Source organism: Mesorhizobium koreense, from assembly GCF_031656215.1.
GTDB lineage: Bacteria > Pseudomonadota > Alphaproteobacteria > Rhizobiales > Rhizobiaceae > Mesorhizobium_L > Mesorhizobium_L koreense.
This window is the reverse complement of the sequence record NZ_CP134228.1, coordinates 4,820,536-4,877,503: the sequence shown is the minus strand read 5'-3', so window position 1 is coordinate 4,877,503 and position 56,968 is coordinate 4,820,536. Positions and strand designations below refer to the sequence as shown.

51 protein-coding genes and 1 pseudogene (2 of these 52 running past the window's edge) are annotated in these 56,968 nt (G+C 63.0%); 16 read left to right on the top strand and 36 right to left on the bottom strand.

The window, feature by feature from the left end:
• The 20 genes from RBH77_RS23205 to ehuB all read right to left on the bottom strand — a co-directional run.
• Positions 1-594 carry the 5' portion of an SMP-30/gluconolactonase/LRE family protein gene (locus tag RBH77_RS23205; RefSeq protein WP_311029943.1) on the bottom strand. 288 nt of this gene lie to the left of the window's left edge, so 594 of the gene's 882 nt are visible here — the first part of the coding sequence; it begins with the start codon at positions 592-594; its stop codon lies off the left edge, out of view.
• Between the two features lie 5 nt (positions 595-599).
• Entirely contained in the window at positions 600-791 is a 192-nt protein-coding gene (locus RBH77_RS23200) for a tautomerase family protein (protein WP_311029942.1), read from the bottom strand.
• A 118-nt stretch (positions 792-909) separates the two neighbouring features.
• Positions 910-1,653, bottom strand: coding sequence for a response regulator (locus tag RBH77_RS23195; protein ID WP_311029941.1), 744 nt, complete (start codon positions 1,651-1,653; stop codon positions 910-912).
• Positions 1,653-2,912 (bottom strand): GAF domain-containing sensor histidine kinase, encoded by a 1,260-nt coding sequence (locus tag RBH77_RS23190; RefSeq protein ID WP_311029940.1) that lies wholly within the window; start codon positions 2,910-2,912, stop codon positions 1,653-1,655. Before RBH77_RS23190 ends, RBH77_RS23195 begins: the two co-directional genes overlap by 1 nt.
• A gap of 183 nt (positions 2,913-3,095) precedes the next feature.
• Complete coding sequence (locus RBH77_RS23185; RefSeq protein WP_311029939.1) at positions 3,096-3,875, bottom strand: hydroxypyruvate isomerase family protein; 780 nt, start codon at positions 3,873-3,875, stop codon at positions 3,096-3,098.
• A complete protein-coding gene (gene otnC / locus RBH77_RS23180; protein WP_311029938.1) occupies positions 3,872-4,507 on the bottom strand; it encodes a 3-oxo-tetronate 4-phosphate decarboxylase in 636 nt (211 codons plus the stop codon). Before otnC ends, RBH77_RS23185 begins: the two co-directional genes overlap by 4 nt.
• A gap of 8 nt (positions 4,508-4,515) precedes the next feature.
• On the bottom strand, positions 4,516-5,787 hold the full coding sequence (gene otnK, locus RBH77_RS23175) for a 3-oxo-tetronate kinase (RefSeq protein WP_311029937.1): 1,272 nt from the start codon (positions 5,785-5,787) through the stop codon (positions 4,516-4,518).
• Positions 5,788-5,789: 2 nt separating this feature from the next.
• Entirely contained in the window at positions 5,790-6,779 is a 990-nt protein-coding gene (gene denD / locus RBH77_RS23170) for a D-erythronate dehydrogenase (RefSeq protein WP_311029936.1), read from the bottom strand.
• Between the two features lie 21 nt (positions 6,780-6,800).
• On the bottom strand, positions 6,801-8,747 hold the full coding sequence (locus RBH77_RS23165; RefSeq protein WP_311029935.1) for a D-apionate lactonase family protein: 1,947 nt from the start codon (positions 8,745-8,747) through the stop codon (positions 6,801-6,803).
• The gene (locus tag RBH77_RS23160; RefSeq protein ID WP_311029934.1) at positions 8,744-9,646 is read right to left on the bottom strand and encodes an ABC transporter permease; all 903 of its coding nucleotides are present in this window, start codon (positions 9,644-9,646) and stop codon (positions 8,744-8,746) included. Before RBH77_RS23160 ends, RBH77_RS23165 begins: the two co-directional genes overlap by 4 nt.
• 89 nt (positions 9,647-9,735) lie before the next feature.
• Positions 9,736-11,637, bottom strand: coding sequence for a sugar ABC transporter ATP-binding protein (locus RBH77_RS23155; RefSeq protein ID WP_311029933.1), 1,902 nt, complete (start codon positions 11,635-11,637; stop codon positions 9,736-9,738).
• 58 nt (positions 11,638-11,695) lie between these two features.
• Positions 11,696-12,679 (bottom strand): substrate-binding domain-containing protein, encoded by a 984-nt coding sequence (locus tag RBH77_RS23150; RefSeq protein ID WP_311029932.1) that lies wholly within the window; start codon positions 12,677-12,679, stop codon positions 11,696-11,698.
• A gap of 70 nt (positions 12,680-12,749) precedes the next feature.
• The gene (locus tag RBH77_RS23145) at positions 12,750-13,505 is read right to left on the bottom strand and encodes a FadR/GntR family transcriptional regulator (RefSeq protein WP_311029931.1); all 756 of its coding nucleotides are present in this window, start codon (positions 13,503-13,505) and stop codon (positions 12,750-12,752) included.
• A 236-nt stretch (positions 13,506-13,741) separates the two neighbouring features.
• Complete coding sequence (locus RBH77_RS23140) at positions 13,742-15,112, bottom strand: aspartate aminotransferase family protein (RefSeq protein ID WP_311029930.1); 1,371 nt, start codon at positions 15,110-15,112, stop codon at positions 13,742-13,744.
• Between the two features lie 31 nt (positions 15,113-15,143).
• Entirely contained in the window at positions 15,144-16,643 is a 1,500-nt protein-coding gene (locus RBH77_RS23135; protein ID WP_311029929.1) for an NAD-dependent succinate-semialdehyde dehydrogenase, read from the bottom strand.
• Between the two features lie 177 nt (positions 16,644-16,820).
• Positions 16,821-17,318, bottom strand: coding sequence for an Lrp/AsnC family transcriptional regulator (locus RBH77_RS23130; protein ID WP_311029928.1), 498 nt, complete (start codon positions 17,316-17,318; stop codon positions 16,821-16,823).
• Between the two features lie 154 nt (positions 17,319-17,472).
• Positions 17,473-18,246, bottom strand: a complete 774-nt coding sequence (gene ehuA, locus RBH77_RS23125; protein ID WP_311029927.1) for an ectoine/hydroxyectoine ABC transporter ATP-binding protein EhuA — start codon at positions 18,244-18,246, stop codon at positions 17,473-17,475.
• Positions 18,243-18,938, bottom strand: a complete 696-nt coding sequence (ehuD, locus tag RBH77_RS23120) for an ectoine/hydroxyectoine ABC transporter permease subunit EhuD (protein ID WP_311029925.1) — start codon at positions 18,936-18,938, stop codon at positions 18,243-18,245. Before ehuD ends, ehuA begins: the two co-directional genes overlap by 4 nt.
• Before the next feature lie 3 nt (positions 18,939-18,941).
• Positions 18,942-19,613 (bottom strand): ectoine/hydroxyectoine ABC transporter permease subunit EhuC, encoded by a 672-nt coding sequence (gene ehuC, locus RBH77_RS23115; protein WP_311029924.1) that lies wholly within the window; start codon positions 19,611-19,613, stop codon positions 18,942-18,944.
• Positions 19,614-19,748: 135 nt separating this feature from the next.
• A complete protein-coding gene (gene ehuB, locus RBH77_RS23110; protein WP_311029923.1) occupies positions 19,749-20,633 on the bottom strand; it encodes an ectoine/hydroxyectoine ABC transporter substrate-binding protein EhuB in 885 nt (294 codons plus the stop codon).
• Between the two features lie 355 nt (positions 20,634-20,988).
• Between ehuB and eutB the strand changes: the two genes are divergently transcribed.
• The 5 genes from eutB (at position 20,989) to rpe (ending at position 26,528) form a co-directional block, all read left to right on the top strand.
• A complete protein-coding gene (eutB, locus tag RBH77_RS23105; protein WP_311029922.1) occupies positions 20,989-21,963 on the top strand; it encodes a hydroxyectoine utilization dehydratase EutB in 975 nt (324 codons plus the stop codon).
• A gap of 9 nt (positions 21,964-21,972) precedes the next feature.
• The gene (gene eutC / locus RBH77_RS23100) at positions 21,973-22,965 is read left to right on the top strand and encodes an ectoine utilization protein EutC (RefSeq protein ID WP_311029921.1); all 993 of its coding nucleotides are present in this window, start codon (positions 21,973-21,975) and stop codon (positions 22,963-22,965) included.
• Positions 22,966-22,988: 23 nt separating this feature from the next.
• Positions 22,989-24,173 (top strand): ectoine hydrolase DoeA, encoded by a 1,185-nt coding sequence (gene doeA, locus RBH77_RS23095; protein WP_311029920.1) that lies wholly within the window; start codon positions 22,989-22,991, stop codon positions 24,171-24,173.
• A 221-nt stretch (positions 24,174-24,394) separates the two neighbouring features.
• Positions 24,395-25,567, top strand: coding sequence for an acetylornithine deacetylase (gene argE, locus RBH77_RS23090; RefSeq protein ID WP_311029919.1), 1,173 nt, complete (start codon positions 24,395-24,397; stop codon positions 25,565-25,567).
• A gap of 274 nt (positions 25,568-25,841) precedes the next feature.
• Entirely contained in the window at positions 25,842-26,528 is a 687-nt protein-coding gene (rpe, locus tag RBH77_RS23085; RefSeq protein WP_311029918.1) for a ribulose-phosphate 3-epimerase, read from the top strand.
• 3 nt (positions 26,529-26,531) lie between these two features.
• On the opposite strand, the gene RBH77_RS23080 is transcribed toward rpe, so the two are convergent.
• From RBH77_RS23080 to zwf, 4 genes are all read right to left on the bottom strand, one after another.
• Positions 26,532-26,846 (bottom strand): hypothetical protein, encoded by a 315-nt coding sequence (locus RBH77_RS23080; RefSeq protein ID WP_311029917.1) that lies wholly within the window; start codon positions 26,844-26,846, stop codon positions 26,532-26,534.
• 72 nt (positions 26,847-26,918) lie between these two features.
• Positions 26,919-28,736, bottom strand: a complete 1,818-nt coding sequence (gene edd, locus RBH77_RS23075; RefSeq protein WP_311029916.1) for a phosphogluconate dehydratase — start codon at positions 28,734-28,736, stop codon at positions 26,919-26,921.
• Between the two features lie 59 nt (positions 28,737-28,795).
• Positions 28,796-29,515, bottom strand: a complete 720-nt coding sequence (gene pgl, locus RBH77_RS23070; protein WP_311029915.1) for a 6-phosphogluconolactonase — start codon at positions 29,513-29,515, stop codon at positions 28,796-28,798.
• A gap of 13 nt (positions 29,516-29,528) precedes the next feature.
• Positions 29,529-31,001, bottom strand: coding sequence for a glucose-6-phosphate dehydrogenase (zwf, locus tag RBH77_RS23065; protein ID WP_311029914.1), 1,473 nt, complete (start codon positions 30,999-31,001; stop codon positions 29,529-29,531).
• A gap of 205 nt (positions 31,002-31,206) precedes the next feature.
• On the opposite strand from zwf, the gene RBH77_RS23060 reads away from it, so the two are divergent.
• The 4 genes and pseudogenes from RBH77_RS23060 to RBH77_RS23050 all read left to right on the top strand — a co-directional run bounded on the left by RBH77_RS23060 (position 31,207) and on the right by RBH77_RS23050 (position 34,125).
• A complete protein-coding gene (locus tag RBH77_RS23060) occupies positions 31,207-32,682 on the top strand; it encodes an aldehyde dehydrogenase family protein (protein WP_311029913.1) in 1,476 nt (491 codons plus the stop codon).
• 45 nt (positions 32,683-32,727) lie between these two features.
• A complete protein-coding gene (locus RBH77_RS23055) occupies positions 32,728-33,024 on the top strand; it encodes a nucleotidyltransferase family protein (protein WP_311029912.1) in 297 nt (98 codons plus the stop codon).
• Between the two features lie 120 nt (positions 33,025-33,144).
• Positions 33,145-33,360: pseudogene (locus RBH77_RS24055) on the top strand (HepT-like ribonuclease domain-containing protein).
• Positions 33,361-33,375: 15 nt separating this feature from the next.
• Positions 33,376-34,125 carry an SDR family oxidoreductase gene (locus RBH77_RS23050; RefSeq protein ID WP_311029911.1) on the top strand — a complete coding sequence of 250 codons (750 nt, stop codon included), beginning with the start codon at positions 33,376-33,378 and terminating at the stop codon, positions 34,123-34,125.
• Between the two features lie 11 nt (positions 34,126-34,136).
• Here RBH77_RS23050 and RBH77_RS23045 read toward each other — a convergent pair whose 3' ends face one another.
• The 8 genes from RBH77_RS23045 to aceA form a co-directional block, all read right to left on the bottom strand.
• Positions 34,137-34,901 (bottom strand): amino acid ABC transporter ATP-binding protein, encoded by a 765-nt coding sequence (locus RBH77_RS23045; RefSeq protein WP_311029910.1) that lies wholly within the window; start codon positions 34,899-34,901, stop codon positions 34,137-34,139.
• Complete coding sequence (locus tag RBH77_RS23040) at positions 34,898-35,578, bottom strand: amino acid ABC transporter permease (RefSeq protein WP_311032660.1); 681 nt, start codon at positions 35,576-35,578, stop codon at positions 34,898-34,900. The genes RBH77_RS23045 and RBH77_RS23040 overlap by 4 nt, the downstream gene beginning before the upstream one ends.
• A gap of 109 nt (positions 35,579-35,687) precedes the next feature.
• On the bottom strand, positions 35,688-36,458 hold the full coding sequence (locus RBH77_RS23035; RefSeq protein WP_311029909.1) for an amino acid ABC transporter substrate-binding protein: 771 nt from the start codon (positions 36,456-36,458) through the stop codon (positions 35,688-35,690).
• Positions 36,459-36,612: 154 nt separating this feature from the next.
• Positions 36,613-37,899: an NAD(P)/FAD-dependent oxidoreductase gene (locus tag RBH77_RS23030; RefSeq protein ID WP_311029908.1), complete on the bottom strand. Its 1,287-nt coding sequence runs from the start codon at positions 37,897-37,899 to the stop codon at positions 36,613-36,615.
• A 49-nt stretch (positions 37,900-37,948) separates the two neighbouring features.
• Positions 37,949-39,382: a glutamine synthetase family protein gene (locus RBH77_RS23025; protein ID WP_311029907.1), complete on the bottom strand. Its 1,434-nt coding sequence runs from the start codon at positions 39,380-39,382 to the stop codon at positions 37,949-37,951.
• A 76-nt stretch (positions 39,383-39,458) separates the two neighbouring features.
• Positions 39,459-39,920 carry a response regulator gene (locus RBH77_RS23020; protein WP_311029906.1) on the bottom strand — a complete coding sequence of 154 codons (462 nt, stop codon included), beginning with the start codon at positions 39,918-39,920 and terminating at the stop codon, positions 39,459-39,461.
• A gap of 207 nt (positions 39,921-40,127) precedes the next feature.
• A complete protein-coding gene (locus RBH77_RS23015) occupies positions 40,128-40,367 on the bottom strand; it encodes an SMc00767 family acetate metabolism repressor (RefSeq protein ID WP_311029904.1) in 240 nt (79 codons plus the stop codon).
• Positions 40,368-40,441: 74 nt separating this feature from the next.
• Positions 40,442-41,755 (bottom strand): isocitrate lyase, encoded by a 1,314-nt coding sequence (gene aceA / locus RBH77_RS23010; protein ID WP_311029903.1) that lies wholly within the window; start codon positions 41,753-41,755, stop codon positions 40,442-40,444.
• A gap of 247 nt (positions 41,756-42,002) precedes the next feature.
• Between aceA and RBH77_RS23005 the strand changes: the two genes are divergently transcribed.
• The gene (locus RBH77_RS23005) at positions 42,003-43,442 is read left to right on the top strand and encodes a helix-turn-helix domain-containing protein (RefSeq protein WP_311029902.1); all 1,440 of its coding nucleotides are present in this window, start codon (positions 42,003-42,005) and stop codon (positions 43,440-43,442) included.
• An 82-nt stretch (positions 43,443-43,524) separates the two neighbouring features.
• Entirely contained in the window at positions 43,525-45,084 is a 1,560-nt protein-coding gene (locus RBH77_RS23000; RefSeq protein WP_311029901.1) for a carbamoyltransferase C-terminal domain-containing protein, read from the top strand.
• A gap of 155 nt (positions 45,085-45,239) precedes the next feature.
• Here the strand turns inward: RBH77_RS23000 and RBH77_RS22995 are convergent, their stop codons facing one another.
• Positions 45,240-46,106 (bottom strand): FkbM family methyltransferase, encoded by an 867-nt coding sequence (locus RBH77_RS22995; protein WP_311029900.1) that lies wholly within the window; start codon positions 46,104-46,106, stop codon positions 45,240-45,242.
• Entirely contained in the window at positions 46,103-48,559 is a 2,457-nt protein-coding gene (locus RBH77_RS22990) for a mechanosensitive ion channel family protein (protein ID WP_311029899.1), read from the bottom strand. Before RBH77_RS22990 ends, RBH77_RS22995 begins: the two co-directional genes overlap by 4 nt.
• A gap of 74 nt (positions 48,560-48,633) precedes the next feature.
• Between RBH77_RS22990 and RBH77_RS22985 the strand changes: the two genes are divergently transcribed.
• The 5 genes from RBH77_RS22985 to RBH77_RS22965 all read left to right on the top strand — a co-directional run bounded on the left by RBH77_RS22985 (position 48,634) and on the right by RBH77_RS22965 (position 55,347).
• Positions 48,634-49,236, top strand: a complete 603-nt coding sequence (locus RBH77_RS22985) for a histidine phosphatase family protein (RefSeq protein WP_311029898.1) — start codon at positions 48,634-48,636, stop codon at positions 49,234-49,236.
• Positions 49,237-49,350: 114 nt separating this feature from the next.
• Positions 49,351-51,240 carry an ABC transporter ATP-binding protein gene (locus RBH77_RS22980; RefSeq protein WP_311029897.1) on the top strand — a complete coding sequence of 630 codons (1,890 nt, stop codon included), beginning with the start codon at positions 49,351-49,353 and terminating at the stop codon, positions 51,238-51,240.
• A complete protein-coding gene (locus RBH77_RS22975) occupies positions 51,237-53,168 on the top strand; it encodes an ABC transporter substrate-binding protein (protein WP_311029896.1) in 1,932 nt (643 codons plus the stop codon). Before RBH77_RS22980 ends, RBH77_RS22975 begins: the two co-directional genes overlap by 4 nt.
• Complete coding sequence (locus RBH77_RS22970; protein ID WP_311029895.1) at positions 53,165-54,163, top strand: ABC transporter permease; 999 nt, start codon at positions 53,165-53,167, stop codon at positions 54,161-54,163. Before RBH77_RS22975 ends, RBH77_RS22970 begins: the two co-directional genes overlap by 4 nt.
• The gene (locus RBH77_RS22965) at positions 54,160-55,347 is read left to right on the top strand and encodes an ABC transporter permease (protein WP_311029894.1); all 1,188 of its coding nucleotides are present in this window, start codon (positions 54,160-54,162) and stop codon (positions 55,345-55,347) included. Before RBH77_RS22970 ends, RBH77_RS22965 begins: the two co-directional genes overlap by 4 nt.
• Before the next feature lie 62 nt (positions 55,348-55,409).
• On the opposite strand, the gene RBH77_RS22960 is transcribed toward RBH77_RS22965, so the two are convergent.
• Complete coding sequence (locus tag RBH77_RS22960; protein WP_311029893.1) at positions 55,410-56,183, bottom strand: polysaccharide deacetylase family protein; 774 nt, start codon at positions 56,181-56,183, stop codon at positions 55,410-55,412.
• Positions 56,180-56,968, bottom strand: partial view of a glycosyltransferase family 4 protein gene (locus RBH77_RS22955; protein WP_311029891.1) — the 3' portion only. 366 nt of this gene lie beyond the right edge of the window; only the last 789 of its 1,155 coding nucleotides appear in the window; its start codon lies beyond the right edge, outside the window; the stop codon is at positions 56,180-56,182. The genes RBH77_RS22960 and RBH77_RS22955 overlap by 4 nt, the downstream gene beginning before the upstream one ends.

The window sequence follows — 56,968 nt, the reverse complement described above, 5'->3', positions numbered from 1 at the left end:
GACGTTGAAGACACGTATGTGCTGGCGCACCGTATCGTTGACGAACAGCCGCGAGGCGTCGAGCGAGAAGCAGAGCCCGTTCGGCTGCACGAAATCGTCAGCCAGAAGTGTCAGCCCGCCGTTGACGTCGATCTTGTAGACGCCCTGGAAGGGCAATTCCTGCTCGCGCTGGGCGCCATAGAATTCCATTCGCCCGTAGGTGGGGTCGGTGAAGTAGATCGAGCCATTGGCAGCCACCACGATGTCGTTGGGGCTGTTGAGCTGCTTGCCGTCATAATGGGTGGCGAGCACCATGATGCTGCCGTCCGCCTCCGTGCGCGTCACCCGGCTCGTGACGTGTTCGCAACTCACAAGCCGGCCGCGGCGGTCAAGAGTGTTGCCGTTCGTCTTGTTGCTCGGCTCGCGGAAAATCTCGAAAGCGCCGTCCGGTCCGCGCCGGTGCATGCGGTTTCCCGCCATGTCGCTGAAGATCAGCCACTTCTCGTAGGGATGCCAGATCGGCCCCTCAGTAAAGCTGAATCCGGAGCGGAGTTTCTCCAGCGCTATCTCGCCGACGACATCGCCGAAATCCGCATCGCCGTTCTTCTGCGACATGGCGCTCAACTCGCCGATTTCTCGACTGTCTTCCCGCCGACATACCAGTCGGGCGCGGTAACGTCCTCGAAGACGACCCAGATGGCCTCCTTGGGAAGCTCGGCGACCTCGCTGACGGCCTCCGTGACGCGCCGGGCGATCTCATCCTTGCGCTTCTGCGAATGGCCCTTCAATATCCGTATGTTGACGAACGGCATCAGCACCCTCCCGGATTATTCTTGTTATCCTTGGAAGCTAAGCCCGTGCCGCGCGGCTCGATAGGCGGATAAGCGCATCGTCGACTGTGCTTTCGCACACTTCCTTCGGCGTGTCTGGTCAGTCGTCATCGGGCCGCCGGGCATCATCGCCAAGCCAGGCGTCGAGCCGCTGCTGTTCTCGCCTGAGCGCATCGACATTGACGAGGCCGCGCGCCAGCGCCAGGTAGATGGCCCGCGTACGCGAGTTGAAGACGGATGCGGCATCCGCTCCGTCTTCGCATGCCGCGATGCCGAGTTTTTCATAAAGATGCCGTATGCGAGCCTGCGCGCCGCGCGTCGAGAGGCCACGGCGCATGGCAATCGCCTTGTCGGTCAATCCCAGCGCGACATCGATGAGGCTCTCATACTCCCCGTCCGTTATGCCTTCGAGCCGGTCCTGCACCCGGTGCTGGATGCCACGTACCTCGCGGTCGATAATGCAGTGCCCTTCGCTGAAGACGCCGCGCAGCGCCGAGCGCATGCCTTCCTCCGAAGCCGATTTGAGGACATAGCCATAGACCGAACCTGGCGGGACGATCCGCGCCACGCCGCGGACATAGGATTCATCGGCGAAGTTCGACCAGAAAAGGATGTGGGTCTCGGCGTGTCGGCTCCAGATGGAACGCGCGACGTCGATGCCGGTTGCCTTGGGAAGCTGCAGGTCGAGGACGACGAAAGGCGGCCGCCGGCGCGCGGCGATCTCGATCGCCTCGTCGCCGTCGCCGGCCTCGATCACTTCGACCTCGCCGGGCCAGATCCGCTCGATCGTCGAGCGCGCGAAGGCGCGGTGCAGTCCGTCGTCCTCGGCGACCATGACCAGCATCAGGCCTGCTCCAAGACGTTTGCTTCAAGAGAGATCGGGGCGGCGCCGCCTTCAAGCGCGATCTCGACGGATACGCGGGTGCCGCGCTCCTTTCCGGGTTCGACCCTGAGATTGGCGCCGATGAGCGCGGCGCGCGTGTGCATATGGCCGATGCCGCCCCCTTCGTCGGCCTCCGTCGCCCGGTAGCCGAAACCGTCGTCGGTGACCGTGACATTGAGCGTCGAGCCGGCGGTCAGGAGAGAGACGTCGATCCGCCCCGGCGCGGCGTGCCGTACGGCATTGTTGATCGCCTCCTGCGCGATCCGGTAGAGGGCGGTGCGGATGCGCTCCGGCAGCATGTCGGCGGTTCCGTCGCTCTGATCCCTCATATGGACGGCGATCGGCGGTGTCGCGCGGCTGACGCTGCGGTTAAGGTGCGCTTCGATGGCGTCACGCAGGCCGAAAAGCTCAAGCACGCCCGGCCTCATGTCGTCCACGATATGGCGCAGTTCGGTCAGGCAATTGACGATTTCGCGTTCGAGGTCAGCGAGTTGGGCAGCGCGCGCCACCCCCTGATGGTGAAGCGCCGAGACCTGCCGGACGATCCGCGACAAGTCGGCCAGCGTCTGGTCGTGCAGATCCATGGCGATGCGCCGCCTTTCGCGCTCCATGCCTTCGGTCAGCCGGGCGGCCCCGACGCGCAGAAGCTCCTTGCGATTCCGCGCCTCGTTTTCCGCCAGCATTGCCCGGCGCGCCTGTTCGCTCTGGATCAGGGCATAGATATAGGGAGCGATGAAATCGGCGCAGTGCTGGGCAACTTCCACGTCGCGGGCCGTGTAGCAATCGGGCGTGTGCCTGCTGATGTTGAGCGCGCCCACGATGTCGCCGCGCGCCTTGAGGGGCACGATGATGCGGCTGCGCAGACCAGCCGAATAGATGGGCTCGTCGATGGCGCCGTCGAAATGGAAACGCGGATCTTCCAGCGCGTCCGCCGTCAAGAGATAGGGGGCCTCTCCGCGCAGGACGGAACGGACGGGGCTGACATCGATCGGCAGCGGTGTTTGCGCGAGTGTGCTCCAACTCGTATGGAAGCCGGCCTCGTAGCAGACATGTTGCTGCCCATCATGCAGCAGGATCGCCACGTCCATGTGATCGTGCGGGATGATCGTGCCGATCTCCGCCGCGGTTGCCCCGAACGCCTCGCCCGGATCGATATGGCCGGCCAGCGCCTGCGATATGGCGAGCAGGCGTTCGACGAGAGTGGCGGCTATCTTCGCCATGGCTAGGATTCCTCCGATGCCGGGCTACGGCGGCGTTCCGTTTGGTCCGGGCCGCACCGCCGGACCAAACGGAAATCCACAACAGAGTGGCCATCGCGGTGTCGGCATGTCAACGTGTTCGCGGTAGTCTCCGGGAAGCGGCCGTTCAGCGCGGCGATCCGTGCTCCGCGAAATCCTACGCCATCAAGGCGTCACGCCGAGATGCCTCATCCAGGTCAAACCCTCGTCGGTATCCGCGCGCGGCTTGTATTCGGCGCCGACCCAGCCCTCATAGCCAAGCTTGTCGAGTTCGGCGAAGACGGCCCGATAGTCGATCTCACCCTCGTCGGGCTCGGCGCGGCTAGGAACGGCGGCAACCTGCACATGGCCGATGATAGGCATGTAATGCGCCAGCTTACGCAGGACGTCGCCCTCGCTCACGCCGACATGATAGACATCGAACATCAGCCTCACATTGGGTCGGCCGACTTCTTCGCGAATCCGCGCTGCTTCGGCCTGCGTGGCGTAGAAATAGCCCGGTGCATCGCGGGGATTGAGCGCTTCCAGGAGAAGCATCAGATCCTGCGAGGCGGCTTTGTCGGATGCTTCCCGCAAATTCTTCACGAAGACGCGGCTGGCCTCTTTTCTTGCCTCGGGGGGGACAAATCCTGCCATGCAATGGATCGACGTGCCGCCGGCCTCCCGGCAATAGGCGACCGACTGGTCGACCGAGGCCTGGAATTCCGCCTCGCGGCCGGCCAGCGCACCGAGGCCGTTCTCGCCGGGCTTGCCACGCACCGTATTGATGCCGAGGAGCTTCAGCCCGTGGCGTTCGCAGCGTGACCGTACCTCCCCGGCCGGCGTGTCATAGGGCCAATGCAGTTCGATTGCCCTGAAGCCTGCCGCGGCGGCTGCGTCGATGCGGTCGAGGAGCGGGCGGTCCGGCCAGACGAAACCGAGATTAGCGGAAAGGCGAAGGGTCATTTCAGCTTGAACCTCGCATTGAGGGCTGCGATCTGGGCCGAATCGAGATGACGCACGTCGAGCCCGCGCGTCAGGACGAGGAGCCTGGCCGTTTCCTCCAGTTCCTCGGCGGCGAAGACGGCGCTTTCGAGCGACGTGCCGGCGACCACCGGCCCATGATTGGCAAGGAGGATGGCGGCATGATCGGCTGCGCGCGCCCGCACCAGCGGCGCCACGTCCGCCGATCCCGGCATCGTATAGGGAAGCACCGGCACGCGCCCGACCCGCATCACCACATAAGGCGTGATGGGCGCGACCGCGTCTTCCGGGTCGACGTCCGCGAGGCAGGAAAGCGCGGTGGCGAAGGTGGAATGCAGGTGCACCACCGCGCCGGTCTGCGGACGGCCTTCGTAGAAGACGCGGTGCAGCGGCACTTCCTTCGTCGGCGCATCCCCCGATACGAGATTCCAGCCGGCATCGAGTTTCGTGATGCGCGCTGCATCGAGGAAGCCCATGCAGGAATTGGTGGGTGTCACGAGAAAGCCGTCACCGCAGCGCACCGAGATGTTACCGGAAGAGCCGACAGTAAAGCCCCGCTCGAAAAGCGAGCGACCCCACTTGACCATGCGTTCGCGCAGATCGGCCTCGTCCATTGTTCTCCTCATGCCTTCGCCATGACGCGAAGTGCCTTGTCGTAAAAATCGACGGCGCCGAAATTCCCGCTCTTCAGTGCGATACGGATCGACTTTCCGGCGACCGTTCCCGCAAGCGCCGGCACGCCGGGATCGATCTCAGGCCCGATGGCGAGACGGTCGAGGCCGAGTGCGGCGACGACCGCGCCCGAAGTCTCGCCGCCGCCGATGGCAAGCCGCGCGATGCCGGCCGCGACCAATTCCCTGGAGAGTTCGCCGAAGAAGCGTTCGATGGCGACCGCCACCTTTTCGCGGCCGAAGCGCTGCTGCGCTGCGGCGACCGCCTCGGGTGCCGCTGTGGAATGGACGATCGGCGCGTCGTCAGGATGCGCCAGGACGAAATCGCGCGCTGCCGCGACGGTGATGTCGCCCCCGAGCACCGCCTCCGGCGCAACGGCGAGTCCGGGATGACGCGAGAGATGCTCGGTAAGCTGCGCCTGTGAGGCGCGTGAGCAAGAGCCCGAGATGACCGCGCCCGGTCCTTCGATGCCGATGAAGATTGCACCTGTCCCGCCGAGCTTGCCTGCGCGGCGAAAATTCTCCGGCAGGCCAAGCGCGATCCCGGAGCCTCCGGTGACGAATTTCGCGCCGGCGATCGCCGCACCGATGGCTCTCAGATCGTCATCGGTGACGGCATCGACCACGGCAAGGCGATTGCCGCTCTCTTCCGCTTCCGTGAGTGCGGAGGCAATGGCCCGTGGCCCCTGCCGGACGATCGCATAAGGCACCAGCGCCACTTCGCCTTTGGTCTGGCGCCGCAGCCAGCGTCTTATGTCGGGATCGGTCATCGGGGTAAGCGGATGCTTCTCCATGCCGGATTCGTTGAGAAGCCGTCCTCCGACGAAGAGATGGCCCTGATAGAGCGTGCGTCCGGTTGCTGGGAATACTGGGCAGACGACGGCGATGCCCGCATCGAGCGCCTTGCCCAAAGCCTCCGCCACCGGTCCGATATTGCCTTCCGGCGTCGAATCGAAGGTCGAGCAATATTTGAACAGGATTTGCTCCGCCTGCTGACTTCTTAGCCAGTCAAGCGCCGCGAGCGATTGGCGCACGGCCTCGGCGGGAGCGATGGAACGTGTCTTGAGCGCCACGACGCCTGCCTCGGTTTCGCCCGCTTCGGTTCCAGATGCTTCATCTTTGGGCACGCCGACGAAAAGGGTCGTCGCCATGCCCTCTTTGGCGAGCGTATTGGCAAGGTCGCTCGCCCCGGTGAAGTCGTCGGCAATCGCGCCGAGCAGCATGGCTAACCTCCGATGCGTCCGCCGAGTTCATCTTCAATATGCGAGCGGATGATGGCGTCGAAGTCGGCGTCCGCCTTGAAACCCAGCGCCAGCGCACGGTGCGCGTCGAAATTCGTTGCCCAGCCGTCGACGATGCGGATAATGGTTTCGTCTGCCTCGCGGCGGATGAGACCGGCCGCCTTATCGCCAGCAACGCGCCTGAGCGCTTCGATCTCCTCGCCGACGGTGGCGGAAAGGCCGGGCATGCTGAGGCTACGCCGCGGCCCGACCTTCGCAAGATCGAGCGTGCCGGCATGGACGAGGAAGCCGACCGCCGCGCGCGGGCTCGCAAACCAATGGCGTACGGCCGGCGAGACCGGGAGGACCGCTTCCTGCCCAACCAGCGGCTCACGCAGGATGTTGGAGAAGAAGCCGGATGCTGCCTTGTTGGGCTTGCCGGGGCGGATGCAGATCGTCGGCAGGCGTATGCCGATACCGTCGAGGAATCCCTTGCGGGTATAATCGGCGAGGAGGAGTTCCGAGATCGCCTTCTGCGTGCCGTAGCTGGTGAGCGGCGTCGTGAAGAATTCGTCCGGAATGACCTGCGGGAAGGGCGCTCCGAAAACCGCGATGGAGGAAGTGAAGACGAGACGCGGCTTGTAGGGTTGGCGCATGCCTTCCTGGCGGATGGCTTCGAGAAGGAAGCGTGTGCCGTCGAGATTGATGCGGTAGCCTTTATCGAAATCTGCCTCGGCTTCGCCGGAGACGATTGCGGCAAGATGGTAAATGACATCCGGCCGTGAGACCACGAGGCGGGCGGCGGTCGCAGCCTCGGAGAGGTCCGCTGCGACGGTCTCGACCTTGCCGCTAAAGCCTTGCGGCGCGGGCGGCGTCACGACATCGGCGAGCGTCAGCCGTTCGATCGCTGCGCTGCCTAGCCGTCCGTCGGCGACGAGCCTCTCGGTGAGCTTGCGGCCGACCATGCCGGCCGCTCCGATGATCAGAATATGCATGCGTGTTCCTCGGGTCAGGTGTCAGGAAAGCGTGAGCCTTGCGATGGCATAGGGGCGAAGCACGATCTTTCGACCGTCCTTGGGGCGCTTGAGGTTGTCCATGGCGCCCGGATCCCTGGCTGCTGTTATGAAGCTTGTCTCGTCGAGCAAGGCGCAACCGGAAATATCAGCATCGAGTTGGCAGGCGACTTCATTGCCGGTGAGATTGGCGAGCCAGACCGTAACCGCGCCGTTGTCCGTCTCCGTCGCAATCGCCTGCGCCGCCGACGGTGCGGAAAGCTTGACGGCGCGCAGCCGAGCGCCCTTTAGCGAACCGAGCCCGCGAAGGACATGATACATGGGGAACAATCCGTGGTTGGTCTCGTCGTACCATGGCTGCGGCCACGATTGTGGCGTGTGGACGAGGCCGAAGGGGCCGGTCGCGCCGCCGAGCGTTATGGCCGACGCGCCGCCCGCCGTGAAGCGCGCGAAGAAACCTAGTGCCCAGGCTGCGCCGAGAAGTGCGCGATGGCGCGGGTCGTTGAAGTTCATCGCCTGCCGGATGTTTTCTGGATTGGCGAGCGGCGCTTCGCCGTATGGGTTCATCCTGAGGCCGATCGCGCTCGGGCCGACCACCCACGGCTTGCCATCTGCGATGTTCGTCGCGGTGAGGGCCATGGCAGGCAGGGATTCGAGCCCTTCGGTGATGGAATGGTCATCGCCCGCGTGCAGCATCGCCGTAGTGGTGAAGCTCACGAAGTCGATGAGATCGACGGGAGGACGCTTGCGATTCATCTCGGTGAAGAGGCTGAACATGCCGCCGCCGAGTCGCGCCCCCGGAAAGGCGGCGCGTGCGGCAGCGAAGAATTCGCGTGGCGCCGGCGCCGGCGGCCAGGGGCTGCCGGGCAGGGTGCATTTGAGATCGGGTGCCGGGGACACCAGCACGACCGGGAAAGGCGAGCCGAGCGAGGATACGGTGCGGCCGAGCGCGGCGATTTCCTCGCGAAAACCGTCCACCGACACGATTACCGCCTCGAGCCATGGTTCCGCGCCGAGAGCGGCTGCGGTTTTGGCGAACTCGCGCAAGGTGCCTTCGTCATGACCCTCGCGCGGATCGTAATAGCCGATGAGATGGGCCGCTCCGACCGCCTTCAATACATCGGCATGTGCCCGTGTCGTTGCCGCGTCTTCGGGCTGGAGCCCGAGGCCGAGCGGCGGGACGGTTCCGATTGTCTTGCCGATGGCGAGGTGGACATCCGCGCCTGTTGCCGGCACTCGTGGTGCGGGGCCAGAAATGGCAAGCCGAACGGCCTGCTCGATCTGCTCGCCTTTTTCCAGCGTATAGGGCCAGGGCAGCGCAAGCGGCCGCACATAGGTCTTGTAGGAGGCGTCGGTCCAGTTGCGCTGGTCCTCCATCTCGTAGATGTCGCCTTCCATTCGGCAGGCCACGCGAAGGCCGGGCGCGGCTTCGTGCGTCAGCGCGCGCAGGTCGAGCATGGGCTGCAACGGGTCGATGGCTTCCGGGAAGCGGCCTTTCTCGATCATGCCATCGGCATGCTCGATCGTGACCGGTTCGCCGGCCAATCCGCATGGATGCAGCACCACGAAGCCGGTGCGGTTGGTGAGGAAATCCGTCTCGGCCGTGCCGGTCGCCGTGAAATCGAGCCTGCCGTCTGAACCGGCTTCAATGCGCGCGCTGTAGCGGAAGCCCTGCTGCGCGTCGCTTGTCAGAGCGTCGTAGGTGACGAGGAAGCCTTCAGGCTTCTCCTCGACTTTCAGGTTCTCGATCGCGGGATTGTAGGTCCCCCAATTGCGGTCACGGACAATGAAGGAGATGGCGCGGATGATCTCGACGCCGCCATAGCTTATGTGGCGCAGATTGCCGGCGTCGAATTCAGCCGTGAGTGCGCCGGCCGTCAGGATGCGGAGCGGCGTGACGGGTTCTTCCGTGCCGAAGAGTTTGATCGCGCGGGAAGGTTCCGTGGTCATCTGCTGGCCCTGCTGCTGACGAGGCGCTCCACGAGGAGGGCAACGATGATGATGGTCCCGATGGCCGATCCCTGCCAGAAGGGCGAAACGCCCATCAAATTGAGGCCGTTGCGGATCATGACCATGATGAAGACGCCGAAAAGCGTACCGATCATGGAGCCGCGACCGCCGAAAAGGCTCGCCCCGCCGATGACGACGGCGGCGATGGCGTCAAGTTCCATGGTGTTGCCCATCAGCGGATCGGCCGACAGGAGCTGGCCGATCGAGAAGGTGACGGCAACTGCCGAAAGCGCCCCCGAGAGTACATAGGGCAATACGGAATAGAACAGCGTGTTTAGCCCGGCCGCCCGCGCGGCTTCGATGTTGGAACCGACGGCATAGATGGTGCGCCCGCCCTTGGTGTAGGTGAGATAAGCCCAGCCTACGAGGTACAGGATAAGAAGGAAAAGGACGTTCGAGGGGATACCGAGGATGTTCGTGTAGACGATCGCCTGCATGGCGTCGGGAATGTTGGAGATGGCCGTCTGGCCGGAGAGGATGTAGGCCAGGCTGCGGCCGATCGCCATGACGCCGAGCGTGACGACAAAGGCGGCCAGGCCGAAGACGCTGATCAGAAGGCCGGAGACAAGGCCGATGCCTCCGCCCGCCACGATCGCCACCGCGATCGCGGGCACGATCGGCATGTGATGAAGCGACAGGCCCAGGATGATACCGGTCAGCCCCACGACCGATCCGACCGACAGATCGATACCGCCGATCAGGATGACGAAGGTCATGCCTACCGAGACGATGCCGATCACCACCGACTGATCGAGCATGTTGAAGATGTTCGATTGCGTCAGGAAATAAGGTGACAGCAGCGAGAGGCACAGCCCGATCAAAAGGGCGAGCGCCAGCATCCGTACCTCCAGCCTCTGCGCCAGCTGCTTGAAGATCGATGAACGCGCCGGCGCGGAGGGGGCCAGGGATGATGAGGAAGACTCGATGTTCATAGGGTTGCCGCCATGGTCTCAATTCGGGCCTTGATCGATTCGGGCGATGGAAGTTTGCCGCCGGGAGAGAGGCTCAGCCCCACCCAGCCGAGATCATGGCCGCGCGCGCTGCGCATCGGGACGAGAAGAGTAGTGCGGCTCCTGTCTCGTTCGGCGACGAAGATCGGCTCGCGCTGGGACAGCGCTTCCGGTATCAGGGTTTGCGCAAGCTGCCGGGCTTCGCCGGGGCCGAAACCGGGATCAAGGGAGGCTTTCTTCACCACCGAATTGAGGCAGATGAGTTTGTCGTTCTCGATCAGGGTCCAGAAGCCGGCACCATCGAATTCCCGCGTGAGCGCGTCGAGCAATTCGGTGTTGCGCGCCATCGAGGTTCGCGGCGCGGCGAGCAAGGTCAGCTTTTCCTCGTCGAGCATGGCGCTCGGCAGATCGGCGATGGTACGGCCGTCGCTCATCACCACGATGCGGTCGCACAGGCCGAGCAGCTCCTCGAAATCCGAGGACACCACGACCACAGCCACGCCATCGGCCACGATATCGCGCAGCATCGCATAGATGCTGGCTCGGGTGCCGATATCGACGCCCTTGGTGGGTTCGTCCAGGATGAGCACCTTCGGTTCGAGAACCAGCCAGCGCGCGATGATGATCTTCTGCTGCATCCCGCCGGAGAAATTCAGCATGGAGGAGTCCGCCAGTCGCTCTTCCGGCAGGCCGAGCCGCTTCAGCAACTCCTTCACCTTTCGCTCGCGCGACTGATAGGCACGGAAGAAGCCGGAATGTGCGCCGAGATGGGCAAGCAGCAGGTTCTCCTTGACCGACAGGTCGGGGACGATGTTCTGGCTGCGCCGGTCCTCGGCCACGAACCCGATCCCGGCACGAATAGCGCCTTGTGGGTCGTTTCCCCTGAGCGGCTTGTCCTTGATGAGGACGTCCCCGCCCGTGCGCTGGCGAAGGCCGAAAATCGCCTCGACCGTCTCGGATCGCCCGGCGCCGACAAGCCCGCCCAGGCCTAGAATCTCGCCATCATGAACGGTGAAACTGACATCCTTGACGATGGGCGCGGAAGAAAGATGCCGAACCGAGAGTGCTACCGGCCGCTCTTCCGTTGCCACGCCCCTGGAATGCGGATCGGTATAGATCGCGCCAAGTTCTGCCCCGACCATGGCGCGGATGAGTTCCGCCTGCGTCGTTCCCGCGGTGGGTTTTCCCTTCAGCACGCTGCGGCCTTCCCGCATCACCGTCACGCGATCGGTTATGGAGAACACCTCCTCCAGCCTGTGCGACACGAAGACAAGGCCGTGACCGCTGGCGCGAAGCCGGGTCATGATGTCGAACAGGCGTTCGACCTCGCCCGGGCTGAGCGAAGCGGTCGGTTCGTCGAAGATGAGGAGCTTGGCGCCGACGCCAAGGGCCTTGGCGATCTCGACCAGTTGCTTCTGCGCGGAAGAGAGCCGCCGCACTTCCCGGTCGAACAGCAGGCTGCCCTCCTGGCCAAGGGAGCCGAGGATTTCCCTCCCCCGCTCTCTCAGGGCGCGGTAGTCGAGCCGGCCGGGCCTTCCCAGTTCAGGAAGGAACATGTTCTCAAGCACCGTGAGATCGGGAACGAGACTTGTCTCCTGCATCACGATGGCGATGCCGACCCTGAGTGCGTCGCGCGTGCCGCGCAGTTGAAGAGGATGGCCGCGATAGACGATTTCACCCGCATCGAACGCGTAGTGGCCGGCGATGATCTTCGACAGGGTCGACTTGCCGGCCCCGTTTGCCCCCAGCAACCCGTGGATCTCGCCTTCGGCCAGTTCGAAATCCGCGCCGGCGAGCGCCTGCGTGCGGTCGAAAGCCTTTGCGATGCCATGCGCGACGAGAAGCGGACTATCCGTGCCCTCAGAGGAAAGCTGCTGCATCTTTCATTCCATCGAACGTCCTGCGCCGTAGAGCGGCGCAGGACTTGTCGCCGCCTGCTCAGACCTCGTTGGCGAAAACGGTCTTCTTGATGGTCGGCAGTTCCTTTTCGATATTCTCGCTCGTGACCGCGAGGATCGGCACCAGGATCTCCTTCTTCGGCGTCTTGCCGTCGAGCGCTTCAAGCAACGCCTCGCCGGAGCGGACGCCCATGAGGTAGGGTTGCTGCATGCCGGAGACGACGATCTGCCCCGATTTGAGGAGGTCGACGAAGTCCGGGATGCCGTCGAAGGCGGCGAGCAGCACCTGGCCGTCGCGGCGGGCCGCCTTGATGGCGCGCAGCGCGCCGATCGCCGGCTGGTCGGTCTGGATGAAAAGGCCGCGCATGTCGGGATTGGCCGTGAGCAGGTCCTGCGTGAACTTGAAGGTCTCGTCCGCCGTGTAGGACTGCATCTGCTGCATGCCGGCCTGCTTGCCGGTGAACCCGCCTTCCTTCAGGCCGTCGAGGAAGCCCTTGGTACGGGCCTGTCCGTTCTTGCGCGCCTGCGAGATCGCAACGATGCCGACGGAGCCGTTCTCCCAGCCCTTTTTCTTCAGCGCCCCGGCCAGGGCCACGCCGACATCGTGCGCACCCCGGTAATTGTCGGAGATGATGAAGGACGCATAGTCGCCGCTGTTCGTACCGATATCACCGATGACGACCGGTATGTTCGCCCGCTTGGCGAGGGCGAGCACGCTGGGCGCGGTCGAGGAATCGGTCGGCGAGATGACGATACCGGCGACCCCGCGGGCGATCGAGTCCTGCGCGTTCTGAAGCTGGGTCTGCGCGCTGTTATGGGAATCGAGCGCCTGGAAGCCGTAGCCTTTCGCCTTGACCGTCGCCTCGATCCCCTTTGACAGATAGCGCCAGAAGGGAAGATCGAGGCCCGGCGTCAGATAGGCGATTTCCTTGCCGGCGGCGGCAGCGGCCCGGATGCCCGATGCGCCTGCCCCGACAGCAAGCGCGGCGCTGGTCGTGAGCTTGAGAAAAGTTCTTCGTTCCATTTGTACCTCCCGTAAAGCCGGCCGGAATGGCCGGTGTTGCGATTGAGCATGGTGATGACCGGCGGCCTTTTCAGTTTTTTCCCTGCATGAGGCCCTGGGTCGTGGTGTAGATACGGCCGGTGTGGACCGCGAAAGCTTCGGCGGCGGCTTCCGGATCGTGCGCGCGAAGCGCGTCCGTGATGGCGAGATGGTCGGAATAGCTGATCGCGATGGCGCCCGGACGCGCCATCACCTGGCGCCGGTATTCCATCATGTAGGAATAGAGGTCGGTGCTGAAATCGGCGAGGAGCCGATTGGGCGACGCCTGATAGATCGCGGCATGGAATTCGTGATCGCAGATCAGGAACCGCACCGGATCTTCGATGGCTTTCTTCTGGGCGTTCAGGAGCGTGTCGAGCAGTGCCAGCCGGCGTCCGTCCATATGGCGCGCCGCGTCCGCGACCACCTCCCTTTCGACCAGCAACCGTGCGGCGTGGACAGACTCGATATCGTAGGCCTCCACCGCTCGCGCCGTTGCAACGCCGATCGTGACCGGCCCGACATCGTTGCGCCGCACGCGGGTGCGGGCGCCTTGGGAAATCTCCAATATGCCCCGAGCCGCGAGGTTCTGGATACCGCCGCGAACCGCGTCCCGGCCTACGTTGAGCGCGACTGCAAGCTCGCGCTCACTCGGCAACGCATCCCCGACTTGAAGGATTCCCGACGCAATAAGTTCGGCGATCTTGTCGCTGATGACATTGGTGAGCGGCCGCTTGACGATGCCCTCCCGGAAGGTCGGGAGTTCCGTCAGGCGTGTCGGCTCGTTTGATTTTCCGTCGTATGCCATCAACTAATCGACTTGTCGGACCAGACAACCAGTTGAGTTAAGCGGCGGCCGATGAGCCTGTCAAGCGCGTGTCCGGTGAATCTTTCGCCGGACCGCCAGCGGGCAGCGTACGACAAGCTTGCCCGGCATTTCCGCTGTGATGCTGACGGTCGTCGCGATAAGGATCGTCAGAACAGCAGGACGGCGCGGCGGAGTTCTGTCCGCCGCGCCGTCGGTCCCTGGAATCTATCGGTTGCCTAGCCGAGCACTTCGGCTACCGCCTTCTTTGTCCCGTCGACGATCTTGTCCGCTTCCTCGCGTGTCAGGCAAAGCGGCGGCGCGAAGCCCAGAATGTCGCCCTGCGGCATGGCGCGTCCGATGATGCCGAGCCGTAGCAGCGCCGCCGATACCAGCGGGCCGATCTTCTTCGCCGGGTCGAAGAATTTGCGGTCGTCCTTGTCCTCGACGAACTCGACGGCGTTGAGCAGCCCTTCGCCGCGCACGTCGCCGACATTGGCGTGGCCGCCGAGCGCGTCCTTCATGGCCTTGTTGAAGTAGGCGCCGGTCTCGCCTGCGTTCTTCACGAGGCCGAGTTCGTCGATCACCTTCAGATTGGCGACGCCCGCCGCCGCGCAGATCGGATGTGCCGAATAGGTCCAGCCATGGCCGATGGCGCCGTTCTCGTCCGTGCCCTTTTCCAGAACCTTCCACATCTTCTCCGACACGATCGAGCCGGAGAGCGGCGCGTATGCCGAGGTCAGGCCCTTGGCGATGGTGATGATGTCGGCCTCGATCCCGTAATGGTCCGAACCGAACATGGAGCCGAGACGCCCAAAGCCGGTGACCACCTCGTCGGCGATCAGAAGAATGTCATGCTTCTTCAGCACCTTCTGGATTGCCGCCCAATAGCCCTTCGGCGCCGGTACGATGCCGCCAGTGCCGAGCGCCGGCTCGCCGATGAAGGCGGCGACCGTGTCCGGCCCTTCGGCCTGGATCAGCTTTTCAAGCTCGGCCGCACAATGTTCGGAGAACTGCTCCTCGCTCATCGAGCGGTCGGCACGGCGGTAATAATAGGGGGCCTCGGTATGCTTCACCTGCGGGAAGGGCAGGTCGAACTTCTTGTGGTAGAGTTCGAGCCCCGTCAGCGAGCCGGTCATCAGGCCGGAGCCGTGGTAGCCGCGCCAGCGCGAGATGATCTTCTTCTTCTGCGGCCGGCCGATGATGTTGTTGTAGTACCAGACGAGCTTGACGTTGGTCTCGTTGGCGTCGGAGCCGCCGAGGCCGAAATAGACCTTCGACATGTTCTTCGGCGCACGCTCCAGCACCATCTTTGCAAGCGTGATGGAGGCTTCCGTCCCGGTGCCGACATAGGAATGGTAGTAGGCGAGTTCCTTCGCCTGCTTGGCGATGGCGTCAGTAATCTCGGTACGGCCGTAGCCGGCGTTGACGCAATAAAGGCCGGCGAAGGCGTCGAGAAGCCGCGTGCCGTTGCGATCCTCGATATAGACGCCCGAGCCGCCGGTCATGACGCGTGTCGGCGTCTCGCCGCGCGCATGCTGCGCGAGATGCGTCGAGGGATGGAAGAAGTTTTCCCTGTCCCATTTGCCGAGTTGATCGTTGGTAAGCATTGGCTTGTCCTTTCAGGTATTTGAAATCTTTTCAGCGCCAGTCGCGGCAGACATATTTGACCTCCGTGAAGGCCTCCATGCCGAGCCGCGCGCCCTCGCGGCCGAGGCCGGATTGCTTCATGCCGCCGAAGGGGATGGGAGCGCCGGTGACCTTGGTGCGGTTGACCGCGACCATGCCGTATTGCAGCGCCCGGCTGGCGCGGTAGATGCGCCGCGGATCGTTGGTGTGGAGATAGGCGACGAGCCCGTATTCGGTGTCGTTGGCGCGCTTCAGCACCTCCTCCTCGCTGTCGAACGGAGCGATCGCCGCCACCGGCCCGAACGTCTCCTCATGCATGATCAGCGCGTCTGGCGGGACGTCGGCGAGCACGGTCGGCTCGAAGAAGAGCGGACCGGCGGAATGTCCCTTGCCGCCGGTGAGGCAGCGCGCGCCTTTCTTAAGCGCGTCCTCGACCTGTTCGCGCTGCTTCGCCACCGCGCGCTCGTTCATCAGCGGGCCGATATCGGGATCGTCCATGCCTCGGCCGACGCTGAGCTTGGCGGTTGCCTCGGCGAAGCGGATCGAGAAGGCGTCATAGACAGGTCGCTCGACGAAGAAGCGGTTGGCGCCGAGGCAATCCTGGCCGCTGGTGGCGAATTTGGCCTTGATTGCCTCCTCGACTGCCTGGTCGAGATCGGCGTCGGCGAAGACGATGAAGGGCGCGAGCCCGCCGAGTTCCAGCACCAGCCTTTTCACCGTGTCCGCCGACTGGCGGAAGAGCAGCCGTCCGATCTCGGTCGAGCCGGTGAAGGAGAGCACGCGCACGCGCTCGTCCTCCGTCCATGGCTTGACGATCTCCGGCGCATGGCCGGTGACGATATTGAAGACGCCGCGCGGCATGCCGGCGCGCTCGGCCAGAAGCGCAAGAGCGGTCGCGGAGAAAGGCGTCTCGGCGGAGGGGTGCGCGACGCATGTGCAGCCGGCGGCGAGCGCTGCAGCCGCCTTGCGTGTCAGCATCGCGGCCGGGAAATTCCATGGCGTGATGAGCGCGGCGACACCCGCCGGCTCGCGCCACAATTCCACTTCCGCATCGGGCAGATGCGACGTCACGCTCTCTATATTCGCGCGCCTCGCTTCCTCGGCGTAGTATTCGACGAAGGAGGCGGCGTAGTCGATCTCGCCGCGCGCCTCGGAGATCGGCTTGCCCTGTTCGAGCGTCATGATCCGCGCCAGATCCTCGCGCGCCTCTGCGATCAGCGTGAACCATTTGCGCAGGACGGCCGAGCGATCCTGCGGCAGCAGTGCTGCCCAGCCGGGAAAGGCAGCGGAGGCGGCGTCGACAGCCGCCCGTGATTCCGCGGCGGAGAGTGCCGGGATCGAGCCGATTACCGCTCCCGTCGCCGGATCGGTGACGGCGATCGCGGCGTGACCGGCGGCATCGATGCCGATCCGCTCGCCGTCGATGAAGGAGGCGGCGCAGAAGAGCTTCGTGTCGGCGAGATCGCCGCCCGGACCGGGAATCCTGTCTCTCAAACTTGCTGTTTTCGCCATGGCACGCGTCGTGACGGATGAATTTCCTAGCCACGACAATAGCGGGGCGCGAGGAGAGGCGTTCGCCAAACTCGGCTGTGAAAACCGATGGATGAACTGTTTCCGGCAGTGGCGCCGAAAGGATCGTCTATGCGAGGGCGAGTTTTGTCTGGCAGTTCCCGTCAGACCAAACTCGCTCTACGGCTGGACGAGCAGGTTGACGGGCATGGGCTCGTTCTTAACGGCCGAGGTGACGACGTAGGAATAATAGCGGCGGATGCCCACCTGATCGCCCAGCATCCTTTCGATCAGCGCCTGATAGTCGGTGAGGTTGCGTACGACCACCTTGCACAGATAATCGATGCCGCCGCCGACCGCCCAGCATTCGACGATCTCGGGAATGCGTGCGACGGCGTGTTCGAAGCGGGAGAAATCCTCGCTGCGATGGCTCTCGATCTCGATCTCCACGAACACGATCGCCACCGGTCCGAACGCCTTCAGCGAGATTTGCGCGCCGTAGCTCTGAATGATGCCGGCTTCCTCGAGCCGCCGCAGCCGCTCCCAGCACGGTGTAGCCGACAAATTGACGCGCTCGGCGAGCGCCGCCTTCGGAATTCTTCCTTCACGCTGCAGGATGGCTAGGATCTTGATGTCCCGCGCATCGAGTCTCGGTGTCTCGGATCTGGTTTTGGTCAAGCCGGTCCGGGCCCCTCTCGATAGACGGGGCAAGTTTAGAACGTCGGCGACGGCTGCGTCCAGATTTTCCGGCAAACAAAAACGCGCGAACGACATTCTCGCTCACGGTCAGGCAGGAAACGCTCCTGCGACCCCTGATAGCCTGAACCGATCGTCAGCCTTCCAGGACGGCCTTGAGGAAACCGCGCGTTCGCTCCTCCTTCGGGTTGGTGAAGATTTCTTCGGGCGTGCCCTGCTCCCTGATCCGGCCGCGGTCGAAGAAGCAGATACGGTCTGAGACCTCGCGCGCGAAGCGCATTTCGTGCGTCACAAGGAGCATGGTCAGGTCGTGCTCCGCCGCGAGGCTGCCGATGACGTTCAGCACCTCGCCGACCAGTTCCGGATCGAGTGCCGAGGTCGGCTCGTCGAAGAGCATGATCTTCGGCCGCATGGCGAGCGCGCGTGCGATGCCGACGCGCTGCTGCTGGCCGCCGGAGAGCTGCGAGGGGAATTTGTGTGCGTGCTCGGTCAGTCCGACCATCTTGAGGAGCTGTTCGGCGCGGTCGCGCGCTTCCGCCTTCGGCAGTTTCAGGACGTTGATCGGCGCTTCGGTGATGTTGCGCATCACGCTCATATGCGGAAAGAGGTTGAATTGCTGGAATACCATGCCGAGCTTGGCGCGCATCTTCTTCAGATGCGCCTCCGACGCCGGCTGCAAGCTGCCGTTCCGCTCCTCGTGCCACAGCGGATCACCGTCTACGTGGATTACGCCGCTTGAGATCTCCTCCAGCGTCATCAGGATGCGCAGCACGGTCGATTTGCCCGACCCCGAAGGCCCGATGATGGTGACCTTCTCGCCGGGCTTCACGTCGAAATCCAGTTCGTCCAGCACGACATGGGTGCCGTATTTCTTCACCACCTTGTCGAACTTGATGATGGGTTCGGTCATTTGAGCGGTATCCCGGTTTTCGGAAGCCTCATGTCGACATAGCGAACGACGCCCGAGCAGACGATCGTCAGGATCAGATAGATTCCACCGACCATCGTCAGCGGCACGAGATAATCGAAAGTCTGGTCGCCGATGATCTTGGCGACGCCGAGCATTTCCAGCACCGTCACTACGGAGAGCACCGGCACGTCCTTCATGATGGAGACCAGGTAATTACCGAGCGCGGGAACCACGCGCGGTATGGCCTGGGGCAGGATGATGTGCGTGAAGGTGCGCCGGGCGGAGAAATCGAGCGCTCTGGCCGCCTCGCGCTGCCCGATCGGCACCGCTTCGATGCCAGCCCGGTAAACTTCCGCCATATAAGCGCTGTACTGCACGCCGAGCGCCAGGCAGCCGGTAAGGAAAGCCGGCAGGATGACGCCGTAATCGGCAAGCACGTAATAGAGGAAGAAAAGCTGCACCAGAAGCGGCGTATCGCGGAAGAACTCCATGATCAGCGTCGTCGGCCATGAGACGAGGCGCGAAGGCACGCCTTTCAGGATGGCGAAGACCAGGCCGAGCACCATGGCGACCGCGAAGCCGGCGATGGAGGCTTCGATCGTCACCACCAGCCCCATGAGCAGGATAGGCAGGATGGAAATGGCGAAGGCGAGTTCGCCATGCGAAGTGTCCCATGCAAAACCGAACAGCATCGCTCAATGCCCCACGGTACGCCAGCGCCCGACAGCACGTTCAAGCAGATGCATGAACCCCGCGATGACGAGCGCCATGCCGAAATACATGAACAGGATCATCGTATAGATGGTCGTGCTGTCTTGCGTGAAATTGCGGATGCGTTCCGCGACGAAGGCGAGGTCGCCGAGACTGATCAGCGAGGCGAGCGCCGTATCCTTCAAATTCTGCACCGCGAGATTGCCGAAGGCCGGCATCATTTCGGGAATGGCCTGCGGCAGGGCGATGCGCCAGAGCGCCTGGCGCGGCGAGAAATTGAGTGCCTTGGCCGCCTCGTACTGGCTGTAGCGGACGGACTGGATGGCGCCGCGCACCACCTCAGCCCCATAGGCGCCGATATTGAGGCCTAGCGCCAGCACGCCGGCGGCGACCGGCGGCAGGCGCAGATTGATGCCGATGGCGTCGCCCGCGATCGGCAGCGCGAAATAGAGCCAGAAAAGCTGCACCAGAAGCGAGGTGCCGCGGAAAATCTCGATATAGGCGATTGCGAAGCCCTTGATCGCCCAGTTGGACGACAGCTTGCCGATGCCGAAGGCAAAGGCACAGATGGCCCCGAGGATGGTCGAATAGACGGTGAGCTGGACGGTGATCCACGCGCCCTGCATCAGCGGCTTGAGGTATTCACTCCATTCCATCGGTGAATCATCCCCTGTTCACCAGGATAACGGATACGATGGCGCGGCAGGAAGACATGGCCCGCGCGGCGCAAGCTGCACTACCGGCCTGTTTGAAGAAGGGCGGCGCGAATTCCCGCGCCGCCCCACACTTCCTTATTTTTCCGAGCAGAGCTCTTCGGTTGTCTTTTCGGTGGAGCCCTTGATGTCGGCAGGGGTGAAGCCGTAGCTCTCGAGGATCTTCTTCCACTCGTCGGTCTTCTTGAACTTCACAAGCGCCTCATTGAACTTGTCGCGCAGATCGGCGGAGTCCTTGTTGAAGTTGAAGCCGCCCCAGCTCCGCGCCTCCTTGCCGTCGATCACGGGATCGGTGAAGTCCGGCGCCAGCGCGACCTTGTCGCTCTTCTTGGCCAGTTCGCTGGCCGTCAGGCCCGTCGCCGCATAGGCGTCGGCGCGGCCGGTCGAGACGGTGGAGATTGCATCGGCGTTCGAGGCTATGGTGACGATATTCGCTTCCGGCACGCCGAGCTTCTGCATCATGTTGAGCTGGTCGGCGCCCGCCATGACCGCCACCTTCAGCCCGTCCTTCTTGAAGTCGGAATAGGTGTGGAGGCCCTTCGGATCACCTTTCACCACGAGCAGACCTTCGCCATAGGAGGTGTTGGGCTCGGTGTAGGCAACCTTCTGGCAGCGTTCCGGACGGATGGCCATCTCGGATGCCGTCATGTCGAAGCGGTTGGCCTGCAGGCCGGGGATGAGCGAGGAGAAGTTCGTCACCACCCACTGGATGTTCTCCGGCTTGATGCCGAGTTGCTCGACGATGGCCCTCGCCACGTCGGGTCCGGCACCCTTGGCATCGCCGCTCGGGTCCATGTAGCCGTAAGGAATCTCGTTGGCCACCGCGATGCGGATATAGCCGCGGTCCTGGACGTCCTTGAGCGTCACTGCGCCCGCGACGCTTGCCGACATAGCCGCGATCGTGAGCGCGCCCACGGTGCTTACCATCAGTTTGGTGAATGAGATGCTGGTTTTCTTTCCCATTTGACTATCCTTCCAGAGGTCTTGCCGCAGATGATGTGCCGGCGTCGGCCGGTCTTTCGAAAGCGCCGTTCGAGACATTCCGATATGCCTGTCGGCTGCAATGAGCATGAAGTCCGGATATTCCCCATATCGTTGTTTTTGTTACCCTCAGGGTTGCGGAGAGCGGCCTCCGAGTCGAGGGAGGATGTCTCTTTTTATCGACCGGACGGCAGGAGGATCGGCTGTCCGTTCCGGTCAGATTGGATAGAACCACTATCATTGCCAAGGCATAGTATCGGCAGCACAATCAGATGGCAAAATGCCGGCCGCCGAGGCGCCCGGATCATCCGCCGTTCCGCATGTCCGGACCTCAGTCATGGCGATAGCGTTCACCGACATTCTTGAGGCGCGCAGGCGGATCGCCGGTCGCGTGCTGCGTACCCCGATGCGGCGCTCACCCGGGCTTGAGCGGATCGCCGGCACACCCGTCCTTCTGAAATGCGAGCATCACCAGACGACCGGCAGCTTCAAGCTGCGCGGCGCCACAAATGCAGTGCTTTCTCTCACAGAAGAGGAACATTCGCGAGGCGTCGTCACCTTCTCCACCGGCAATCACGGCCGGGCACTCTCCCATGCGGCGATCGCGGCGGGCACGCGCGCGGTCGTGTGTATGTCGGCGCTGGTGCCCTCGAACAAGGTCGAGGCGATCCGCGCGCTCGGCGCGGATATCCGCATCGTCGGCAAGAGCCAGGACGAAGCGGAACGCGCCGCTTCGGAACTGGAGAAGACGGAAGGTTTGAGGCGCGTCTCGCCGATGGACGACGCAGCCGTCATCGCCGGGCAGGGCACGCTCGGCATGGAGGTGATGGAAGATGCGCCAGAATTGGAAACCGTGCTGGTTCCGCTTTCCGGCGGCGGCCTGATCTCCGGCGTGGCGCTTGCCGTGAAGACGCTTAGCCCACAAACCCGCATCATCGGCGTCGGCTCGAAAAGCTGCCCTGCCATGGCGGCCAGTTTGGAGGCCGGTCGCCCGGTCGAGGTGCCCGAGGAGCCGTCGCTTGCCGATTCGCTCGGCGGCGGCATCGGGCTGGAAAACCGGCATACATTCGATATGACGAAGCGCTATGTCGATGAATGCGTCTTGGTCGGCGAGGACGACATTGCCGCCGGCATCCGCTTCGCCTACGAGGCCGAAGGCGAAGTGATAGAAGGAGCGGCGGCAGTTGGTATCGCGGCGCTGCTTAACGGTTCGGTGAAGCTCTCCGGGCCGACAGCGATTATCCTCAGCGGCAAGAACATCGCGCCCGACCTGCATCGCTGTGTCATCAACGGCGAAACGCCGAGAGCCTGAAGGTACGCCATGCCCGATGTGACGATCCTTACCGAAAAAGAGTTGCGAAAGCTGGTGCCGCTCGACGCCGACGCCGTGTCCGTGGTCGAGGAGGCTTTCCGCGCGCTCGCCGGCGGCGCGGTAGTCATGCCGCCGATCTTGAGGCTCGACCTTAAGGAGGCCAATGGCGAGGTGGACGTAAAGACGGCCTATGTGCCGAGGCTGGAAAGCTTCGCCATCAAGATCAGTCCCGGCTTCTTCGACAATCCGAAGATTGGCCTGCCTTCGGTCAACGGGCTGATGATGCTGCTCTCCGCCAGGACCGGCCTTCTGGAAGCGGCGCTGCTCGACAATGGCTATCTCACCGATGTCCGCACCGCAGCCGCCGGCGCGGTCGCAGCGAAGCATCTGAGCCGTGAGGATTCCGAAACGGCTGCCATCTTCGGCGCCGGCGTGCAGGCGAGGCTGCAATTGGAGGCACTGCGTCTCGTGCGCCCGATCCGCCGCGCCCGCATCTGGGCGCGCGATGCGGTAAAAGCTGAAGCGACCGCCGCCGACCTGGAAAAACGCCTCGGGATCGAGGTTCGGGCATCTGCCGATCCCGAAAAAACCGCCAGGGGCGCAGACATCATCGTCACGACGACGCCCTCGACATCACCGATCCTGATAGCCGACTGGATTTCCTCTGGCCAGCATATCACAGCCATGGGCTCCGACGCCGAACACAAGAACGAGATCGACCCGAAACTGGTCGGCAAGGCGGACCGCTATATCGCCGACCGCCTGTCGCAGACACGCATCCTCGGCGAACTGCATCACGCCATCGCCGCCGGCCTTGCCGATGCGGACGCTGACTTTCCCGAGCTTGGCGCCGTCATCGCCGGTAAGGCAGCAGGCCGTACAGCCGACAGCGATATCACTTTCGCCGACCTCACCGGCACTGGCGTGCAGGACACCGCGATTGCCACGCTCGCCCGCCGCCGCGCGGTGGAACTCGGCGTCGGCCAGACCTTTTCTTCCTGATCATCCCAACGGAACCAGCAAAGATGACCCTCAGCAATCTTCACTTCTCCCACGAAGAATACCAGGCCCGCCTCGCCAGGACGCGGAAGGCCATGGAAAAGGCCGGCATCGACATCCTCTTCGTCGAGGACCCGTCCAACATGGCGTGGCTGACCGGCTATGACGGCTGGTCCTTCTACGTCCATCAGGGCGTGCTCGTCTTCCCGGACGAGGATCCGATCTGGTGGGGCCGCGGGCAGGACCGCAACGGCGCCATCCGCACTGCCTGGATCGCCGAGGACCGGATGATCCCCTATGCCGATCATTACGTGCAATCGACCGAGCGCCATCCCATGCAGACGCTGGCCGAGATCGTCCGTTCCAAGGGCTACGGCAGCAAGCGCCTCGGACTGGAACTGGAAAACTACTACTTCTCCGCCAAGGCCTACCTCACGCTCCAGCAGGAACTTCCGAACGCGAAGCTGGTCGACGCCACGGCGCTCGTGAACTGGCAGCGCGCCATGAAATCTGAGAAGGAGATCGAGTATATGGGCCGCGCGGCGCGTATCGTCGAAGCGATGCACCAGCGCATCCGCGAGGTGGCCGAGCCGGGTCTGCGCAAATGCGATATCGTCGCTGAGATCCTGAATACCGGCGTGCGGGGCGTCGATGACTTCGGTGGCGACTACGCCGCGATCGTGCCGCTGACGCCGTCGGGCAAGGACGCCTCGGCCGCGCATCTCACCTGGGACGACCGGCCGATGAAGTCGGGAGAGGGCACCTATTTCGAGATCGCCGGCTGTTACCACCGCTATCATGCGCCGCTCTCGCGGACGCTTTTCCTCGGCGAACCGCCGGCCGGCATGCAGAAAGCTGAGGACGCGGTGCTGGAAGGGCTGGAAGCCGGCTTGAACGCCGCCCGCCCCGGCAACACTTGCGGCGAGGTGGCGAAAGCCTTCTTCGACGTGCTGCGCAAGCATGGCGTGGAGAAGGATTCGCGCACCGGCTACCCTGTCGGCGTCTCCTATCCGCCGGATTGGGGCGAGCGCACCATGAGCCTGCGCCAGAACGATACTTCCGTCATCAAGGAGAACATGACGTTCCATTTCATGCCGGCGATCTGGACCGACGACTGGGGTTTCGAAACGTCCGAGACGATCCGCATCCGGGCGCAAGGCCCGGCGGAATGCCTCGCCGACGTCTCGCGGGAACTGGTGGTGAAGCGCTGAGCCCATGCTGCAAGTCTGCACCCCCCTCTGGCCTGCCGGCCATCTCCCCCTCAAGGGGGGAGATCAGCGGCGTCAACCACCCCACCTGTTCTGCAACGCTGGAGATTGGCGGAAGTCGCGCCACAGGATGATCTCCCCCCTTGAGGGGGAGATGGCCGGCAGGCCAGAGGGGGGTGAGGCGGCTGAACACCGATTGCCTCTTCTCGCCGGAGGAGTCCTCCATGCCGCATGAACTACTGCCCGAGGCGAAGGCGATCCTCGCCGACCTGATCGCCTTTCCGAGCGTGTCCAGCGATTCCAATCTCGAACTGATCGCCTATCTCAATCGCAGGATCGACGAGGTCCACGGCCGTACGCGGCTGACCCTCGATGAGAGCGGCTCCAAGGCCAATCTGTTCGTCACCCTCGGCCCCGAGGACATGGACGGCGGCGTCGTGCTCTCCGGCCATACCGACGTGGTGCCGGTCGAGGGGCAGGACTGGTCGGCAGATCCATTCACGGCGATCGAGCGCGACGGCCGCATCTATGGCCGCGGCTCCTGCGACATGAAGGGTTTCATCGCCTGCGCCATGGCGCTCGCGCCGCGCTTCGCCGAAGCCGATCTGAAACGGCCGCTGCACATGGCCTTCACCTATGACGAGGAAGTAGGCTGCTTCGGCGCGCAGGTGATGCTGAAGGACCTTGCCGAATCCGGCCGCAAGCCGTCGGTCTGCATCGTCGGGGAGCCGACCTCGATGCGTATCATAGAGGGACATAAGGGCTGCTGCGAATACACCACCACCTTCACCGGCTTCGAGGGCCACGCCTCGACGCCGGAACGCGGCGTCAACGCCGTCGAATACGCGACCCGTTTCATCACGAGACTGCTTGAGATCGGCGAGGAACTGCGCGGCCGCGCGCCGGCACGTTCGCGGTTCGACCCGCCCTGGTCAACGATCCAGGTCGGCCGGATCGCCGGCGGTATCGCCCGCAACATCATTGCCGGCACGTGTTCGGTCGAATGGGAACTCAGGCCGGTGAACGCCGAGGATTTCCGCTTCGCCAAGGAGCATATCGGCGCCTATGTCGAAAACGAACTCTTGCCGCGCATGCGCAACGTGTGGACGGAAGCCGACATCGTTACCGAGATCGTTGGCGAGGTCACCGGCCTTCAGCCGATGGACCAGTGCGAGGCGGAGGCACTGGTGCGAACGCTGACCGGCGACCGCATGCCGGCTTTATGCGTCTCCTTCGGTACGGAGGCGGGGCTTTTCCAGCAATACGGCGTATCGACGGTCCTCTGCGGCCCCGGCTCCATCGACCAGGCGCACAAGCCTGATGAGTTCGTGGATATTTCGCAGTTGGATGCCTGCCTGGGTATGATCGAGAGGCTTGAGGAGCGGCTGACGAGGTGAGGGAAAAGGGAAGTTCGACCCCCACTCCGTCCCGCTTCGCGGGCCACCTCTCCCCCGCTCGATGGGGGAGAGGAAGCGCCGGCCGCAACGCTTGTCCCCTTCCTCTCCCCTTTTGAGGGGGAGAGGTGGTCGCGAAGCGGACGGAGTGGGGTCTGCGCGTCAAGATTCGCGCATCAAGATTCAATCGACGATTCCATTCGTTGCCGTCGACACGCGCGGCAAATCCCAGTAGGAAATTTCCCTTTCAAGCCTTGGGAACGCCGGGAACGAACGCATGAAAAAAGGGATCATCATCGCGCCGTCGGTCCTCTCCTCCGACTTCTCGCGGCTGGGCGAGGAAGTGGAGGCGGTTGCCGCCGCCGGCGCCGACTGGATCCATCTCGACGTGATGGACGGGCATTTCGTGCCGAACATCACCTTCGGCCCGCCGATCATCAAATCGATCCGCGACCGCACGAAACTTCCTTTCGACTGCCATTTGATGATAGCGCCGACCGATCCCTATCTCGCCGCATTCGCGGAGGCCGGCTGCGACCGCATTACGGTTCACGCCGAAGCAGGTCCGCATCTTGACCGCTCGTTGCAGGCGATCCGGAATCTCGGCAAGAAGGCCGGCGTCGCACTCAATCCGTCCACTCCGCCGAGCGTCATCGAATATGTGCTCGACCGGCTAGATCTCGTGCTTCTCATGACGGTCAATCCCGGTTTCGGCGGGCAGGCCTTCATCCCGGCCGTCGTCGAAAAGATCGCGCGGGTAAAGGCGCTGGTCGGCGACCGCCCGATCGAGATCGAAGTGGATGGCGGTGTCGCGCCCGACACGGCGCCGCTGGTGGCGAAGGCCGGCGCGACGGCGCTGGTGGCAGGCTCCGCCATCTTCACCAAGGGCGGCGAGAACGCCTACCGGAAGAACATCGCCGTGATCAGGAACGCCGCAGATGCCGCGATAGGGCTGGTAGTGTAGGTGTCAGTTGTTCCGGCTGCCCTTGCCGGGCATCGGTTTGCCGAAGCCGACCGCGTAGCTGATATAGCCGTGGATCTCGACCTTCATCTTGCCGACATGGAAAGATGTGGGCGTATCGCCGTCCGGCAGCACGTCGGGCTCGGGCTGCGGAGGATAGACGCCGTCATGGCTGGCGATCGGCTTCTGCGGGCGGACGCCGGGAAGGGCACCGTTGGCCGCACTGGCGCTTTCATCGGCCCATGCTGACGATGCGGCCAGCACCAGCAGCGCCGCCGGGATCGCGACCATTCCCCTAAGCATCCGTCTCCGTTCCGCCATCGCGGCGATCCTTCTAGCCGAATTGTCTCGACAAGATAGGCGCACCGCGCCATCGAGACAATTCACTCTTGCTTAAGCGAAGACGCTGGCGCCTGCATCGGCTCGCCCGACATTGGCGCGTAATGCTGCGAAAAGTTCGCGCCCATGGCCGAAGCCGTTGCCGGAAAGATCCTTCACTGGCAGCGGCCGCGACGCGAAGGCTTCCGCGTCGCTTAGCACTTCCAGCGTTCCCGCGACCGCGTCGAGCCGTACCAGGTCGCCATCCTGCACCTTGCCGATGGCGCCGCCTTCCGACGCTTCCGGCGTCACGTGGATCGCTGCCGGCACCTTGCCGGAAGCGCCGGACATGCGTCCGTCCGTCACCAGCCCGATCTTGTAGCCTCGGTCCTGAAGGACGCCGAGCGTCGGCGTCAGCCGGTGCAGTTCCGGCATGCCGTTCGCCTTCGGTCCCTGGAAGCGGATGATGGCGACGAAATCGCGGTTAAGCTTGCCGGCGCGGAAGGCGTCCTGCAGTTCCTCCTGGTCATCGAAGACGAGCGCCGGCGCCTCGACGATGCGCCGTTCGGGCTTCACCGCCGAAACCTTGATGATGGCATGGCCGAGGTTGCCGGACAGCACGCGGATGCCGCCGGTGGGTTGGAATGCCTTTGGTACTGACGCCAGCACTTTCTCATCGAAACTCTTTGCCGGCGCTGGCTCGCGCACGACCGAACCGTCCGCGCCAAGCTTCGCTTCCACCGCGTAGGGGCGCAGACCCTCGCCCCAGACCGTCTGCACGTCCTCGTGCAGCAGCCCGGCGTCGAGCAGTTCACGAATGAGGAAGCCCATGCCGCCCGCCGCCTGGAAATGGTTCACGTCTGCCATTCCGTTCGGATAGATGCGGGCCAGAAGAGGCACGATGTCCGAAATGTCGGAAATGTCCTGCCAGGTGAGGCGGATGCCGGCCGCAGCGGCGATCGCGATCAGGTGGATCGTGTGGTTTGTCGAGCCGCCGGTGGCGTTCAGCCCGACCACGCCGTTGACGATCGCGCGCTCGTCGATCATGCGCCCGGCCGGCGTATAGGCGTTGCCGAGATGGGTGATGGCCAGCGCCCGCTTCGCTGCTTCCTTGGTCAGCGCCTCGCGCAGCTTCGTGCCTGGATTGACGAAGGACGCGCCCGGCAAATGCAGGCCCATGATCTCCATCAGCATCTGGTTGGAGTTGGCTGTGCCGTAGAAGGTGCAGGTGCCGGGACTGTGATAGGATTTCGACTCTGCCTCCAGCAACTCGGCGCGCCCAACCCGCCCTTCGGCGTAGAGTTGCCGGACAGCCGATTTCTCGTCGTTCGGGATACCCGACGGCATCGGACCGGCGGGAATGAACACCGCCGGCAGATGGCCGAAGGAGAGTGCCGCGATCGCCAGACCCGGCACGATCTTGTCGCAGATGCCGAGGAAGACGGCGGCGTCGAACATATCGTGCGAAAGGCCGATTGCCGCGGCCATCGCGATCACGTCGCGCGAGAAGAGCGACAGTTCCATGCCGGGCTGACCCTGGGTAATGCCGTCGCACATCGCAGGCACGCCGCCGGCGACCTGCGCCATGCCGCCCGCCTCGCGCGCGGCCTCGCGGATCAGCGCCGGATAGGTCTGATAGGGCTGATGCGCCGAGAGCATGTCGTTATAGGCGGTGATGATGCCGAGATTGGGAATCTCGTTGCCGGCGAGCGCGGCCTTGTCATGCGCGGCGCAGGCGGCGAAGCCGTGGGCGAGATTTCCGCAGGAGAGCGTCGAGCGCTTGACGGTTCCGCCGGCAGCGCCGGCGATGCGCTCCAGATAGGCATCACGCGAGACTTTCGAGCGTTCGCGGATGCGCTCGGTGACGGCCATCAATTGCCGATGCACGCTCATTGTCGTCTTTCCTTTCCTCGCTCCGGGTCCTCCCGCCCGAACGGCTGGTTGCTGCGGTTTCAACCCTTCTCGCCGGGCTTCGGCGCCCAGTATATCTCGACCGGCGTTTTAGCGGCGTCGAAGACGGCCCGGATGGGAAGGCGCGGTCCGTCGCCCAGCGCCTTTTCCAGTACCTGCTTCTTGTCCGCCCCTTCGATGTGCAGGGCGAGGTGCCGCGCCCCGATCAGTGTCGGCAGCGAGAAGGTCAGACGCGGCTCGCCGGCGCTTGTCGCATGGATCGGAAGCACGATGCGCCTGCCGGAAAGGTCGAGCGGTCTCGCGAGTTCAGGATCGTCCGGGAAGAAGGAGGCTGTATGGCCATCCGGTCCCATGCCGAGCACGACGAAGTCGAACGGATAGGGGAGGGAGGACAGCGCCTTTTCGGCTTTGCCTGCGGCCTCCTCGACCGTCGCGGCCTCATGGTAAAGACCAACAAAATGCGCTGCCGCCGCGTTACCGCGCAAAAGGTCGGCGCGCACCAGCCCTTCGTTCGAACGCGGGGAAGATGGCGGCACGAAACGCTCATCCACCAGCGTGATCATGACCTTCGGCCAATCGATGTCGGTATCGGAGAGGGCCTTGAAGAGATGGACCGGCGTCGTCCCGCCTGAGACGGCGAGCAGCGCCTTGCCGCGCGCCTTGACTGCCTCGGTTAGCACATCGGCGATACGGCGGGCGAACGTATTCGCCAGCGTGCCGGGCGTCGCGAATTCGTGCCAATGGTGCTGGGGCGCGATCATATCTCTGCCCGCCTCAGTTGCTCTCGTGCCAGGTGCGGCCGTCGCGCTCGATGAGCGCTATGGAGGCCGATGGCCCCCACGTGCCGGCCGTGTAGCCCTGGGCCTGCTGCTGTGTGTCTTCCCAGGCCGCCTGGATCGTGTCGATCCAGTTCCATGCTGCCTCGACCTCGTCGCGGCGCATGAACAGCGTCTGGTTGCCGCGCACCACGTCCATGATCAGTCGCTCATAGGCGTCCGGATTGCGCACCTCGAAGGCCTGAGCGAAGCTCATGTCGAGCGGCACGTGCCTCAGCCGCATGCCGCCCGGACCCGGATCCTTGATCATGATCCACTGCTTGACGCCTTCGCCGGGCTGCAGGCGGATGACAAGCTGGTTGGCGACCAGCTTGCCTGCTCCCTCGCCGAAGATCGAATGCGGTATCTGCTTGAACTCGATGACGATTTCCGAAACGCGCGCCGCGAGCCGCTTGCCGGTACGGAGATAGAAGGGCACGCCGGCCCAGCGCCAGTTCTCGATTTCAGCCTTGATGGCGACGAAGGTTTCCGTGTCGCTTTCGTTGTTGCCGAGCTCTTCGAGGTAGCCTTTTACGGGCCCGTCGGCCGAAGCGCCGGCGCGGTATTGGCCGCGCACGGTGTTCTTTTGCGCGTTGCCGTTCTCGATATGCTTCAGCGCGCGGAGGATCTTCATCTTTTCGTCGCGCACGGAGTCCGCGTCCATCGATGCCGGCGGCTCCATCGCGACGAGACAGAGAAGCTGCAGCATGTGGTTCTGCACCATGTCGCGTAACGCGCCGGCCTTGTCGTAATAGCCGGCGCGGCCTTCCAGCCCCACCGTCTCGGCGACGGTGATCTGTACATGGTCGATATGAGCATTGTTCCACAGCGGCTCGTAGAGCGCGTTGCCGAAGCGCAGAACCATCAAATTCTGCACCGTCTCCTTGCCGAGATAATGGTCGATGCGGAAGATCTGCTGCTCGTCGAAGACCTTGCCGATAGCGTCGTTCAACGCCTTGGCGGACGTGAGGTCCCGGCCGATCGGCTTTTCCACGACGATGCGTGCATTCGGCGTCAGAAGGCTATGCGATTTCAGCTTCGCGGCGATCTCGCCGAAGATCGTCGGCGCCACTGCCATATAGAAGACGCGGATGCATTCGCTCTTGCCGACGGCCTTCTTCAAGTCGTCGAAGCCCGTGCCGGAGGTGGCGTCCGCCGATACCCAGGAGAGGCGGTCGAGAAAGCTCGCCAGCGCCTTCTTGTCGATCTCCCTGGCGTCGACATGCTCGATGATCGCCTTCTCGGCGAATTCCCGATAGGCCTTGTCTGACATCTTCGAGCGCGAGACGCCGATGATGCGTGTCGGCTCGGAAAACTGGCCGGCGATCTGTCGTTGATAAAGCGCTGGCAGAAGCTTGCGCTCGGCGAGGTCGCCCGTGCCGCCGAAAACGATGAAATCGAAGGGTTCGACGGGGATGGTTTGGCTGGTCATTGTCTGTCCATCTGCATGGCGATCGCAAAGCGATGCCGTCCTATAATCTAATCGATTTAATTTAGCCAGTGCGACATTGAGTCTGCCGTAGCCTTGACAGGGCGAATGGGGAGGCGTTTCACGGACGCGGTGGAATGTCCGGCGTATTCGCACATGCGGTCAAACTTGGTGCGACGCTGCCACAGAAGCAAGGAGAAATGCCAGGATGGGCGCTCATCTTTCACGTACCGTGGCCGAAGGCCTCGCCTTCATGCAGATCGTCGATGGCAAGCCGGTCGACTCGCTTTCCGGCCAGCGCATCGACGTGGCTTCACCGTCCGACGGCAAGGTGTTCGCCTCCATCCCGGCCTCCGGCGAAGCGGATGTCGACCGCGCGGTGAAGGCTGCGCGCCGTGCCTTCGAGGAAGGGCCATGGGGCCGTATGCCGGCGGTCGAGCGCGGCCGCTGCCTCACCCGGCTTTTCCAGCTTGTCGAGAAGAACGGCGAGGAACTGGCGGCGCTGGAATCGCGCGACACCGGCAAGCCGATCCGCCAGGGCAAGGCCGACGTCACCGCCACCATGCGTTATTACGAATTCTATGGCGGCGCCGGCGACAAGATCCATGGTGATACCATCCCTTTCCTTGAAGGGTTCACCGCCTTGACCCTGCGCGAGCCGCACGGCGTCGTCGCCGGCATCGTACCGTGGAACTATCCGCTGCAGATCACTGCGCGCGTCGTCGGCGCGGCACTTGCTATGGGGAATACGCTGGTGGTCAAGCCGGCGGAGGACGCCTCGCTGACCGCGCTCCGCGTCGCTGAACTGGCGCTGGAAGCCGGCATTCCGGCAGGTGTGCTGAACGTCATCACCGGCTACGGCCGGGACGCGGGCGCCGAACTTTCGGCGCATCCGGACGTGGACTACGTGACCTTCACCGGTTCACCCCTCACCGGCACCGCGATCCAGCAGGCGGCGGCGATCAACAATCGCGGCGTCACCATGGAACTCGGCGGCAAGTCGCCGCAGATCGTCTTCGCAGACGCGGATATCGAAGCTGCGCTGCCGGTGCTGGTCAACGCCATCATCCAGAATGGCGGCCAGACCTGCTCGGCCGGCAGCCGCATCCTGATCGAAAAGCCGATTTACGAGAAGGTTGCAGGCGCGCTAGCGGAGCGCTTCTCGAAACTGGTTGCCGCGCCGCATGACGCCGACCGCGATCTCGGCTCCATGATCAATCCTAAGCAGAAGGAGCGCGTCGAAGGCTACGTCGCGGCGGCGCGTGAAGCCGGTGTCCCGGTTCTGGCCGAAGGCTCCATTGATCCCGCTGCGCCTTCAGGCGGCTATTACGTGCGGCCCGCGCTGTTCGGCGCCGTAGATCCAGATGCAGCGATCGCGCAGGAGGAAGTATTCGGTCCGGTTCTGACGCTGTTCCCGTTCGAAGGCGAGGCCGAGGCGATCCACCTCGCGAACGACACAGAATACGGACTTGTCGCCGGCGTCTGGACGAAGGACGGTGCACGCCAGCACCGTGTTGCCAAGAAGGTCCGCGCCGGCCAGGTCTTCGTCAACGGCTATGGCGCCGGCGGTGGGATCGAACTTCCCTTCGGCGGCTTCAAGCGCTCCGGCCACGGCCGCGAAAAGGGTTTCGAGGCGCTCTACGACATGTCGGCGACCAAGACGATCGTCTTCAACCACGGATGATACGGCATTTGAAGAAAAGAAGCTTCCGGTATACTTTTAGAGGTCATGGAAGCTGATCGGATCATAGCCACGTTGCGGCAGCATCGGCGGGAGTTGAATGAGCAGGGTGTCGCACATATTGCCCTGTTCGGTTCCGTAGCGCGTGGAGAGGCGCGGTCTGACAGCGATCTCGATCTTATGATCGACCTTGATCCGCGATCGCACCTCAGCGTTTTCGATTATGTAGGGTTGAAAGAGTATATTGCCGGCCTGTTTGATGTCCCGGTGGATGTGGTCAACCGGGAGGGCCTCAAGCCTTACGTCAAGGCTGAGGCGCTCAACAAGGTCATACATGCCTTCTAGCGATACGCAGCGCGTCCTGAAGACGATTGCCTATCATATCGAGCTTGCGCGCCGCTTCGTCGACGGAATGTCTTACGATGATTTGATGATTTTGTTGCAGACGAGCGTACCCGCTATGCGGTGACCCGTTGTCTGGAGATCGTTTCGGAGGCCTCTCGCCGTCTGCCCGATGATGTGAAACGTCGCCACTCCGAGGTCCAATGATCGCGCATCGCTGGTGCAGGAAATGTATATCGACATGCCTATGAGGATGTCCTGCCGGGTATGTTATGGGCGACAGTGCAGGATCATTTGCAGGCACTCGAAGCTGCGGCAGGCGCCGAGTTGAACAGGTAGGGTAGGAAGACACGCATGGATCGTCTCAAGGGTAAAGTTGCAGTCATCACCGGCGCGGCGTCGGGTTTCGGCGAAGGCATGGCGAAGCGCTTCGCCCAAGAGGGCGCCAAGGTGGTCGTGGCGGATCTGAACGCCTCAGGTGCCGACCGCGTCGCCGGCGAAATCGGCGCGGCCGCGGTCGCGTGCAAGGCCGACGTTTCCAACCGCGCCGATGTCGACGCTATGGTCAAGCTGGCGATCGACCGTTTCGGTCGCCTCGATATCATGGTCAACAATGCCGGCTACACGCACCGCAACGGCGACATGCTGAAGGTCGACGAGAAGACCTTCGACACGATCGTGGCAGTAAACATGAAGGCGATCTATCTCGCCGCGCTTGCGGTCGTTCCGGTCATGGAGAAGCAGGGCGGTGGTTCCATCATCACCACCGCCTCCACGGCGGGCCTGAGACCGCGGCCGGGGCTTGCCTGGTACAACGCTTCCAAGGGCTGGGCGATCACCGCGACGAAGTCGATGGCGGTCGAGCTTGCGCCGAAGAACATCCGCGTCAACTGCCTCTGCCCCGTGGCCGGTGAGACCGGCATGCTGGCGCAGTTCATGGGCGAGGACACGCCCGAGAAGCGGGCGCTCTTCCGCGCCTCTATCCCGCTTGGCCGGCTGTCCACGCCGCTCGACATCGCCAACGCAGCACTCTGGCTCGCCTCCGATGAGGCGGAATTCATCACCGGCGTCGCGCTGGAGGTCGATGGCGGCCGCTGCATCTGATCCAGACGGCGCTATCCGGCCTGTGCCGCTTGCTCCTGCCTGAGCGAGGCGATGAAGCGCTTGGTGCGCTGGCGCTGCGGGTTGTCGAAGAGTTCGCGTGCCGGGCCGGTCTCTACTACCTCGCCCTGATCGAGGAACACCACTTCGTCGGCGACGCTTGAGGCGAGCCGCAAATCGTGGGTGGCCATCACCATGGTCGTGCCCTCGCGCGCAAGCTGGCTGAGCACCTCGACCACCTCCTCGGCAAGTTCGGGATCAAGCGCCGATGTCGGCTCGTCGCAAAGAAGCACGCGCGGCGAGGGCGCGAGCGCTCTGGCGATTGCGACGCGCTGCTGCTGGCCGCCGGAAAGATTGGCCGGCCAGGCGTCGGCCTTCTCGCGCATCCCGACCTTGTCGAGGAGTTCGAGCGCCCGCAGCCTTGCTTTCTCCTTCGGCCAGCGCAGCACGACGACCAATCCTTCCATGACATTCTCGATCGCGGTGCGATGGGGGAAGAGCTGGAAATTCTGGAAGATCATGCCGGTCTGCCGACGAAGCTTCTGGATCGCCGCCGTGGAGACCTTGCCACCGGGGTGGAATTCTATCTTGTCCTCGCCGATGCGCACCGTGCCGGAGGTCGGGATTTCGAGCAGGTTGATGCAGCGCAGAAGCGTGCTCTTGCCGCCGCCGGACGGTCCGATCAGCGCCGTCACGCTTCCTTCGCGGAAATTTTGCGTGATGCCTTTCAGCACCAGAAGGTCGCCGAAGCGCTTCTCGATTTTGGTGAGCCCGATCATGAGCGCGCCTCGATATAGCCGCCATAGCGCCCGAGCCGGGCTTCCAGCTTCGTCTGCAGCGAGGAAAGCACCGAACTCATCACCAGATAGATAAGCGCCGCCTCTATATAGAGTATCAGCGGTTCGTAGGTGGTGGCGACGATGCGCTGTGCCGCCTGGAAAAGTTCCGGCACGGTGATCGCGGCGGCAAGCGAAGTATCCTTTACCAGCGAGATGAAGGTGTTGGAAAGCGGCGGCACGGCGACGCGCGCCGCCTGCGGAAGGATCGTGCGCTGCATGGCCTGCCGCCATGTCATGCCGATCGAATAGGCCGCCTCCCACTGTCCGCGTGGCACCGACGCAATCACCGCCCGGATGATCTCCGACGTATAGGCGCCCACGTTGAGCGTAAAGCCGATCAGGGCTGCGGGGAAAGCGTCGAGCACGATGCCGACCGAGGGCAGGCCATAGAAGATGAGGAATAGCTGCACCAGGAGCGGCGTGCCGCGAATGATCCAGACATAGAAACGCACGACGGGAACCAGCGGACGGGGTCCGAATAGGCGGATAAGCGCTACAACGAGCCCGAGGATCAGGCCGAGCGCGAAGGAAAGCAGCGTCAGCGGCGCCGTGAATTTGATCGCTGCCCACAGCAGAGGGCCGAGCGATTCGATCATCAGTTGGAGCCAATGGGGCAGCATACGCGCTCCTCAAGGAAAGGCACGGCAACAGGGAAAAGCCGCACGGGCGACCTTGCGGCCGTTCCGTGCGGCGGTCAATGCGAGGGCAGTCGGGCGGCCGGCGCCGTTAGTTGGAGACGTCCTGCCCGAAATATTTGTCTGCGATCTTCTGGTAGGTGCCGTCGGCCTTGATGTCCGCGAGCGCCTTGTTGATAGCTGCCAGAAGTTTCGGCTCGCCCTTGGCGATGATGACGCCGGAATGATCGGCGTTCGCCTCCTGCGCGACGATCTTCACATTCGCGTCGGGCTTGTGCTTCTTGAAGTCGAGGAAGGAGAGGCTATCGTTAATAGTGGCGTCGGCGCGGCCATTGAGCACGAGTTGGATCGACTGGTCGAAACCGTCGGTGCCGACCAGTTCAGCGCCGCTCTGTTCCGCCAGCTTGCCGAAGTTCGAGGTCAGCGTCTGCGCCGACTTCTTGCCTTTGAGATCGGCGAAGCCGTGGATTTCCGAATTGTCGCCGCGCACGATCAGAACCGCCTTCGACGCGATATAAGGATCGGAGAAGTCGTATTTCTTCTTGCGCGCTTCCGTGATGCCTACCTGGTTGATGACGGCGTCGTAGCGGTCACCGTCTAGCCCGGCGATCAGCCCGTCCCATTTGCCTTCGAGAAATTGGGCTTTGACGCCTAGTTTCTCGGCAATTGCCCGGCCGATCTCGACATCGAAGCCGACGAGTTGGTTAGAAGAATCATGGTAGGTGAAAGGCGCGTAGGTACCTTCCGTGCCGATACGGAAGACGCCAGCTTCCTTGATCTTGTCGAGGGATGCCGCCTGTACGGGGAGTGCCGCTAGAAGGCCGAGTGCACCGGCGGCGACGAGGGAGGTAAACCATTTCATGGCTGTATTCCTGAAAAGCTGGGTTGATCGGTCGCGGAACATGTCAGAAGAGCAGGGCGCGCCGTAGCAAAATCATTCCGAAAAATAGGCATCGGAGAGAATATACTTGCGGCCGCGGGCTTCCTCCTAAACCGTTCGCGCTACCATGCCCCGATTATAACCTGTCCCTCAGCGCATACCAGTTGAGAGCCAGGAATAGGAGCGGCGCCCGCAGGAGCCGGCCGCCGGGGAAGGGTGGTATCTTCAGTTCTTCGAAAAGCCTGAGCCGGTCGCGGTTGCCGGCCACCGTCTCGGCATAGAGCTTGCCGACAAAATTCGACAGCATGACGCCATGCCCGGAATAGCCGCCGGCGGAGATGATATTGGGCATCACCTCCCGCACGAAGGGCCTGCGCGGCATGGTGATGCCGACATAACCGCCCCAGGCATGCGTGATCTCGATATCCTTGAGGGCCGGATAGATTTCGGCGATCTGCCTGCTGATGGCGTTCCTGATGCCGGCCGGCTCCGTGGTCGAGTAGATTTCGCGGCCGCCGAACAGAAGGCGGCCATCCCTGGTCCGGCGGAAATAGCGAACGACGAAGCGCGAATCGTCGACCGCCTCGAAGCCGGGCAACACCGGACTATCTTCGCCGAGTGGTACGGTCGCGCCGATGAACGAGCCTATCGGCATGACATGCGCCGCGCTCACGGGCTCCAGATCACCGCCATAGGCGTTGACGGCTATCAACGCCTTTTCGGCGATGATGGTGCCTTTTTCCGTTGCGACGCGCGCCTTTCCGCCGGAGGCGGAAATACCGGTGGCGCGCGTGTTTTCGAAGAGATGCGCTCCGGCCTCGGCGGCCACTCGCGCCGTGCCGATGGCGAGCTTCATCGGGTGGATATGGCCGGTACCCGTGTCGCGCACGCCACCGAAATAGCGGGTCGAGCCGAGGCGCTCGGCTGTCTCGCGTGCATCCATGAAGGTGATGTGCTCATAGCCGAAGCGGTTGCGGATGATCGCGGCGTGTGCCTCGTAGCTCTTCACGTAGCGCTTCTTGTGCGCGACCGACATCTGCCCCGGCAAATAGTCGATGTCGATATGGTTCATCGCCGCGAAGTCGAGCAGATGCGCCTTGGCCTCTTCGGCGAGATCGAACAGGGCCTTGGCACGGGTAAAGCCGAGTTCGGCTTCCAGTTCCTCCGCCCATGCCCGCTGCCCGGTGCCGAGCTGGCCGCCATTTCGGCCGGATGCGCCATCGCCGAAGCGATGCGCCTCGACAAGCGTCACGTCGATGCCTGCCTTGGCCAGATGCGCCGCCGCCGAAAGGCCGGTGAAGCCGCCCCCGACGATCACGACATCGGCACGGCGATCGCCATCCAAGACGGGATAGGTCGGCCGGTCTTCTACTGAATCTTCATACCATGAATAGCCTGGCGAAACGGGCGACTGATAGGCCATGATCTAACCGCACGTTTCAGAGGGCGGGCCGAAAGGCATCAAGTCCCGCTCACACATTCAACAGCAAAAACTCCCGCTCCCACGGGCTGATCACTTCCATGAAGGTCTCGAACTCGGTCCGCTTGATCGCCGCGTAGGTGGACGTGAAGGATTGGCCGAGAAGTTCTGTCAGCGCCGCGTCCTGTTCGAACAGTTCCACCGCTTCGAGGAGGCCGCGCGGCAGTTCGATCTCGTCCTCGTTCGCGGCGATCCCTACGGGCTGATCGGGTAACTCCTTCCGCTGCATGCCGATAAGCCCGCAGGCGAGCGAGGCGGCAAGCGCCAGATAGGGGTTGGCGTCGGAGGAGGGGATGCGGTTTTCGATACGCCGTCCGGCCGGCTCCGAACGCGGCACCCGGAAGGCGGTAGTACGGTTGTCGTATCCCCATTTCGTGTTGACCGGCGCGGAGGCCCCCTGTGTCAGGCGCCGGTAGGAGTTCACGTAAGGCGCGAACATGACGAGCGCGCTTGGTACATGGCGCTGCATGCCGCCGATGAAATGGCGAAACGCGTCGGATTCGCTGCCATCTTCCGCGGTGAAGATATTGTCGCCTGTCCTGATACCCACGACCGACTGGTGGATATGCATCGCCGAGCCCGGCTGCCCCTGGATGGGCTTTGCCATGAATGTCGCATAAGTGTCGTGCTTGAGCGCCGCCTCGCGGATGGTGCGCTTGAACATGAAGACCTGGTCGGCCAGCGCGACCGGATCGCCGTGGCGGAGATTGATCTCGAGCTGGCCCGCGCCCTCCTCGTGGATCAATGTATCGATCTCCAGTCCTTGGCCCTCGCAGAAATGATAGATGTCGTCGATCAGCTCGTCGAATTCGTTGACGCCCGCGATCGAATAACCTTGTCCGCCGCCGATGGGCCGTCCCGAACGGCCGACCGGCGGAGTAAGCGGGTAATCCGGATCCGGATTCTTGCGCACCAGGTAGAACTCGATCTCCGGCGCGACGACCGGCCGGTAGCCGAGCGCCCCGTAGGCGGCGACCACTTTCTTCAGCACGTTGCGCGGCGCGAATTCCACGCCGCGCCCGTCCTGGTGCACGAGATCGCAGATCACCTGGGCGGTAGGGTCATCCTCCCACGGCACAACACTGAGCGTCGAGAGATCCGGCACAAGCTTCAAGTCGCCGTCATCTTCCGGGTAGGCGAAGCCGTTTCCGTCTTCCGGGTATCTTCCGGAAATCGTCGCCATGAACACGGCCGAAGGCAGCGCCAGCGACGTGTTGGAGGTGAATTTCTTCGTCGGCATCATCTTGCCGCGAGCGACGCCGGCCTGGTCAGGCGTGATGCACTCGATGTCCTCGATGCCGCGCCATTCGAGCCATCCGCGTGCTTCCTTCCAGTTGCGGACCCCGCGCTCGTTCTTCACGAAAGCCGGCGTGCGCACCCGAGCGCTGCGGCCGGCAGGCCGGACACCCTTCTTCTCAGAAACCATCCATCACCAGCTAGTTGCCCTACACGCGAGTATAGCTGGCGTGGGTGTGGAAAGGAAAGGCCCGTGCGGCAAAACCCTAGCTGCCGCGGGCGCCTTCCACGAGCTGCTTGATCTTCGGCTGCAGAGCATCAGGCGTGATCGGCTTGGCGATGATCGCATCGGCAATGTTGGCGAAAGGCGAATCCGCCGACAGGCTTTTGGTCGAGAGCACGATCAGCATCGGCAACCTGCTTCCGGAGGCCCGCCGATGATCGACGATGGCGGACGCGATCGGGTGGATTTCCTCATGATTGGGACCGCAGTCCAGAAGGACGAGGCCAGGCTGTTGCGAAAATAGCGCTTCCGTGGCGCGTTGCGGTGTTTCGCAGGCCACTTTCAGCCCCGCCTGCTCGGCGATCCGCGAGACAACGATGCGATTGATCGGTGAAGAGCAGACGATCAGGGCGAGGGACAGATTCACGGCCTGAACGCCGGACTGTCGAACCGTGCCTACGCGCACTCCAAGGTCCAGGCGCCTCTCGAAACTCATTTCCGTCATTGCGCCCACCGCCCATAGATTCAATGTATGGTTGAGGACGCTAGCGATGCACCGTTAAGATAGGGTTGACCGCAAAGCATGAACTTTACATGTCGGCAGTTCTTTCCACGAAAAACAATTGCAAAGCTGTGCAATTTTTCCATTGTTGCACAGATTTGCAAGTATTCGTCACAAAGATATGGAATTCGTTCTGTGCCTGCTGGTCTTTCACGCCGCACTCTGCGTGACTACGACCGGAATGAGCAGGTCACCCCAGTTTCCATTGCCGCCATGATGGCGGGCGGAGCGGACGAGTTCAACCGAAACGCCCGCCTCGACCGCCTTCATCACGGACTGGTTGAGCCGATGAAGGTCATTGGCCAGCATGCGGATGGCCGCCTGCTGATCGGTGTTCATGGCGGATGACTGCTCCTCCGCGCGTTCCTTGACTCGTGTGATCGATCCCATCGGTGTTCTCCTTCCTGCCTTGTCGATGCGTTATCCGGAATGGAGCGGCGGCTCCGGAAAGCCGCCGCGATCTGTCATTCGGCGGCGGGCCTGAATTCCGCCTTCTCCTCCGGCCGGAACTGGTCGTGCTCCGTTGAGCCGTGCATCGCGGTCGTGGACGACTTGCCGCCGGTGATCGCCATCGAGACGGCGTCGAAATAGCCCGTTCCGACCTCGCGCTGATGCTTGGTCGCAGTGTAGCCGCTAGCCTCCGAGGCGAATTCGGCCTCCTGCAACTCCGAATAGGCTGCCATTTGGCGGTCCTTGTAGCCGCGCGCCAGTTCGAACATGCCGTGGTTGAGCTGGTGGAAGCCGGCGAGCGTGATGAACTGGAACTTGTAGCCCATTGCGCCGAGTTCGCGCTGGAATTTGGCGATCGTTGCCTCGTCGAGGTTCTTCTTCCAGTTGAAGGAAGGCGAGCAATTATAGGCCAGAAGCTGGTCCGGATAGTGCCGGCGCACGCCCTCGGCGAATTTCCTCGCCTGTTCGAGGTCCGGCTTGGAGGTCTCGCACCAGATGAGGTCCGCATAGGGCGCATAGGCGATGGCGCGGGCGATGCAGGACTCAATCCCGTTGCGGATGTTGTAGAATCCCTCCGGCGTGCGGTCGGCGTCGTAGTCGACGAAGGGCCGGTCGCGCTCGTCGATGTCCGAGGTGAGCAACTTCGCGGCTTCCGCATCCGTGCGCGCGACGACCAGCGTCGGCGTGCCCATCACGTCGGCCGCGAGGCGGGCGGCAGTGAGGTTGCGGATATGCGCCGCGGTCGGGATCAGCACCTTGCCGCCGAGATGGCCGCACTTCTTCTCCGAGGCGAGTTGGTCCTCATAATGGACGCCGGCCGCGCCGGCCTCGATGAAGGCCTTCATGATCTCGAAGGCGTTGAGCGGCCCGCCGAAGCCGGCCTCCGCATCCGCCACGATCGGCGCGAACCACGTCTCGACCGACAGGCCCTTGCCTTCCGAAACTTCGATCTGGTCGGCGCGCTGTAGCGTGCGGTTGATGCGACGGACCAGTTCCGGGGCAGCGTTGGCCGGATAGAGCGACTGATCCGGATACATCGCCGAGGCCGTATTGGCGTCGGCGGCGACCTGCCAGCCGGACAAGTATATGGCCTTCAGGCCCGCGCGGACCTGTTGCATGGCCTGGTTGCCGGTCATCGCGCCGAGCGCGTTGATGAAATCCTCCTCGTGGATGAGCTTCCACAACCGGTTGGCGCCTTCTTCGGCAAGCGTATGGCGGATGCGGACAGAGCCGCGCAGGCGCTCCGCGTCTTCAGGCGAATAGGTGCGCTCGACGTGATCGAAGCGGCCTTCGGGCGCAGAGGGAACAAGGTTGTAAAAATCAGTCATCGTCTTTCCTGTCTTTTTCGCTTGCGCCCGGCTGAGCAGGCATCGTCTCGGGAGGAATGGCATATTCCTGTGACTTCATTTACATTGCGCCGCAAAACAGTCGAGTGAGCTGGCGAAAAGAAGCAGGGAAATCGGGAAATGCTGTATGGATTTTTACGAAGGGGCTCTGTAACGATGTAAAAAATGTAAAAGTGCTATTGCCGATTACGTAAATGCTGATCTGTAACAATCGTGTCAAAGGGTAAGGATGGCCGATCAGAAAATCTTCGCGGGACCGCGCATCCGCCGCATCCGCAATTCGCTCGGCCTGACGCAGACCGCGATGGCCGAGGGGCTCGGCATTTCGCCATCCTATCTCAATCTCATCGAGCGCAACCAGCGCCCGTTGACGGTGCAACTCATCCTGAAGCTTGCCTCCGCCTACCACGTCGAGCCTGAGGATTTGCAGGCGGAGGCCGGTGCCTCGATCGCAGCGCTGAAAGAGGTCTTTGCCGACCCGCTACTGGCTGGCGAATTGCCGGGCGACCAGGAAATCGTCGAGATAGTCGAGGCGGCCCCTAATGCTGCGGCCGGTATCGTCAAGCTGTTCCGCGCCTACCGCGAGCAGGCGGCCCGTCTTTCCGACCTCACCGAACTGCTTGCCCGCGAGGGTAAGGCGACCGCGCTGTCGGCGACACGACTGCCGATCGACGAGGTGAGGGAAGTGTTTGAGCGTCGGCCCAATCATTTCCCGTCACTAGAGGATGAGGCTGAGGCTTTCACGGCCTTGCTCGATCCGGGTGACGATCTGGCGGGCAGCCTGAGGGCCTGGCTGAAGCGTGAGCACGGAATTGCGGTCAGGGTGCTGCCGGTCGCCACCATGCCCAACTGGCGCCGACGCTACGACCGCCACACGCAGCGCCTCTTCATTTCAGAGCGGCTCTCCGTCTTCGACCAATTGCGCGAGATCGCCATGGAGGCCTGCCTGATGCGCATGAGTGTGGCGATCGCGGCGGAAATCCAGGCGCTGAAGCTTTCCTCCGACGAGGCGCGGCGGCTCGCCCGCTTCGAGCTTGGCCGCTATGCCGCGCATGCGCTGATGATGCCTTACCGGCCGTTCCTCTCCGCTGCACAACGCGCGCGCTACGATGTGGATGTGCTGCGCTCGCGCTTCGGCGTTTCTTACGAGCAGGCGGCAAACCGGCTGACCATGCTGCAGAAGCCGGGTGCGGCGGGGGTGCCGTTCTTCATGCTGGAGATCGATCATGCCGGGCATCGGTTCCGGCGGGCCGGCGCGCAGGGCTTCCCGCAAAGCAGGTTCGGCGGCGAATGCCCGAAGCTGCCGGTTCATGCCGCCTTCGCGCAGCCAGGTCGCATTCTGGTCGAGGCCGTGGAAATGCCGGATGGCGCGGAATTCCTCTGCATCGCTCGCACGCTGGAGGGGCCGCAGGGCTCTTTCACCGAGCGCCCGCGCCGCACCGCGCTCCTGCTCGGCTGCGACATCGGCTTCCGTGACGAGATCGTCTATGGCGCTGCGCTGCCGGGTGGGGAGAAAGGCCGGGAGGGCAGTGTCGCTGCGACACCCGTCGGCCCGGCCTGTCGCCTTTGCGAGCGCACCGGCTGTCTCGCCCGCGCAGAGCCGCCGGTCACCCGACCGCTGGGTCTCGACGAGATGGTGACAGGCTTGTCGGCGTTCGATTTCCAGTGAGGCCTCGACTTTGGCGAAGTTGTCTTTCGGCACTTCTCCGATTAACTGCCTGTTCACCCCGCCGCCCTTCCTCGGAGCCCTCATGAAAATCTTCGCCTACAAGCCGGGCCATGACGGACACGTCGCGCTTATCGAAGACGGGGTCCTGGCCTGGTCGATCGAGGCGGAGAAGGATTCCGGCCCGCGCTATGCGCCGATCACGCCGGAATTGATGCTGCGCGGCCTGTCGCTTGCCGATGACGTCCCTGATGTCGTCGCCGTCTCCGGCTGGCTGAAATCCTTCCGTCCGATGGAAGGGCCGATCGGCGCCGGCTATTTCGGCGTCGGGCCGGAAAGCGTCATGGAGCGGCCATGGCGTTTCCAGGGCAGAAGCGCGCGCTGGTTCTCCTCCTCGCATGAGCGGTCGCATATCATCGGTAGCTACGCCATGTCGCCTTTTCCGCAAGGCGAGCCCTGTTACGCGCTGGTCTGGGAAGGCGTCATCGGCTCCTTCTATCGCATCGATCAAAAGCTCAACGTCACGAAGCTCGGCACGCCGATGAACGGGCCGGGCCACAAATACGGCTTCCTTTACGGCCTCGCCGATCCTGGCTATCCCGCCGATGCACGAAAATCCCGGCGCGAGGATGCCGGCAAGCTGATGGCGCTGGCGGGTTTCGGTCAGGAGAGCGCCGAGACGCCGGAGGAACGCCGCCTTATGGAGCGCATCTTTGCGCATGATGCGGAAACCACTCCCTTGCGTAAGGCCGATTTCGCCGACGATCCCTTTTTCAACATCGGGCTGGCGTCGCGGGAATTCCAGAATCTGGCTCGACGTTTCCAGAACGAGGTCTTCTCTCGTTTCCACGATTTCGCCAGTCGGAAAATGAGGGATGGCCTGCCACTTCTGATTTCCGGCGGCTGCGGCCTGAACTGCGACTGGAACAGCCTTTGGCGGAATTCCGGCCTTTTCGCCGACACCTTCGTGCAGCCCTGCGCCAACGATTCCGGCTCTGCGATCGGCACCGCCGCCGACGCGCAATTCCATCTGACCGGCAACGCCAAGATCGAGTGGACAGTCTATGCCGGCGAGGAATTTGTCGACGATGAGGCCGATCTTTCTGGCTTCGAGGCGCGATCTTTCACGGACGCGGAAATCGCCGATCGGCTCGCTGCCGGCGCTGTCCTCGCCTGGGTGCAGGGGCGCTACGAGATCGGCCCACGCGCCCTCGGCAATCGCTCGCTGATCGCCGCACCCTTCACGGTGGAAACCCATACGCGCTTGAACGCGATTAAGAAACGCGAGGGCTTCCGCCCGATCGCACCGATCGTGATGGAGGAGGAATTCGGCCGGCTCTTCGAAAATCACGGTCCGAGCCCGCATATGCTCTATTTCCAGCGTGTGCTGAGTGACGAATTGAAGGCCGTCACCCACGTTGATGGCTCCGCGCGCGCCCAGACCGTTTCAGAGACGGACAACCCGCGCATGCACGCGCTGCTTTCAACGTTCCGCGACAGGACCGGCTTCGGCGTGCTCTGCAACACCTCGCTCAATTTCAACGGCAAGGGCTTTATCAACCGCCTCTCCGATCTCGCCCGCTACGCGCGCGATACCGGCCTCGACGGCTTCGTCGTCGGCGATACCTTCTATCGGAAGGCGTGATGTTTGGGCCTCGCTCATGTTCGGTGCGTCCTTCGAGGCTCCGCTTCGCGGAGCACCTCAGGATGAGGAAGATTTGCACCAGTCTCCCTCATCCTGAGGTGGGAGCGAAGCGAGCCTCGAAGGACGCACCTTGACCTGACGAAATGGCCTAATCGTCACCGCGCAAGTTGCAGGATGACATTCTCCGTCGTCCCGGCAACGCGCTCATAGCCGCGCTTGGCTAATTCCGCCAGGCAATCCCGCTCCCAGCGGCCGCTCAGTACCGTCTCGATCATGATCGTTTTCGGCCAGCAATCTCGTGACGCATGATCGAAATAAGAGAGCAGCGCGCGGTCTTCGTAACCTTCGACATCGACCTTTATGACATCGATACGGAGGATTTTCTGTTCCAGGAGGATATCGGCGAGCGGCCTGATGGCGACCATTACGTTGGCCCTCCTGTCCGCTGTCTGGCTCGCAAGCAGCGATGCCCCACCGACATTGCCGCCGCCGTCGAAACGCAGCGTTGCCACTCCCGCTTCCGGCCCCGCAGCGACGTTCAGGCAGCGGACATTTTGCAATCCGTTCGCCGTGCGATTGAATTCCAGCTTGGCGAAGGTACGCGGATGCGGTTCGAGCGCGATCACGATGCCGGCCGGGCCGACCCGCCTTGCGGCCCATAGCGCATAGGTGCCGACATTCGCGCCGATATCGACGAAGATCGCGCCGCTGCCGAGGAAGGGCGCAAGCAATTCGTGCTCTTGTCCTTCCGGCAGCGCCCCGCGTCCGACGATGATGCGGTCACAGCGATTTTCGGCCGGATAGGCGCGGAATCGAAGGTTCTCGACGGTGACGTCGAACGGGCCGAACTGTCCGGCGGGAATGCGCTTGCGGTTGGCCTTGCGGATGTCGGCGGGTAGCTCGCGGTCGGTCGCCAGCCGCCATGCCTCGCTTGCCGCCTCATCGAGCGCGCATGAGCCGAAAACGCTCTTGGTGTCGAGGTCCGGGAAAGTCCTTTTTGCAGCCACCGAGGAAGCGGTCAAAGCGCGCTCGCTGCCGCCTTGCCCGGATCCGGCAGTGCCCTGCGCTTCGCCTCCTCCTCGTCGATCACGGACCTTACCGAGCCGGCGATCGCTTCACGCTGCTCTGGTGTAAGGATTTCCGCATGGACGCCGTCGGCCAGTTTCACCGTCACCTCGCGGTGGGCGAAATGCACGCCTTCTTTTTCGAATATCTCGCGGATCGCCGAATAGATCACCTTGCGTGTGACGAACTGATCGCCCGGCCGCGTCATGAATTTGACGCGCACGATCATGGCCGAATCTTCCATGGCGTAGACGCCCTGGGATTTCAGCGGCTGCATGAACAGTGGCCCGATCACCGGATCCTCGAGCAATTGCTGGCCGAGCTTCTTGATGAGCTTGCGTACTTTTTCGACATCCGTGTCGTAAGTCAGCCTGAGCGGCAGCTTCATCATCACCCAGTCGCGCGAATAGTTCGTCAATTGCTTGATCTCGCCGAAGGGAACCGTGTGCAGCGCGCCGAGATGGTGCCGGAGTTGGAAGGAGCGCATGGATATCTTTTCGACGACACCCTTCACTTGCCCGATATCGACATATTCACCTTTGCGGAACGCGTCGTCGATCAGGAAGAACGCGCCGGAGAAGATGTCCCTGATCAGCGTCTGCGCGCCGAAGCCGATGGCGATACCGACCAGCCCGGCGCCCGCGAAGAGCGGCGCCACGTTCACACCGAGATAGGAGAGGACGAAGATGAAGGCGAATACGACGATCGCACAGATGATGACGTTGCGGAATACGGGGAGCAGCGTCGCCAGCCGCGATTGGCCTCGCCCGGCCTCGCCCTCCCCCTCGCCGGGATTGATGGGATGATCGTCGAGGCTGCCTCCCTCCTCGATGATCTTGGTGTCGATGAAGTTGTTGATGGCGCGGTAGCTCGACCCGGCCAGGAAAAGGATGAGCAGGATATCAAGTGTGGAGGTGAGCGCGTGCCCCCATTCGCTGTCCATGTCGAGACCCCACAGCCGGGCGAGCCCGCCGACCGAAACGATCAGGATCACCGCCATTATGGCGTTCTCGAAGAAATCCTTGAAGGCTGGCCGGAACTCGCGCGGCCGGTCCTTCGGCCTTTCGACCGGTGAGTGAACGCTCATTTCCTCGCCATCTTCGAGAAGGTCGCGTTCGTCTTCGCTGCGGTTCGCGGCGATTTCCTGTGCTGCCTGTGCCCGGCGCCAGGCCCGGTGCTCGGACAGCGATTTGAGGATCTGCTCACGCCGGAAGGCGGTTGCCCGGGCCTCGTAGATCAGTTCGAGAAGGTAGCTGGCGACGCCATAGGCGAAAATCGCCACCACGAAGACGATAATCGGCGCGCCGACCAGCAGATAACCGCCTGGCAGGCCAAGCGACAGCCGTATCGAACTGACGAACCATGCCGCTGCCAGATAGATGAGGATGAGCGGCAGCACCGAAAGCGCGAGCACACGTTTCCAGGCCGGCTTTCGCTTCGGATCGCCCGGACCGAGCCTCATCTCGTACAATTCATTGCGATGCCGGATCGCCAGCGTGCCGAACATGACCGCCGAGATCAGCATGCCGATGATGAAGCCCAGTCTTTGCGCGTCGTTGTCGAGTTCCAGCGCCTGGATCCAGCGGCAGATGCCGATGATGAAAGCCGAAACGCCCAAAACCACCGACCAGTCCCGATAGAGTCTGTGCGCCGCTTCGTTGGAAAGGTTGACGAGACGATGGGCCGGAACGTCGGGCGCAAGGAAATTGTAGAGGATCACGTGGCGCAGGATCTTGTATCCGGCATAGGTCGAGACGATCACGAAGATCGTCCTGCGCGACGCTTCCTCTCCGGTGTCGAAGATGACCGCCACCAGGACAGCGGTGACGAACATCATCGCGGTCGAGACCAGCATCCATCCGGCCCGCCCGAGCAGATATTGCAGCTTGCCGGAGCGCCGCTTCTCGTTCGGATTGTAGACATAGCCGAAATGGTCGCGGCCCCATCGCGCGGTCGTCCGGAAGAGCAACGTGCCGAGCATCAGCCCGCCGAACGCCGTCGCCAGCGCCTGCGCCACCCAAAGCATCGTGCCGTCCGGTCCCGCCGATTTCAGGATGGCGGGCAGGCCGGCCACGAACAGCTTGGTATTGTGGAACATCTTGGAGACGTTCGCGCGCGCCTGCAGAAGGCTGGTATTCGAAAGCGACATGCCCATCGTGTCGGGATGCACGGTTTTCCTCGGCTCGCCCGGCTTGACGACGATGACGGTTGAACCCGCCTTCCGTGCTTCTTCGAGGAAAGAATCAAGCGATCCCGGTTGTCCGGCGCCCGACGAGCCCTCGGCCTTGCTGAGAAGTGGATTGGCGGCGAATGCAAATGTCGGTGCTATCGCACCGATCCCGGCCGCGATGGCCACGAAAAGCATCAGCCGGAGGAAGAGCGTCCTGATTCCGATTGCGTGCAAGTCCATATTCTTTCCAATAGCACGATATGGCGCCCTCATTTATACGCCCGTACTGCTCTTGTCCTCCCGATCCAGGAAATATGGTCAAACGCCTGATCTTCGCAATGCGCCATAGCCAAACCCGGTGGAACGCCGAAGGGCGGTTCCAGGGCCGCAGCGACCATTCCCTCACGGTTGCGGGACAGCGGCAGGCAGCGGAAAACGGCAGGAAGCTGAAAGCACACTTCAAGCGTCTCGGCGTCGAGCCGGCCCGGATCGCTGCTTATGTTTCGCCGCTCAAGCGGGCACGCGAGACGTTCGCCGCGACTGCAGCGGAAGTGGGAATTGCGGAAAGCCAAGTCAACATCGATACCCGCCTCGCGGAAGCATCGTTCGGGCGCTGGGAGGGCATGACGACGCTGGAGGTCAAGGCATCCTTTGCCGCCGAGCGCCGCCTGCGCAAGACGGATCGCTGGAATTTCAACGCGCATGGCGGCGACAGCTACGCCGATCTGGCGCGCTCCATGGAGAGTTTTCTGGCCGATCTCGCTCCAGCACGGCCTGTGCTCGTCGTGTCACATGCCGGCAATATGAAGGTCATGGCCGCGATGCTCGCCGGTCTGGCGAGGGAAGAGGCAATGGCGCTTTCCGTTCCCCACGACACCGTGCTCTGCTGGGACGGGGGGCAACTCGCATGGATTTGAGTTCACGAATGCATTTGCCCTGGCGCGGACGTGCAAATAACATCCTTGCGAAAACCTGCGAGCCGGTTCGGTGGGCCGTCTCCCGAGCGCCGCGTGTTTTCGGAGGAGCGTGATGTGGCGGGCATACCCGATCTCCTGAGGGTAGAGGATTTGCGTATCTCGATCACCATCGAGCGTTCCGGGCTCGAAGTGGTGAAGGGCGCGAGCTTTCGCATCCCCGCCGGCAGGACGGTGGCGCTGGTGGGCGAATCCGGTTCCGGCAAGTCGATTATCGCCCAGTCCATTCTCGGCATCCTGCCGCGTGTCGCCAAAATCACCGGCGGCCGTATCTGGTTCCGAGACAAGGTCTGCGGCGAGAAGCCCATCGACATTGCCGCTCTCGATGTCAACGGCCCCGAGATGCAGGCGCTGCGCGGCGGCCGCATCGCCATGATCTTCCAGGAGCCGATGACCTCGCTGTCGCCGCTGCACAGGATCGGCAACCAGGTCGAAGAGGCGCTGATCCTGCATCGCGACCTCAAAGGCGGCGAGGCTCGCGCCATGACGGAGGACATGCTGCGGCTCGTCGGCTTCGCCGATCCGCACCGCGCCTACGACATGTATTCGATGGAGCTTTCGGGCGGCATGCGCCAGCGCGCCATGATCGCCATGGCGCTGATCTGCCATCCGGCACTCCTGGTCGCGGACGAGCCGACAACGGCGCTCGACGTCACCGTGCAGGCGCAGGTGCTCGGGCTCTTGAAGGACCTGCAGGAGCGGCTCGGCATGTCGATGCTTCTGATCACGCACGACCTCGGCGTGGTCGCCAACATGGCCGACGAGGTCGTCGTCATCTATCACGGCGAGATCGTCGAGGCGGGCTCGGTCGAACATATCTTCCGCCATCCGAGTCACTCCTATACGAAAGCGCTCATGCGCGCCGTTCCCGAGATCGGCACGGAGAAGTCGAAGAAGCTGGTCAGCCTGCGCGAGATCGATCACGTCATCCCCCAATCCATGCGGCGCGACAGGGGCGTGATGGACAGCGCCGCGCCGCCGCTTGTCAGCGTGCGCGACCTGACCAGAAGCTTCACGATCCAGAAGGATAGCTGGTGGGTCGGCGACAAGACCCACGTGCTCGCCGTCAACGACGTCAGCTTCGATATCCGCCGGGGCGAATGCTTCGGCATCGTCGGCGAGAGCGGCAGTGGCAAGTCCACGGTAAGCAAGCTGATGATGCGGGCGATCACCGCAGATTCCGGTGAAATCAGGTTCGACAACGGCGCCATGAAGTGCGACGTGCGCGCTCTGGAAGGAAAGGAACTGAAAGAGTTCCGCAAGCGCATGCAGATCGTCTTCCAGGATCCGTTTTCCTCGCTCAGCCCGCGCTCGACCGTCCTCAATATCCTGCGCGAGCCTCTGGAGATCCACGAAATCGGCACGGCTGAGCAACGAACGCGGACTGCCAGGGAACTGATGGCGCTGGTCGGCCTTTCACCGACCTATCTCAACCGCTATCCTCACTCCTTCTCGGGAGGCCAGCGTCAGCGCATCGGTATCGCCCGCGCGCTTGCCCTTTCGCCCGATCTTTTGATCTGTGACGAGCCGGTATCCGCGCTCGATGTCTCTGTCCAGGCGCAGATCCTCAACCTGTTGAAGAAGTTGCAGGCCGAACTCGGTCTGACCATGGTCTTCATCTCGCACAATCTGGCGGTGGTGAAGTATATCGCCGACCGCATCGCCGTCATGCGCAAGGGCCGCATCGTCGAGATCGCCCCCTGTGAGGCCTTGTTCGCCGATCCGGTGCATCCCTATACACGCAAGCTTCTGGCCGCTGTCCCGCATGCCGACCTCGATCACAAGCTGGATTTCCCCGAACGCTCCGACGAGATCATCGACGAAGCCGAAAGCTGGGATCCGGTTTTCCGCCCGGGTGGCAGCAGCGAATTGAAGCTGATGCCGGCAGGCGCTGGCCACTACGTGCTTGCCCATGAGGATTTCGCCGAAAGCGGGGTCATGGCATGAGCGGGCGCCGCTGGTCTCGCCGGAGTTTTTCCAAGCTCGCCGTATCGGTCGTTTCCCTGCCTTTGCTTCCCGGCCTCGGTGCGGCTGCCGCCGAGGAGCCGCCCGATCTTGCCCCTGGTGTCGTGGCGGGCGACATGCCGCCGCTTGCCGAACGCCTGCCGCGGAACCCGCGCGTGGTCGATATGGCGCCGTTGCACAAGGTGGAAGGGCGCTATGGCGGCACGCTCAGGATGATCATGGCGGAGGACAAGGACATCCGCATGATGACCGTCTATTCCTATGCGCGGCTGGTCGTGTTCGATCTCGACCTCAACCTGGTGCCGGATATCCTCGAAAAGTTCGAGGTCGAGGAAGGCCGCATCTTCACGCTTCATCTGCGCGAAGGCCATAGATGGTCCGACGGCCACCCCTTCACCGTCGAGGATTTCCGCTATTGCTGGGAGGACGTTTCCCTCAACAAGGAACTGTCGCGCGGCGGCCCCTCGCAGCAGATGCTGGTCGAAGGCAAGCCGCCGATTTTCGAGGTGATCGACGAGACGACCGTCCGCTACGCCTGGGAGAAGCCCAATCCGCTTTTCCTGCCCTCGCTCGCCGGCGGCAGCCCGAACTACATCTTCATGCCGGCGCATTATCTGAAGCAATTTCACAAGAAATACGCTGACCCGGAAAAGCTGGCGGAACTGATCGCATCACACAGGATGCGCGACTGGGTTGCGCTGCATACGGTGATGGCGCGGCAGTACCGGCCCGAAAATCCGGACCTGCCGACACTGGAGCCCTGGGCGAACACTACCGCGCCGCCGGCCGAGCGCTTCACCTTCCGCCGCAATCCGTATTTCCACCGCGTCGACGGCAGCGGCCGTCAACTTCCCTATATCCCGACCGTCTATCTCTCGATGAGCTCGGCCGACATCATCCCGGCCAAGACCGGGGCCGGCGAGAGCGATCTCCAGGGACGGTATCTCCGGTTCGACAATTATACCTTCCTGCGACAGGCGGAGAAGCAACACCCGATCCATGTCGATCTTTGGCGCGATGGAACCGGCTCGGAAGTCGCCTTCCTTCCCAATCTGAATGCCAACGACAAGATCTGGCGCGGCGTGTTTCGCGACGTGCGCTTCCGCCGGGCGCTGTCGCTGGCCATCAACCGTCACGAGATCAATCAGCAATTCTATTTCGGCCTGGCGCGGGAAGCTGCGAATTCCGTGCTGCCGGGTTCGCCGCTCTACAAAAGAAGCTATGACGAGGCTTGGGCGGCGTTCGATCCGGACCAAGCGAACCGCCTTCTCGATCATATGAAACTGAAGAAGGGCGGCGATGGCATCCGGCTCCTCCCCGACGGGAGACGGGCGGAACTGGTTGTCGAGTTTGCCGGAAACGTCGAGCAGTCGGATATCATGGAACTGGTGCGTGAATACTGGGGCGACATCGGCATCAAGGTGTTCCAGCGCTCGCTCAATCTCGAAGTGATGCGCCGCCGCTTTCTCGCCGGCGATACGCTGATCTCGATGTGGGGCGGCTTGAGCGTGGGACTTGCCACTGCCGATCTCCCGCCGGAGGAACTGGCACCGGTTTCCTCCGCGCAGGGCAACTGGCCGAAATGGGGGCAGTACACCGAGACCATGGGCAAGGCCGGCGAGCCGGTCGACCTGCCGGAGGCGCAGGAATTGCTCGACCTCTACCATGCCTGGCGTGTGTCCTCCACGACGGCGGAGCGCCGCGGAATCTGGCAGATGATGCTTTCGATCTTCACTGATCAGGTCTTCACCATTGGTACGGTGAACAGCGTCAACCAGCCGGTCGTCATCAATTCCCGGCTGCGCAACGTGCCGAAGGAAGGTGTCTATTCGTTTGCGCCGGGCGCTTATTTCGGCATCTATATGCCGGATACCTTCTGGTATGATGAAGCTGGGAACAAGGCGCAGTGATCCGCTACATCATCTTCCGCATGTTCGCCGCCATCCCCACGCTGCTCCTCATCAGCGTGCTGATCTTCTTCATCATACAGCTCCCCCCCGGCGACTATTTCGAGACCTATATCGCCGAGTTGCAGGCACAGGGCGAGACCGTCGACCCGAACAAGATCGCCTACCTCAAGCACGAATACGGCTTCGACAAGCCGATAATCGAGCAGTACGGCCTGTGGGTGCTCGGCATGTTGCACGGCGATTTCGGCTATTCCTTCGAATACGAAATGCCGGTCACGCAGGTGATCGGCAGCCGTCTTTACCTGACTATCCTGATCTCCACCGTCACCATCATCTTCACCTGGCTGGTCGCCTTTCCGATAGGCATATATTCCGCCGTCCGCCAATATTCCTGGGGCGATTACGGGTTGACCTTTCTCGGCCTCCTCGGCCTCGCCACACCCAATTTCCTGCTGGCGCTTATCCTCATGTATCTCGCCAATATCTGGTTCGGCGTCTCGATCGGGCATCTGATGGACGCGAAATATCTCGGCCAGCCGATGAGTTGGGGCAAATTCTGGTCGATCGCCGAGCATATGGTGATCCCCGTCATCGTCATCGGCACGTCGGGCACCGCCGCCATGATCCGCCGGCTGCGCGCCAATCTCCTTGACGAACTGCAGAAGCAGTACGTCGTCACCGCTCGCGCCAAGGGCGTGCCGTCCTTGAAGGCGCTGGTCAAATATCCGCTCCGCATGGCGCTCAATTTCTTCATCGCCGATATCGGCGGCATCCTGCCCTCGGTGATTTCGGGCGCCGTCGTCGTCTCCATCGTGCTTTCGTTGGAGACGACGGGTCCGCTCCTGATCCGGGCGCTGCAGAGCCAGGACATGTATCTGGCCGGATCGTTCCTGATGTTCCTCGCGGCGCTGACGGTAGCCGGCGTGCTGATCTCCGATATTGCGCTGGCGCTGCTCGACCCGCGCATCCGCCTGCAGGCGGGGAGGCGCAAGTGAATTCGCCGCTGCCGCCGGACGGCGCGCCGATCGAGCATTTCGTCTCAACCGAACCTTTCGACCCGAAATCGGTCGACAAGCTGTCGCCGATCCAGGAGCGCATCTATCTCGCGTCGCAACTCCGACTCATGTGGTGGAAATTCAAGCGCCACCGCGCGGCACTGATCTCCGGCATTTTTCTTGTCTTGCTCTACGCCTCGATCCTGATATCCGAATTCCTCGCGCCCTATTCCCTCAGCGATCGGCATGTGGACAACATCTATATGCCGCCGCAGCGGGTACATTTCTTCCACGATGGCCAATTCGTCGGGCCGTTCGTCTACGGCACGACTTACCATCTCAACATGGATATCCTGAAGCGCGAATACCCGATCGACCCGAACAGGGTCGAGAAGCTGCGCTTCTTCTGCAAGGGCGATCCCTACCGTTTCTGGGGCCTGTTCGAAGCGAGGCTGCATCTCTTCTGCGCGGCCAAGGGCTCGTCGGGTGTCTTCCTGCTCGGCACCGACCGGCTCGGCCGCGATCTCCTCTCGCGCATCATCTACGGCACGCGTATTTCGCTCACCATCGGCCTGATCGGCATCACGGTCTCCTTCCTGCTCGGCATCTCGATCGGCGGCCTCGCCGGCTATTATGGCGGCTGGGTGGATCTGGTTGTCCAGCGCATCATCGAGGTGCTGCAAAGCCTGCCCTCCATCCCGCTATGGCTGGCGCTTGCCGCCATCATGCCGGTCGACTGGAGCCCGGTCCTCGTCTATTTCGGCATCACCATCATCCTTGGCCTGATCGACTGGACGGGGTTGGCGCGCGCCGTCCGCTCCAAGCTCCTCTCGCTGCGCGAGGAGGACTATGTGCTGGCCGCCGAACTGATGGGCGCTGGCCCCAGGCGCATCATCTTCCGCCATCTGATCCCTGGCTTCATGAGCCATCTGATCGCCTCGGCGACGATCACCATCCCGACCATGATCCTCGGCGAGACGGCGCTCTCCTTCCTGGGGCTTGGCCTGCGCCCGCCCGTGACGAGCTGGGGCGTGCTCCTGAATGAGGCGCAGAACATCAATGTCGTGGCGCTCTATCCCTGGCTGATCCTGCCGGTTGTGCCGGTTATCCTCGTCATCCTTGCCTTCAATTTCCTTGGCGACGGACTGCGCGACGCGGCCGATCCGTATCATACGGCATGGTGAGCGGGCGTTTACGGGATTTCAGATAATTATTTTGAATCAGTAGTTTGACAAAGAAAGCGGAATCAACTTGGAAGTCGCTTCGATTGCCGCCTTAATTGTTCTTCAACCAGAACATCAGCTTTCTCGAAAACGAAACCCCTCTCTTTGAGGGCGCGGATGAGCGCCTCCAGCGTATCCCACGCCTGTTCGTCATGAACGAGGTGGTGGCTCAGTATGCCGAGCGGCGCACCGCCACGCTCGCGCGCCTGTCCCAGCCGCCGCAGAAGCTCGCCGATCGCCCATTCGAGCGAGTGCCCGCGCTGCCCGTCAGCCCAGTCGACGATGTCGATCTGCGTGTTCAACTGCGGTAGGGCCGCGCCATCCTCGTGCCAGGAATTCGTGGAAAGCCCAGTGAAGCCTGTCTCGTGCAGGCGCAAGGCAACCTCTCGCGACAGGCGGTTCCATGGCGGTACGAGGATGCCTGACAGCCGAGCCCCGAAGAGGCGGTCAAGCCTTTCGCGTCCTGCCTTGAGTTCATCGAGAATTTCCTCTACCGACCGCTCGCCGCCGAGTTCCATGGCCGGTACGCCATCCGGCGTATGCCGCCGATGAGAGTAGCCATGCACGGCCGGCGTCGCCAGCGTTTCGCCGTCGATCCTCCTCGCCAACACCTCCGTCGCCTCCGCCGGGATCACCGCAAGAAGGAGCGGTACGTCGTAGACGCGGATGAGACCGAGAAGCCGGTCGAGCGCAGGCGTCGGGCGGATAGCATCGTCGTCGCGCAGCCAGAAGCGCGGCGTCAAGCCCTGACCGCGCCAGCGGTCAAGTTCGGGTTCCAGATCATCGAAGACGCTCATCGGGCAGGCCGTGCCGGTTGCGTGGGCCATTCGAGCAGAGGCTCGATCGCTGCCTTCAGCGTGGCCGCTGCCCGACCGATGTCATGATCGCGGCCTGCTTTTTCGAAGGCTCTCGCGCCGAGTTGCCGGCGCAGAACGTCATCCGCGAGCATCCGGCGCAGTATCTCACGATAGGCCGAAACCTCGGCTTCATGCGCCAACAGCCCGCTTTCACCATCGCTGACGACCGTGGCGACATTGGCCACACCGCAGGCGGCGACCGGCAGTCGGGAGGCGGCTGCTTCCAGGTAAACCATGCCGATCGCTTCGCCGACGCCCGGCCATGCCAACAGATCGGCGGCTTTCATCCAGCCGAGCACGTCCCTTCTCGGCAGGGCGCCGGTAAAATGGATGCGCTCTTTTCGCGCGAAGCCGAACATCGCCTCGACGTTTGCCCGTTCTGGCCCATCCCCAATCACGACGAGGTTCCAGCTTCGGCCGGCCATACCGGCAAGCGCATCCGCGAGCAGCCGGTAGGAATGCATCTTAACTCCCGGCCGCATCATGCCCACAGTGAGGATCGTCGGCGCCCGGTCTGGAAAGAAAGACGCCGGGTCCACATTCCCGGCCTCTGCCGCCACCGCTGCGACATCCAGAAACGGCTTCAGCGGCACGGTGGTTTTCATGTCGGGCAGGATCGAGCGCAGATAGGCCTCATCCGAGGGCTTCAGGCAAAAATTTGCCGAGGCGAGGCCGACCGCCTCCTGTACAGCTCGTCGCCCGTCCTGCCAGTCGGTGTCGCTTCC

What these genes read in the sequence shown, in the direction of transcription:
- RBH77_RS23200 (WP_311029942.1), bottom strand. Translation starts at nt 791, where the DNA reads ATGCCGTTCGTCAACATACGGATATTGAAGGGCCATTCGCAGAAGCGC.
- RBH77_RS23195 (WP_311029941.1), bottom strand. Translation starts at nt 1,653, where the DNA reads ATGCTGGTCATGGTCGCCGAGGACGACGGACTGCACCGCGCCTTCGCG.
- RBH77_RS23190 (WP_311029940.1), bottom strand. Translation starts at nt 2,912, where the DNA reads ATGGCGAAGATAGCCGCCACTCTCGTCGAACGCCTGCTCGCCATATCG.
- RBH77_RS23185 (WP_311029939.1), bottom strand. Translation starts at nt 3,875, where the DNA reads ATGACCCTTCGCCTTTCCGCTAATCTCGGTTTCGTCTGGCCGGACCGC.
- otnC (WP_311029938.1), bottom strand. Translation starts at nt 4,507, where the DNA reads ATGGACGAGGCCGATCTGCGCGAACGCATGGTCAAGTGGGGTCGCTCG.
- otnK (WP_311029937.1), bottom strand. Translation starts at nt 5,787, where the DNA reads ATGCTGCTCGGCGCGATTGCCGACGACTTCACCGGGGCGAGCGACCTT.
- denD (WP_311029936.1), bottom strand. Translation starts at nt 6,779, where the DNA reads ATGCATATTCTGATCATCGGAGCGGCCGGCATGGTCGGCCGCAAGCTC.
- RBH77_RS23165 (WP_311029935.1), bottom strand. Translation starts at nt 8,747, where the DNA reads ATGACCACGGAACCTTCCCGCGCGATCAAACTCTTCGGCACGGAAGAA.
- RBH77_RS23160 (WP_311029934.1), bottom strand. Translation starts at nt 9,646, where the DNA reads ATGCTGGCGCTCGCCCTTTTGATCGGGCTGTGCCTCTCGCTGCTGTCA.
- RBH77_RS23155 (WP_311029933.1), bottom strand. Translation starts at nt 11,637, where the DNA reads ATGCAGCAGCTTTCCTCTGAGGGCACGGATAGTCCGCTTCTCGTCGCG.
- RBH77_RS23150 (WP_311029932.1), bottom strand. Translation starts at nt 12,679, where the DNA reads ATGGAACGAAGAACTTTTCTCAAGCTCACGACCAGCGCCGCGCTTGCT.
- RBH77_RS23145 (WP_311029931.1), bottom strand. Translation starts at nt 13,505, where the DNA reads ATGGCATACGACGGAAAATCAAACGAGCCGACACGCCTGACGGAACTC.
- RBH77_RS23140 (WP_311029930.1), bottom strand. Translation starts at nt 15,112, where the DNA reads ATGCTTACCAACGATCAACTCGGCAAATGGGACAGGGAAAACTTCTTC.
- RBH77_RS23135 (WP_311029929.1), bottom strand. Translation starts at nt 16,643, where the DNA reads ATGGCGAAAACAGCAAGTTTGAGAGACAGGATTCCCGGTCCGGGCGGC.
- ehuA (WP_311029927.1), bottom strand. Translation starts at nt 18,246, where the DNA reads ATGACCGAACCCATCATCAAGTTCGACAAGGTGGTGAAGAAATACGGC.
- ehuD (WP_311029925.1), bottom strand. Translation starts at nt 18,938, where the DNA reads ATGCTGTTCGGTTTTGCATGGGACACTTCGCATGGCGAACTCGCCTTC.
- ehuC (WP_311029924.1), bottom strand. Translation starts at nt 19,613, where the DNA reads ATGGAATGGAGTGAATACCTCAAGCCGCTGATGCAGGGCGCGTGGATC.
- ehuB (WP_311029923.1), bottom strand. Translation starts at nt 20,633, where the DNA reads ATGGGAAAGAAAACCAGCATCTCATTCACCAAACTGATGGTAAGCACC.
- eutB (WP_311029922.1), top strand. Translation starts at nt 20,989, where the DNA reads ATGGCGATAGCGTTCACCGACATTCTTGAGGCGCGCAGGCGGATCGCC.
- eutC (WP_311029921.1), top strand. Translation starts at nt 21,973, where the DNA reads ATGCCCGATGTGACGATCCTTACCGAAAAAGAGTTGCGAAAGCTGGTG.
- doeA (WP_311029920.1), top strand. Translation starts at nt 22,989, where the DNA reads ATGACCCTCAGCAATCTTCACTTCTCCCACGAAGAATACCAGGCCCGC.
- argE (WP_311029919.1), top strand. Translation starts at nt 24,395, where the DNA reads ATGCCGCATGAACTACTGCCCGAGGCGAAGGCGATCCTCGCCGACCTG.
- rpe (WP_311029918.1), top strand. Translation starts at nt 25,842, where the DNA reads ATGAAAAAAGGGATCATCATCGCGCCGTCGGTCCTCTCCTCCGACTTC.
- RBH77_RS23080 (WP_311029917.1), bottom strand. Translation starts at nt 26,846, where the DNA reads ATGGCGGAACGGAGACGGATGCTTAGGGGAATGGTCGCGATCCCGGCG.
- edd (WP_311029916.1), bottom strand. Translation starts at nt 28,736, where the DNA reads ATGAGCGTGCATCGGCAATTGATGGCCGTCACCGAGCGCATCCGCGAA.
- pgl (WP_311029915.1), bottom strand. Translation starts at nt 29,515, where the DNA reads ATGATCGCGCCCCAGCACCATTGGCACGAATTCGCGACGCCCGGCACG.
- zwf (WP_311029914.1), bottom strand. Translation starts at nt 31,001, where the DNA reads ATGACCAGCCAAACCATCCCCGTCGAACCCTTCGATTTCATCGTTTTC.
- RBH77_RS23060 (WP_311029913.1), top strand. Translation starts at nt 31,207, where the DNA reads ATGGGCGCTCATCTTTCACGTACCGTGGCCGAAGGCCTCGCCTTCATG.
- RBH77_RS23055 (WP_311029912.1), top strand. Translation starts at nt 32,728, where the DNA reads ATGGAAGCTGATCGGATCATAGCCACGTTGCGGCAGCATCGGCGGGAG.
- RBH77_RS23050 (WP_311029911.1), top strand. Translation starts at nt 33,376, where the DNA reads ATGGATCGTCTCAAGGGTAAAGTTGCAGTCATCACCGGCGCGGCGTCG.
- RBH77_RS23045 (WP_311029910.1), bottom strand. Translation starts at nt 34,901, where the DNA reads ATGATCGGGCTCACCAAAATCGAGAAGCGCTTCGGCGACCTTCTGGTG.
- RBH77_RS23035 (WP_311029909.1), bottom strand. Translation starts at nt 36,458, where the DNA reads ATGAAATGGTTTACCTCCCTCGTCGCCGCCGGTGCACTCGGCCTTCTA.
- RBH77_RS23030 (WP_311029908.1), bottom strand. Translation starts at nt 37,899, where the DNA reads ATGGCCTATCAGTCGCCCGTTTCGCCAGGCTATTCATGGTATGAAGAT.
- RBH77_RS23025 (WP_311029907.1), bottom strand. Translation starts at nt 39,382, where the DNA reads ATGGTTTCTGAGAAGAAGGGTGTCCGGCCTGCCGGCCGCAGCGCTCGG.
- RBH77_RS23020 (WP_311029906.1), bottom strand. Translation starts at nt 39,920, where the DNA reads ATGACGGAAATGAGTTTCGAGAGGCGCCTGGACCTTGGAGTGCGCGTA.
- RBH77_RS23015 (WP_311029904.1), bottom strand. Translation starts at nt 40,367, where the DNA reads ATGGGATCGATCACACGAGTCAAGGAACGCGCGGAGGAGCAGTCATCC.
- aceA (WP_311029903.1), bottom strand. Translation starts at nt 41,755, where the DNA reads ATGACTGATTTTTACAACCTTGTTCCCTCTGCGCCCGAAGGCCGCTTC.
- RBH77_RS23005 (WP_311029902.1), top strand. Translation starts at nt 42,003, where the DNA reads ATGGCCGATCAGAAAATCTTCGCGGGACCGCGCATCCGCCGCATCCGC.
- RBH77_RS23000 (WP_311029901.1), top strand. Translation starts at nt 43,525, where the DNA reads ATGAAAATCTTCGCCTACAAGCCGGGCCATGACGGACACGTCGCGCTT.
- RBH77_RS22990 (WP_311029899.1), bottom strand. Translation starts at nt 48,559, where the DNA reads ATGGACTTGCACGCAATCGGAATCAGGACGCTCTTCCTCCGGCTGATG.
- RBH77_RS22985 (WP_311029898.1), top strand. Translation starts at nt 48,634, where the DNA reads ATGGTCAAACGCCTGATCTTCGCAATGCGCCATAGCCAAACCCGGTGG.
- RBH77_RS22975 (WP_311029896.1), top strand. Translation starts at nt 51,237, where the DNA reads ATGAGCGGGCGCCGCTGGTCTCGCCGGAGTTTTTCCAAGCTCGCCGTA.
- RBH77_RS22960 (WP_311029893.1), bottom strand. Translation starts at nt 56,183, where the DNA reads ATGAGCGTCTTCGATGATCTGGAACCCGAACTTGACCGCTGGCGCGGT.